Here is a 55,375-nt window from a genome sequence, read left to right as displayed (position 1 = left end):
GCTGTGGGGTCAGCCACGGCACCTTCTACAACTACTTCCGCAGCAAGCGAGACCTCCTGGAGTCCGTCCAGTCTCGGACGGTCCAGGAGCTTTCGGCCGCGGTCGCCGGTGAGCGTGAGGCGACTGCGTGGACCAGCCGCACCGAGTACGTCGCCGAGTTCACCGACCGGGCGCGCCGGGCCGTGACCTACATCGCGAAAAACCGCGCGCTGGTGTCGTTCGTGGCGATCGCCGCGCCCGGCGTGGACGAGCGGGCATACGAATCGGTGGTTGCCGCCTACGACGAACTCGGTGCGCAGGTGACGGCATTCCTGGAGGCCGGACGCCGACAGGGATGGATTCGCGACAGTGTCGACCTGCGCGTTGCGGGGCAGGCGGTGGTGTCGTGTGTGTTGATGGCGACGTTTCCGATGCTTGTCGGTGACGGCACCGATGTCGATCCGGAGCCGATCGCGCAGGCATGCGCAGCGTTTCTGCTGGGCGGGCTGCGCCGGGTACTACCGGGCTCGTGAGCGCCAGCGGTCGATCTGCTGTCCCATCTCGGTCGCGGGCTCGGCGTCCAGGGCCCATTCCGAAGCGATGTCGTGCCAGCGGCCCCGTGCCTGCAGCGTGCCCAGCAGTGCACACACGCTCATCTCCGTCCGGCGTGAGAACGCGTGCGCGCTGCGCATGCGCTGCTTGAATATGCCTGACCGGTAATCAGATTGGGGCAGCATCGCCTGTGCCAGCGCTCTGTAGGCGACCTTGTCGGTGACCTGGACCAGCCCCGGAGTGAGATACCAGCCGGCCACCGCGCGCATGTATTGCAATGCCATCTCCGGGGGCAGCGCCTCGGCGTCGACGATGAATCCCGCCACGCTGGCCAGTCGGTGCGCGGTGTGGGCGTCGCCGCGCATGACCGCCGCGAGTACGGACCGCTCGAGATCGACCTCGTCCCTGTTCATCCGGACGTACAAGCCGAAATCGAGGAAACCGACCCGGTTGTCCGGCAGGCGCAGAATGTTGCCCGGGTGCGGGTCGGCGCAGAACTCGCCGCTGCCATAGATGTTGGCGCAGTAGAAGCGGAAGACGGCCTCGCCGATGTGGTCGCGCACCGTCTGTTCGACGTCGGCGAGGTGATGAAGTTGGGTGCCGTCCAGATACTCGGTCACCAGGATGCGTTCGGTGCACAACTCGTTGATCGGTTCGGGGATCACGAACACGGGATGATCGCGATGAGCTTCGTAGACCGCGCGGTGGTTGGACAGCTCCTGGCGGTAGTCGAGCTCTGCGGTGATCTGCCGGCTGACCTCGGCTACCACCGCCTGCAGTCCCCTGACCGGATAGGCCCTGGCGCGGAGCCGGACCAACAGGGCCAGGTTCTTGAGGTCTGCGCGGACCGCACTACGCGCCCACGGGTATTGGACTTTGACCGCCACCTCGCGACCGTCGACAAGCGTTGCGCGGTAGACCTGCCCCAGCGAGGCCGTGGCCAGTGGTTCGGGGTCGACGGCGCGTACCCGGTCGCGGAGTGCACCCCACTCGGAGTCCAGCAACCGGAACATCACCGCGTTGTCGACGGCGGGGGCTCGGCTGAACAACGGCGAAAGCCGGCGGGAGAATTCGTCTCGGGTCTGTGCAGAACTGAGGCCGAAGTTGAGCAGCGAAAGCAGCTGGCCGAGCTTCATGGCCGCGCCCTTCATGGTGCCCAAGGTCGCGGCGAGGTCGTCTGCCAAGCGCAGCATCTGCTCGTCGCGGGCCTGCGCTTTCTGCTCCTCGGACAAAAAGGGCTGGCGAATCGCGCTCGTCGCCCGGCGCGCCGCGGCGCGGACGGCGACCTGCCCGACGCGCGCGCCGCGCGCGGCGCGGTCGGTGGGTCGATCACCAGGTGTCAATGTGGCCCGCCTTGACATCGATGGACACGGCGCCCAGTCGAGTCCCTCCTGGAAGGTGTACAACCGACTTGCCGGGATCGGCAAGGGAATCCGCAGACTCGAGCACGGCCTCGCGGGCGCTTGGGGGCAGCGTGAGAAGAGCGGTGGTGACGGCACGCACGGTCTCGTTACGGGCGAGCCGCAGCCAACTCAATTCGTTTTCGAGAGCACGGGTGTAACCGGAGTCTGCGCCGTCGAGGTATTCGGTTCGGACGCCGAAGAATTCGGCCAGCATCTGCACTGTTTGCGGTGACGGGCGGGAGCGTATCCCACGGCGCAGTTGCGAGAGATACGGGTCGGACAAGTCGTAGCCGCGGCGAGCCAGCGTTTGCGTCACTTCGCTGTTCCGATACGGACCCCGCGACGGTGGATGAATGCTGTCGAAGAGATGGTTGAGCCGCTCGGCGAACAACTCGGTGTTACCCGCAGGCTTCCGCGGGCGCCTTCTGCTGTACATGTCGTCCCCCCAAATGGTGTTGCCTGGTTCCGGCCGTGCTGCGCACGTGCGGGAACCGCGTGGCCGGGTAGTGGCCGCTTGGGGGAGCGTTTTCGGGCCGGGTAGTCGTAGTGCGAATGTTCGCCGATGTACCTGGACCGTGAACGTTAGCTCACGATCCAGGACTTCGCTACAAATGCCGATGGATGAAGGGTTGACACGTCAGTCCGTTATATGTAATTCTCGGCTGGAAAGCAGAGTCGGATCAGCTTGGGGGAGTTTGTACCGGTCTGTGCGCTGGGAGGGGTGGAGGTGCATGGTGGACTGCGGGGTGTCCACCGCGCTGTGAGATGTTTGACTGTGTGTTCGCTGTGAATAGCTACAGCGCATATGCAGTGCCGAGCTTGATCGTTGCTGAAGTCGCGCCGCGGTCGGTCAAAGGGTCCCGTCGTTGAACCGGCGGCCGCGCCCAGGTGCGCAGGGTTGGCAAGGGACGCTGCTGAGCAGCTTCTCGACGAGTCGACGAGCCCGGCCACGCAAAGCGACATCACAAACCGGGGGGAACGGCTGCCGATTGCGGCAGCGGAAGGGGTTTCGCTGTGGGGGTCACGACGAACGAAATGCTGCTGTGCGATGGCGAGATTGCGCCGGACGGCAGCGTGGTGGTGATTGAAGATGTTGGCGCCAACGGCCTTTCGGGCATCTACGTGCACCCCGATATGGACGGTGACGGAGGTATCGCCCGGGCGCTGTGGGTGCACACCATGAACGTCCACGAATGCGAACTTGCGGGCAGAATGGTGCGGGTGCGGGTGTATTCGGGTGCGGATCCGCACGCGCTCGGCGTGCCGGTGTTCGACGGGCAGCTCGACATCGCCACCGGAGTCATGGCGTTGGGGGATCGGCACAATCGCACCCGCCAACTCCTTGTCGGTGCTCCGCAGGTTGTCCGAGTCAGCGTGTTCCTCGGTAACGAGATCGAGACCGTTCAGTTCGGCGATTGCGAAAGTCGTTATCCGGTATCAGGTCCGAGCGAAGTCAATGTGCTGCTGCACGGAGAAACCGGCTTTGTTCCTGTGCTCGGATACCGGCAGCCGTGGTGGGGCCGGCTGGGTCGCGTCAGCGCTTGTTGACGAAGCCGGCGTCCACCGGCAGCGTCACGCCGGTGATGTACCGTCCGGCGTCCGACACCAGCCACGCCACGGTGTTGGCGATGTCCTCGGCCTCGAGCACCTGCACCGGCAGGGCATTCGTCATGTCCGGCCCGGCCTTGGTTTCTTCGCTCAACTGACTCAACCACTTCCGGGTGAACTCGTTGTCGATCATCGGGGTGTCCACCCCGGCCGGATGGATCGAGTTGACCCGGATGTTATGCGAGGCAAGCAGATTCGCGTACACCCGCATCAGACCGACCATGCCGTGCTTGGCGGCGGCGTAGCCCACCGACCCGGCCATCGGTGAGGCCAGCCCGACCAGTCCGGCCACCGAGCTGATCAGCACGATCGATCCACCGTTACCGGCCTTGACCATGGGCCGCATCGCCACGTCGAGCGTGTTGTAGACGCCCGTGAGGTTGACGTCGATGACGTCCTGCCAGGCGTCCGCACCGGCCATCGGCGCGATCCCGGCGTTGGCGATGACGATGTCCAACCGCCCGCCGAGTTCTTCGACGCCGGCCGTGAGCGCGGACTTGAGCGCGTCGCGGTCGCGGACGTCGGCCTGACCGGCGACGATCCGCGCGCCGTTGTCCTGGACCAGCTTCACCGTCGCGGCCAGATCGTCGGGCGTGGCCATGGGGTAGGGGACCGACGCGATCTGGTCGCACAGGTCGACGGCGATGATGTCGGCGCCCATCGACGACAGCTTCACCGCATGCGCGCGGCCCTGGCCACGCGCCGCGCCGGTGATGAAGGCGACCTTGCCGCTCAGCTCACCCATGTTCACTGCCCCCGCAGCCGGCCCTTGGCCGGATCGCCGGCGACCACGGGAGCCAGCATCTTGATGTCGGGAGCACCGTCGAGGTGCTCGCCGATGGCGCCGAACAACTTGCCGATGGCCGGGGCGGTGCTGTGGGTCTTGATGGCGTCCGCATCGGCCCACTGCTCGACGAACACGAAGGTGCCGCCGTCGGCCTCGTGGAGCGAGTAGAGCTCACAGCCCGGTTCGGCGTGGACGGCGTCGACGGCCTCGACGCACGCGGCGCGGACCAGGTCGACGGACTCGGGCTTGGCTTTCATGGTGGCGACGACAACGACGGGCATGGAGACTCCTCGATAGCTAGCTGACCTAGACAGGTGTCCACGTTAGACCGGTGCACGAAGGGCGTGTGACGTGGCTCCCACTGGTTCGTGACCAGCAGATATCCGGGTGCAGCCGTGACCCAAGCGTTACTTGTGTGGCAGATGGTGCAGATGGGGTGATTGCGACTAGGCTGGCAGCCATGGCGAGTAAAACCGCAACGAGCTCAGCTAACCGGGCCAAGGCCGGGTCGGCGAATCGTGGCGCAGCCGGTTCGGGGGCGCGTTCATCGAAGTCAGGCAGTACAAAGTCCGGGCGGCCGGCACGTCCGCCGGCCCCGAAATCACCCGCTCGCAAGCCGGCCCGCAAACCTGCACCGCATCCGTCTCCGGTCGCTACCGCCGGCGCCGCGGTGGGTCGGGGCGCCCGCGCCGGCTGGCTGATGCTCGCGAAGGGCGCCGGAACGACCGCCCGCAGCGTCGGCCGCGCACGCGAACTCGAGCCCGGACACCGCCGTGACGGCATCGCGCTGGCACTGCTCGGCGTCGCCTTCCTCATCGCGGCGAGCTCCTGGTTCGACGCAGCGCGGCCGGTCGGCGCCTGGATCGACTACGGCGTCCGCACCGTCATCGGATCCGCGGTCGTGGTCGTGCCCGTACTGCTGCTGGCGCTGGCCGTCACGTTGATGCGCACCCATCCGAACCCCGACGCCCGGCCCCGGCTGATCCTCGGCGCCGCCATGATCGGGCTGCCGGTACTGGGTCTGTGGCACATCTGGGCCGGCGCGCCCGCCGAACCGGGGGAGCGCCGCGGCGCCGCCGGCTTCGCCGGGTTCGTCATCGGCGGGCCGCTCTCGGACGGGCTGACCGTCTGGATCGCCACGCCGCTGCTCATCATGGGCGTGCTGTTTGGCCTGCTGCTCGTCACCGGCACGACCATCCGGGAACTGCCGGACACCTTGCGCTACATGGTCTCCGGTCGCCTGCACGGCCAGCACGACGAGGACTATGACGACGCGCCGGCCGGCTTCGTCGACGACTTCGCCGATGACTTCTCGGACGGCTACTACGACGACCCGACCTACTCGCGTGACGAACCCGAGGCCTGGCCCGGCTCGGACCAGACCACCGCGGCCATGACGCGCCCGCTGGGCCGCACGCCGATGGACAACTACCCGGTCGAGCCCGCGGCCGACGAGGCGCCGACCGCGCCCGAGCCGGCCGCCAAGCCGCCGCGCCGCCGCAAGGCCCAGAACGTCGCGGACCCCGTGCCCACCAAGGCCAAGGGCCTGGAAAAGGCGCAGGACGACGGCTTGTCCCTGGACCGCGTGATCGAGGGCGACTACACACTGCCGCCGCTCGACCTGCTGGCCGACGGCGACCCGCCGAAGCGCGTCGGCCGCGACAACGACCGCATCATGTCGGCCATCTCCGAGGTCATGGAGCAGTTCAAGGTCGACGCCACGGTCGTCGGCTTCCAGCGCGGCCCGACCGTCACGCGCTACGAGATCGAGCTCGGGCCGGGCGTCCGCGTCGAGCGGTTCACCCAGCTGCAGCGCAACCTCGCCTACGCGGTGGCCAACGAGCACATCCGCCTGCTCGCACCGATCCCCGGCAAGTCCTTGGTCGGTGTCGAGGTGCCGAACAGCGACCGCGAGATGGTGCGGCTCAAGGACGTGCTGAACGCGCCCAGCACCCGCAAGGACCACCACCCGATGGTGTTCGGCATCGGTAAGGACGTCGAAGGCCACTTCATCAGCTACAACCTGGCCAAGATGCCCCACCTCCTGGTGGCCGGCTCCACCGGTTCGGGTAAGTCGAGCTTCATCAACTCGATGCTGGTGTCGCTGCTGCAGCGCGCCACCCCGGACGAGGTCCGGATGATCCTGGTCGACCCCAAGATGGTGGAATTCCCGCCGTACCAAGGCATTCCGCACCTCATCACGCCCGTGATCATCGACCCGAAGAAGGCCGCCGCCGCGCTGGCGTGGCTGGTCGAGGAGATGGAGCAGCGCTACCAGGACATGAGCGCCAGCGGCGTCCGGCACATCGACGACTTCAACAAGAAGGTGCGCTCGGGCGAGATCACCGCACCGCTGGGCAGCGAGCGGGTCTACAAGGCCTACCCGTACATCCTGTGCGTCGTCGACGAGCTGGCCGACCTGATGATGCAGGCGCCGCGCGACGTCGAGGATGCCATCGTCCGCATCACGCAGAAGGCCCGTGCCGCGGGCATCCACCTGGTGCTGGCCACCCAGCAGCCGGTGGTGTCGGTCGTGACGGGTCTGATCAAGGCAAATGTGCCGTCCCGCATGGCATTCGGCGTCACCAACGCGACCAACTCGCGCGTCATCCTCGACCAGGTCGGCGCCGAGAAGCTCACCGGTAAGGGCGACGCGCTGTTCCAGCCGTCGGAGGCCCCCAAGCCCATCCGCGTGCAGGGCGCCTATGTCAGCGACGACGAAATCCAGGCCGTCGTCGCTTTCACCAAGCAGCAGGCCCAGCCCGAGTTCATCGACGGCGTCACGGTCAAGACCGTCGAGAAGCGCGAGATCGACAGCGACATCGGCGACGACATGGACGTCTTCCTGCAGGCCGTCGAACTGGTCGTGTCGAGCCAGTTCGGGTCGACCTCGATGTTGCAGCGCAAGCTGCGGGTCGGGTTCGCCAAGGCCGGCCGCCTGATGGACCTCATGGAGACGCGCGGCATCGTCGGACCGTCCGAGGGCTCCAAGGCCCGCGAGGTCCTGGTCAAGCCCGACGAACTCGCCGGCACGCTGATGCTGATCCAGGGCGGCTCCGACGCCAACGGCTCGATGGGCGACGACCCGGGATTCTGATCGGTGTGGCCGAAGTCACACCAGGGGTGATCGGCGGTGCGGATAACAACGGCGATCGGTGGCTGACGGCGCCGACTGTGGGAGGCTGGACTCCTAAGGAGGCTTTGCCGTGGTTGACATTTCGCGCAGCCCAGCGACGGAAGCGGAGCTCGATCCCGAGTTCGAATCCGGTGGTCGCAGCTGGCCTGCACTGACGGCGTTCACCGACTTCGGATTCCGGAAGTCGGCGGCGCAGCACGTGGTTCCGCTGTTGTACGGGCTGGTCATCGCCGGTGCGGTGGTTCTGTATCTGACGGGCGCCGTCGTGGCGTTCGAGTTGTCCGTGTTGCTCGGTGTGTTCTGGCTGCTGCTCGCCGGTCCGGTCACCTGCGTGGCGATCGTGTTGGTGGCGCGGGTGGTCCTGGAGTCGCTGAGTGGGTTCATGGCGATGGGTCAGCAGGTCGACGAGCTGAACGAACTGGTGCTGGAGATCGCCGAGCTGATGATCGGGGTGTCCGACAAGATCGAGGTGATCCCGACGCTGCCGTCCTTCGGCCGGGGCGGGCGGTCCCGTCGGCGGGCCGCGATCATGGACATGCGGGACCGGATCGTCGCACGCCGGAGCGCCGCAGCCGACGGCGCCGATTAGCTACAGCGTGACCAGCATCCGGGTGTTGCCCAGGGTGTTCGGCTTGACGTAGGAGAGGTCCAGGAACTCGGCCACACCGGTGTCATACGACCGGCACATCTCTTCGTACACCTCGGCGGTGACGGGCGTGCCCTCGATCTCCTTGAAGCCGTGCCGGCTGAAGAAATCGGTCTCGAAGGTCAGCACGAAGACGCGCTGCAGCTGCAGTTCCCGGGCCACGTCGAGCAGTTTGGCCACCACCGCGTGTCCGACGCCCATACCGCGCACCTTGGGGTGGGCCGCGACGGTACGCACCTCGCCGAGATCGGCCCACAGCACGTGCAATGCGCCACAGCCGACGATCTCGCCGTGCAGGTCGGCCACCCAGAACTCCTGGACCGCCTCGTAGAGGGTCACCAGGTTCTTCTCCAGCAGGATCTTGCCCGCGTAGATGTCGACGAGGGCCTTGATGCCCGGTACGTCGGAGGTCCGGGCGCGGCGAACCACCAGCCCTGTGGTGGCGGGTTTCGGTGCGTCGCTCACATGTGGAGGGTATCGGCTGCGTATGGCCCGGTAGGTGACCGGATAAGCTGTGTCGGTGACAGGCCAGTCAGATACCGATCCGCGCGCCTCACGCGCCGGCGTGGCGAACATCGCCAATCTGCTGACCGGCCTGCGCATCGTGCTGGTGCCTGTGTTCCTGGCGGCGCTCTTCGTCGGTGACGGTCACGAAACCCGTTGGCGGATCGCCGCTTTCGTCGTGTTCGCGGCAGCCGTCATCACCGACCGGTTCGACGGCGAGATCGCCCGCAGCTTCGACATGGTCACCGAATTCGGCAAGCTGGCCGATCCCATCGCCGACAAGGCCCTGATCGGTGCCGCGCTGATCGGGCTGTCGATGCTCGGCGACCTGCCGTGGTGGATCACGGTCGTGATCCTGGCCCGCGAGCTCGCAGTGACGCTGTTGCGGTTCGCGGTGATCCGGCGCGGCGTCATTCCCGCCAGCCGTGGCGGCAAGCTCAAGACATTGGTGCAGGCCGTGGCGATCGGATTGTTCATCCTGCCCCTGCATGCCTGGCCCGCGCCGTGGCTGACCACCGCCTGGGTGTTCATGTGGGCCGCGGTGGTGCTGACCGTGCTGACCGGCATCGACTACGCCGTCTCGGCGTTTCGCCGGCCCTGATTCATCCGCTCGGGAACCAAAGCGGTGCGTCGCCGCGTTGGTGCCTACAAGACCGTGTAGAACGGGTGGTCCGGCCGGGCTGCGCGGCTGCTGTTACTTCAGGGCGAAGGGAAACGCGATGACGACATTACTGCGTGAGGTCATCGGCGACGTGCTGCGTCAGGCCCGTACCGGGCAGGGACGCACACTGCGCGAGGTGTCCGACGGTGCTCGGGTGAGCCTGGGTTATCTGTCCGAGGTCGAGCGGGGCCGCAAGGAACCCTCGAGTGAACTGCTCGGTGCCATCTGCGGCGCCCTCGAGGTGCCGCTGTCCCAGGTGCTGGCCGACGCCGCCGAGCAGATGCTGCATACCGAGCGCGCCGAGGCCGACCGCACGGTGGCCAACATCGATGTCGCCACCAAGGTCGTCATCCCGCAGCATCTCGCCATGGCGGTTGCCTGAGTCGCCTGGGCCTGAACCGCAGCAAGACGCGGGTGGCACTCGCCGCGCCGTAATCCTGCATGCGGGCTGCGTCCGGCTGTCCATACCCACTAGGTTGGCTGTAGACGCGCTGCCACCGCTGTGGCCGGCAACCTGACAACCGATCCCGAATCAACGAACGACACGAAGGCGGACCGATCTCATGGCCAATCCCTTTGTCAAAGCCTGGAAGTACCTCATGGCGCTGTTCAGCTCCAAGGTTGACGAATACGCCGACCCGAAGGTGCAGATTCAGCAGGCGATCGAGGAGGCCCAGCGTCAGCACCAGGCCCTGACGCAGCAGGCTGCCTCGGTGATCGGCAACCAGCGCCAGCTCGAGATGCGTCTCAACCGTCAGCTCGCCGACATCGAGAAGCTGCAGGCCAACGTCCGTCAGGCGCTGACCCTGGCCGACCAGGCCACCGCGGCCGGCGACGTCGCCAAGGCCACCGAGTACAACAACGCCGCCGAGGCCTTCGCCGCCCAGCTGGTGACTTCCGAGCAGAGCGTCGAGGACCTCAAGGCACTGCACGACCAGTCGCTGCAGGCCGCCACCCAGGCCAAGAAGGCCGTCGAGCAGAACGCCATGGTGCTGCAGCAGAAGATCGCCGAGCGCACCAAGCTGCTGTCGCAGCTCGAGCAGGCCAAGATGCAGGAGCAGGTCAGCGCCTCGCTGCGCTCCATGACGGAGATCGCCGCGCCGGGCAACACGCCCAGCCTCGACGAGGTGCGCGACAAGATCGAGCGCCGCTACGCCAACGCCATGGGCTCTGCCGAGCTGGCGCAGAATTCGGTTCAGGGCCGCATGATGGAGGTCCAGCAGGCCAGCGTGCAGATGGCCGGGCATTCGCGCCTGGAGCAGATCCGCGCGTCGATGCAGGGCAACTCCCTGCCGTCCGGCGGTGCCGCTGCGCCCGCCACTCCCGCGGCTCCGGCAGCCAATCCGGCTCCGGAAAACCCACTGTCGCAGTAACTTTCGAGATGTGAGGGGGCAGCGGTGAACGCCCAGTCGACCGGCCGTCGCGGGGAGACCCGGGGCTGGCAGGCGGTCCTGCAACGCAGCATCGACACCGCCGCCGAATTGTCCGACCTGGTGGCCCAGCGCCTCGGCGCGGCCGCCGACCCGCGGGCCCGGCTGCTGCGCAAGCGGCGCTGGGCGCTGCGACTGGGCTGGCTGTTCGCCGGTGCCGCCGCTTTCTGGATCGGGCTGACGGCGCTCCTGGCAGCCTGGAGCACGCCGTTCTGGGTGCTGATCATCACCGGTCCCATCGCCGGCGGCGCCGCTTTCCTGGCCACCCTGTGCTTCCTGCGCTACCGGTGGTTGCGCGGCGAGCCCCTGCCGCCGGCCCGGACGTCCCGGTCGCTCCCGCCCAGAAGCTCGGCGGCGCGGCGGCCCATGGAGACCCTGGCGTCGGCCGAACGCGGCCTGTACTCACTGCTGAGCGTGATCCAGCGCGGCGAGTTGCTGCCCGCGGCGGAGATCGCCGAGGTGACCGCCGCGGCCAACGTATCGGCCGCGGCGCTGGCCGGTACCGCCGGGGAAGTCGTCGCGATGGAACGCGCGGCAGGTTCGGTGCCGCAGTCCCGGGCGCATCTCGCCCCGACCATCAAGGCCTACACGGCCCAACTCGAAGCCGGCGTTCGACAGTACAGCGACATCGCCACGGCCGCAGCGCAATTGGTGTCGGCGGCGAACAGCGGCGCGGGTTCCGCCCGGTCGATGTCCGAACAGCGCTACCGCAGCGAACTGGTCGCGGCCACCGACCGGCTCAGTGCCTGGGCCCAGGCCTTCGACGAGCTGGGACGCCTGCGCCACGCCTGACGACTAGATCGTGGTGGAGCTGCCGGTGCCGTCATCGGTCCGGCGGCCGTATCGCTCCTCATAGGCCGCGTGGATGTGGGCGTTCTTCTGCCGCAGCGACTGCTCGAGCAGTTTCGGGTCGATGCCGTTCTTGACCAGCATGTGGCGGCGCCAGATCTTGTTCAGCGCGTGCGAGAAGTAGATCACCGGAATCAGGATGGGCACCGTCGCGCTGAGCCGGATGATCAGGTCCGAGCCGCCCGTGATACCGAGCAGCTCGGGCAGGAACCAGATCGGAATCAGGATCAGGAACGCCGGGATGAACATGCGGATGACCACACGCAGCGTCGCGCCCTCGCCGATGAGGTCCTCGGTCACCCACGCCCGCATCGAGTCGGGCAGCCGACCGCCGTAGCTGTACTTGATGTACTGCCAGGCGCTGGGCTTCGGGCGATTGTCGTTGGCCATGGTGGCCGATTTTACCGGTGGCTACATGGTCGGGCGCAGGGCCGGGATGGCGGCGCCGAGCAGACCGCGCACCGTGGCCTTGGCCATGTCGAACATGTCGAAGTAGTCGCGCCACAGCGTGATCCGGCCGTCGTGCACCTCGAACACGCCGCACACCCAGAATTGCAGGCGCACAGGTCCGATGACCAGCGCGTCGGTGCGCTCGTTGAGCACCGTCGTACCCTCGCCGACGATGCGGTGGAACTTGACCTCGAAACTGACGGGGCTCTTCTTCATGGGGCGGAACAGCTTCATCGCGCGGGTGCGGCCGTGGATGGTTGGCAGCCCGACGTTCTCGTAGACGAGGTTGTCGTCGAGCAGGCGGTCGGCGGTGTCCATGTCCTCGGCCTGCAGGGCGTAGAGGAAGGATTCGACGATCTCGGCGTTGGTCTGGGTCAATGCCGGCGTGCTCTGTGTCATAGGGCCCACGGTAATGCGCCTGCCCGCCGGTGCACAGGGGCCGGTGTGACAAGGTGACCCGATGCGCGTCGCCGTGGTTGCCGGGCCGGACCCCGGCCATGCCTTTCCGGCCATCGCGCTGTGCCTTCGGTTCCGGGCGGCCGGTGACCACCCGGTGCTGTTCACCGGCCGGCAATGGCTCGACACCGCCCGGGAGGCGGGCGTCGACGCGCGGGAACTGCTCGGCCTGGACCCCGAGGACGGCGACGACGACCTCGACTCGGGCGCCAAGATCCATCAGCGCGCCGCGCGGATGGCGGTCCTCAATGAGCCGGCGTTGCGGGACCTCGCGCCCGACCTGATCGTGTCCGATGTCATCACGGTGTGCGGCGGGATGGCCGCCGAATTGATGGGCCTGCCATGGGTCGAGCTGACGCCGCACCCGCTGTACCTGCCGTCGAAGGGACTGCCGCCGCTGGGCAGTGGGCTGGCGCCCGGCGCCGGCGTGCGCGGCCGCTTGCGGGACTCGGTGCTGCGGTTCCTCACGGCTCGTTCGGTGCGTCAGGGGAACCGGCAGCGGTCCGCGGCGCGCGTCGGAATCGGCTTGCCCGCCACCGATCCCGGGCCGGCGCGGCGGCTGATCGCGACGCTGCCGGGGCTGGAGGTGCCGCGCCCGGATTGGCCGGCCGAGGCCGTCGTCGTGGGGCCATTGCACTTCGAGCCGACGATGGCAGTGCTGGATGTCCCGCCCGGTTCGGGACCGGTCGTGGTGGTGGCGCCGTCGACCGCGATGACGGGGATGCAGGGCCTGGACGACCTGGCGCTGGAGACGCTGATCCCGGGACAGACGCTGCCCGACGGCGCCCGCGTCGTCGTCTCGCGGCTGCGCGGCGCCGATGCGCCGGTGCCGCCGTGGGCCGCGGTCGGGCTCGGGCGGCAGGATGAACTGCTCAAGCAGGCCGACGTCATGATCTGCGGCAGCGGCCACGGGATCGTGTCCAAGACGCTGCTGGCCGGGGTGCCGCTGGTGGTGGTGCCCGGTGGCGGCGACCAGTGGGAGATCGCCAATCGGGTTGTGCGGCAGGGCAGTGGTGAGCTGATCCGGCCGTTGACCCCGGAAGCGCTGACGGCGACCGTCGGCCGCGTGCTGGCGACACCGTCGTACCGGGAGGCGGCCCGCCGCGTGGGCCGGACCGGAGGCGACGTCGCCGACCCGGTGGCCGTGTGCCGCGCGGCGCTGGGCGGCGGTGCTGAGTAGGTTGGTGCGGTGCGACTGACCGAATTCACCCTGCTGGTCGAAGAGCAGTTCGGTGCGGCGCGCGGTGCTGCCTTGGTGTCTGACCACGTGCTGGCCGTTCTCGGCGGTCGTACCCCGGCACAAGCGATCGAAGCCGGTGTCGATCCCCGCGATGTCTGGCGGGCCCTGTGCGCGGACTTCGACGTCCCGCGCGATCAGTGGTGAGCAGAGCTTTTTAGTCTCGGACAACCAGTCACCCCACGGTGTTTGTCGGGCGACGACATGGTGCCGGACTGTCCGGTGCCGTTAGCGTTCTTCGGTTAGGGATTCCACTACCGAGGAGGATGGCCGTTGAGTGCCACCGTTGCTGTTGTCACCGGGGCCGGTCGGGGGATCGGCCTGGCCATCGCCAGTGCCCTTGCCGCACAAGGGCACCGCGTCCTCATCACCGACGTCGACGGAGACGCCGCGCAACGTGCCGCCGAGACAGTCGGGCGCGGCGCGTGGGGCGTCGCCCAGGATGTGCGTGACGTCGCGGGCCACGAAGCCGTCGCCGCGCTGGCGGCGCAGGAGGGCCGAATTGCGGTGTGGGTCAACAACGCCGGGGTGCTCCATGCCGGGAACTCCTGGGAGCAGCCCGCCGAGCATGTCGTCCAGACCCTCGACGTCAACGTCCGCGGCATGATGGCGGGGTGCATGGCGGCCGTCAACGCCATGGGTGCGCGCGGCGGCGTCATCCTCAACATCGCCTCGATCTCGGCGCTGACGCCGGTGCCGGGTCTGGCGGTGTACGCCGCGAGCAAGGCCGCCGTGCTGTCGTACACCACGTCGCTGCAGGGCGAGCTGCAGAACGCCGGTCTGCCGATCCGCGCCCGCGCGCTGTGTCCTGACGTGGTGAACACCGAGATGGTCACCTCGCGGGCCCATGATCCCGGTGCGGCCCTGCTGTTCTCGGGCCCGAAACCGCTTGCTGCGGAAGACATCGCCCGCGCCGCCCTGGAACTGATGGACTCCCGCCAGATCTTCCGGGTGGTGCCGCGCTGGCGTGGTCTGATCGCTCGCGGCAGCGATGTGGCCCCCGCTGCCGGTCTGCGGGCCCTGGCCTTGATGAGAATGCTGGGCCTGCGGCGTCAGCGTTCGCAGTGACCGTCTGAGGAGTAGCCATGAAAACCGTTGTGATCACAGGTGCGACAGCTGGAATCGGACGCGCGACGGCGCTGCGCTTCGACCGTGCGGGATATCGCGTTGCCGCCTACGGACGCAACCAGGCCGCGCTCGACGAACTCCGTGCCCAGTTGCGGCCGGAAGCGGTCGTCGACACGCTGAACGTCGAGGATGCCGACGCCTGGACCACGAGGCTGGGGGAGCTGACGGAAGTGACCGGCGGGCGGCTGGACGTCCTCGTCAACAACGCCGGCATCCTGAGCTCGGGCAACTTCATGGATATCCCATTGGCGGAGCAGCGCAAGATCGTCGACGTGAACGTCGGCGGCACCATGAACGGCTGCTACCTCGCGTATCCGTATCTGCGCTCGACACGTGGGGCCCAGGTGGTCAACCTCTGTTCCGCGTCGGCCATCTACGGTCAGGCCGAACTGGCCGCGTACTCGGCGTCGAAGTTCGCGATCCGGGGCCTCACCGAGGCGCTCGAGCTGGAGTGGGCCGCCGATGACATCAAGGTCAGCGCGGTCTGGCCGCTGTTCGTCGCCACCGACATGGTGTCGGGGGTGGACACCAAGAGCACGCGAGCCCTCGGAGTGTCCCTGACCGCGGAAGATGTCGCCGATTCGGTCCTGAAGACCGTCGAGAGCAAGCCGCTGCTGCCGCACGGACCGCACCACGCGGTCGGGTTGCAGGCCAGGGCGTTCATGGCGATATCGGATTTCACACCGTCCTGGCTGATGCGGGAGGTCAATCGCCGCGCCATGGGTCATTGATCGGCGTGTCTGCTTGAAGTCGAACATCTGTTCGTCCTACTGTGGTGCCAGTTCGAACGGCTGGAACGCGACCGACGCGAATTTTTTTGTCGGACCCCGCCGCTAGCGTCACGGCCAACCGATCGGAAACCCGATCAACGGACACCCACGAGGATGGAGACCCCCATGGCAGCACAGGCCCCGGATCGCGAGAAGGCACTCGAGCTCGCGCTGGCACAGATCGACAAGAGCTTCGGCAAGGGCTCGGTGATGCGGCTGGGAGAAGAGACCCGCCAGCCGATTTCGGTCATCCCGACCGGATCCATCGCCCTGGATGTCGCCCTCGGTATCGGCGGTCTGCCGCGCGGCCGCGTCATCGAGATCTACGGCCCGGAATCCTCGGGTAAGACCACGGTGGCCCTGCATGCCGTGGCCAACGCCCAGGCGGCCGGCGGCATCGCGGCGTTCATCGACGCCGAGCACGCGCTGGACCCCGAGTACGCCAAGAAGCTCGGTGTCGACACCGACGCACTGCTGGTCTCGCAGCCCGACACCGGTGAGCAGGCGCTGGAGATCGCCGACATGCTGGTGCGTTCCGGCGCCATCGACATCCTGGTCATCGACTCGGTCGCCGCCCTGGTGCCGCGCGCCGAGATCGAGGGCGAGATGGGTGACAGCCACGTCGGTCTGCAGGCCCGCCTGATGAGCCAGGCGCTGCGCAAGATGACCGGTGCGCTGAACAACTCCGGTACCACCGCCATCTTCATCAACCAGCTGCGCGAGAAGATCGGCGTCATGTTCGGTTCGCCTGAAACCACCACGGGTGGTAAGGCTTTGAAGTTCTACGCCTCGGTGCGTATGGACGTGCGCCGTATCGAGACGCTCAAGGACGGCACCGACGCGGTCGGTAACCGCACCCGCGTCAAGATCGTCAAGAACAAGGTGGCGCCGCCGTTCAAGCAGGCCGAGTTCGACATCCTCTACGGCCGCGGCATCTCGCGTGAGGGCTCGCTCATCGACATGGGTGTCGAGCACGGCTTCATCCGTAAGTCGGGTTCGTGGTTCACCTACGACGGCGAGCAGCTGGGGCAGGGCAAGGAGAACGCCCGCAACTACCTGCTGCAGAACGTGGATGCCGCCAACGAGATCGAGAAGAAGATCAAGGAGAAGCTCGGCATCGGTGCGGTGCTGACCGATGGTGCGGCTGATGACGTCCTTCCCGCCCCGGTCGACTTCTGAGACCGAGCCGGCGCAGCCGCAGCGGCGTGAGGAGCAGGCGCGGGATGTGTGCCTGCGTCTGCTCACCACCCGGGCGCGCAGCCGGGTTGAACTCGAAACTCAGCTGACCAAGCGCGGCTTCGCCGAAGATGTCAGCGCCCGGGTGCTGGACCGGCTCACCGAGGTTGGCCTCGTCGATGACGCGGCCTTCGCCGAGCAGTGGGTCAGGGAGCGTCGCACCAACGCCGGAAAAGGCAAGCGGGCCTTGGCCTCTGAGTTGCGGACCAAGGGCATCGACGCCGACGTGATCGCCGAGACGCTCGACAGTGTCGACGCGGGAGAGTGGCGGGTACGCGCCGAGGAACTGGTTGCCGCCAAGCTGCGGCGGGAAAAACTCGACGACGAGATGAAGGTGACTCGGCGGTTGGTCGCGATGCTGGCGCGCCGCGGCTACAGCCAGGGCATGGCCTTCGATGTGGTCAACACCCAGCTCGCGCAGGAGCGTCAGCGCCGCGTGGTCTAGTCATCTAGTCCTTGCCTGAGCCCTTGGCTTGCGGATGCCCAACCTTGGGCAGAGACAGCTTCGGCACCGAGAACTTGGGCACCGAGAACTTCGGCGCCGAGAACTTGGGTGCGGGCAACTTGGGCGGCGTGAACTGCCCGGCCGGCGGGTGATCGTCGCCGCCAGCAGTCGCGTCGAGAGGCTGCCGAGGATTCTTCGGCGGCGTCGGGACCTTGGGCGGCTTCGGGCTGAACGTCGAGATGATTGAATCCTGTTGCATCGTTGGTGTTTTCGGTGAGACCAGCGTCTTTGGGATGTCGGTCGCTGCCGCCGGCTTCGCGGCGGTGGTGAGCGGCACGGGGGTGTGCAACATGGCGTGGGTGAACTTCTCCACGGACGTGATCACCGCGCGTGCGAAGTCCGCCATCTGTTGGGTGACGTTGAGGCCGAACGCGGTGGTGTCGACGACGAATTGCTGACCGGGTCCCGCGTTGAACGGTGGAAATGCCGACAGGGTGGTGGCCCTGAACTGGAGTTGGAACACCGCGATGTCCTGGGCGAACCCGACGAGATCGCGTCCGGCCTCGAACTCGATGTCGGCGAACGCGCTCAGGGCTTGTGCGGCGGCGGTGGGTGGCGGCGTTCCGCTGCCGATGGCCGCGACGAAATTGCCGGGTATCTGCGTCTGGCGTTGGAACAGTGCGGCACCGGTGGTGACCCAATCGACGAACAGCCCGACGTTGAACATCACCTGCTGGTTGAGCAGATCGAGTGGCAACGGCAGCGGCTGCGCCGTCAGCGAGATGCTCGGCTCGGTGAGGACGGGCATCGCATGAGCGCCGGGGCGTCCTGGCGACGGAGCCGCGGTGAGAACCAGGCACGCGGTACACAGTGCCGCGACGGTCTGGGTTGGGGCTGGAACTGCTGTGAACGCACGAACCGCGACACTCATGACGCCTCCCGAGATCGAGTGAACCTCCATCAGGGACACGACGCGCGAGCCCGCGGGGTTCACCGGGGCGGCGAACCCCGCGAGCTGCTGCGGCGGTGGCGTCAGATCACGAAGCCGCCGTCGATGTTCCAGGTGACACCTGTGATGAACCCTGACTCAGGATGGGCGAGGTACGCGACGGCGCTGGCGATATCGCGCGGCTGCCCGTAGTGGCCGACGGCGATCAGCGGGCCGACCACCTTGGAGAGGTCACCGTCATCGGGATTCATGTCGGTGGCGACCGGGCCCGGCTGAATGGTGTTGATGGTGATGCCGCGCGGACCCAACTCGCGCACCAGACCACGCGTCAGCCCGGCGACGGCTGCCTTGGTCAGCGAGTACACCGAGAACCCCGCCATCGGCGCCCGGTCGGCGTTGACGCTGCCGATGGTGATGATCCGGCCACCGGCGCCCAGGTGCGGCACGGCGCGCTGAATGGCGGCGAACACTGCCTTCACGTTGATCGCCAGCATCCGGTCGAAATCTTCCAGCGGGAACGACTCGATCGGTGCGCCCTGCGCGACGCCGGCGTTGTTGACCAGGATGTCCAGGCCGCCGAGTCGCTCGGCCGCTTCGTCCACCGCCGCGGCGACGGCCAGCGCGTCGGCACTGTCGGCTTTGATCGCGGCCACCTTTGCGCCGGTGGCTTCGAGTTCGTCGACCAGGTCTTGCGCGGCATCGGGCGATGACTGGTAGGTGAATGCGACGGCTGCGCCGTCGGCGGCGAGTCGGCGCACGGTCGCCGCGCCGATGCCGCGGGAACCGCCGGTGACCAGTGCTCGGCGGCCGGCAAGTGGTGCTTCCGAGGTGGTGCTCATGAGCTCTCCAAGTCGTGGAATGATTCTTTCGAACCGATCGGTTACTAAGTACGCTCAGCACAAGCCGCTCGAGCGGGTCTTCATTCCGAATTATGGCCCAGATCACATCGGGAGGTTTCATGGCGATCGGCAGGCCCCGCGAATTCGACCCGGAGTGGGTTCTCGACACCGCGATGCGGCTGTTCTGGGCACGCGGCTACGACGGGGTGTCCATCAGCGATCTCACCGAGGCGACCGGCGTCAACCGCCGCAGTCTGTATGCCGAATACGGTTCCAAGGCCGAGCTTTTCCGGGCTGCCGTGCGTCGTTACCAAGCCGGGCCCGGCGGCTACGCGGAACGTGCACTCGCCCGGCCGACAGCGTGGGAAACCGCATACGCGACGGTGCACGGCGCTGTCGACGCGTCATCCGGGACGGCGGGACCGCGCGGCTGCATGCTGGTGCAGAGCGCACTGGCCGCCGGCGACGAGGCCACAGCGCTGCATGCCGAGCTGGCAGGGCTGCGGGAGGCCGGAATCGCCGAGCTGGCCGAACGATTCCGGGCCGCGCAGCTGGTAGGGGAACTACCCGGGGCGGACCCGAAGCTGCTGGCGCGCTGGATCGGGGCGGTGTGCCAAGGTCTGGCGGTCCAGGCCAACGGCGGTGCCGACCGCGACGACCTGCACGCCGTCGCCGATCAGGCGCTGCGCGCCTGGCCGGAACCCCGTCACGCCGCCGGGGTACCCGGCGTGTCCTCCTGAACGCCGGCGTTCACCGGCAGCGGTTTGGGGGCACGCCGCGACTGCCGCAGCCGGGCTTCGAGCCGGGTCGCCAATGTCGACAGCGCGAAGTTGAGGCTGATCATCAGCGCCGCGATCACCAGTAGCGCCGGGATGTAATTGCTGTACGCCGAACCGATGTTCGTGCCCTGGCGCACCATTTCGACGAAGGTGATCTGGTAGCCGATCGCGGTGTCCTTGAGCACCACCACCATCTGGGACACCAGCACCGGCAGCATCGACGTCACGGCCTGGGGGAGCAGGATCAGCCGCAACGTCTGACCGGGCCGCAGGCCCAGTGCGACGGCGGCCTCGCGCTGTCCGCGAGGCAGCGCGTGCACGCCGGCCCGCACGATCTCCGCGATCACCGCGCCGTTGTACAGCGTCAGACCGGTGATCACGCCGGCGAGCGCCAGCTGCCGCGACGGGAAAACGTCGTACAGCGCGTACAGGAAATAGGCGAACAGCATCATGATCAGGACCGGGACGGCGCGGAAGAGCTCGACGATCACCGAGGACGCCCACCGCACCCCACGGGCATCGGACAACCGGCCCATGCCCAACGCCAGACCCAGCACCAGCGCCAGCACGATCGACACCGCGGCCGCCGTCAACGTGCCGGCCACACCGGGCAGCACGTACGTCGTCCACAGGTTCGCGGTCAGGAACGGGTGCCACTTCGCTTCGGTCAGCTGGCCTTTGGACTCGAACTGCCACAGCACCCAGCCGGCCATCGCGATGATCACCGCGACGATGACGGCGGCGAACAACAGATTGCGCCGCTGCGCCCGCGGACCCGGGGCGTCGTAGAGGACGGAAGCTTCGCTCATCGGAGTCCTCCGTTCTTCGCGCAAGCGCTCATCACCGCACCACCGCGTATCGCTTACCCAACCAACCGAACAACAACCCCAACGGCAACGTCAGGACCACGAAACCAGCGGCGAAGATCGAGCCGACCGCCAGCAGCGCCGCGGTGTTCTCGATCATCTCCTTCATCAGCAGCGCCGCCTCGGCAACGCCGATGGCCGAGGCGATCGTGGTGTTCTTCACCAGCGCGATCAGCACCGAACCGAGCGGATTGATCACCGCGCGAAAAGCCTGTGGCAGCAGGATCATCCGCAGGTTCTGGCCGAAGCTCATGCCCAGCGAGCGGGCGGCCTCGGCCTGGCCCAGCGGCACGGTGTTGACGCCAGACCGCAGTGTCTCGCACACGAACGACGCGGTGTAGACCGTCAACCCGAGCGCCGCGAGCCGAAAGTTGCTGTCCACCACAGCCGTCGGTGAATGCGGATCGACGAGGGTGATGCGCAGGGTGTTCCCGATGCCGAACGAACAGAAGAGGATGATCAGCGTCAACGGCGTATTGCGGACCACGTTGACGTATGCCGTACCCAGCCAGCGCAGCACCGGCACCGGCGACAGCCGCATCGCGGCCAGCACGGTGCCCAGGATCAGTGCACCGACCGCGGCGAGCAGCGTCAGCTGGATGGTCGTCCAGAACGCTTTCACGATCTTCCCGCCGTATGTGCCCCACAGATCGACGTGCTTCGCCCCGCCGGCGGCACCGATGTTGGTGTCCAGCGGGGGAGGCGGCGGTGCCGACAGGCCGGCCGGGCCCAGGTTGCGGTCGAACGCGGCCTGCCATGCGCCGGTCTTCTGCATCTTCTCGATGGCGTCGTTGATTTTCTGGCGTAATTCCTTGTCGCCCTTGAGCAATCCGATGCCGTACTTCTCGACCGAGAACGGTTTGCCGACCAGTTTGAATGCGCCCGGGGTCTGGGCGGCATAGCCGGCCAGGATCACCTCGTCGGTGCTGAGCGCGTCGATGGCGCCGGTCTTCACCGCCTCCAGGCACGCCGAGTACGTGTCGTACTGCTGCAGCTGCACACCCGGGTACTTGTCCTTGATGCGTTGTGCCGGAGTGGAACCCGACACCGAGCACAGCTTCTTGTGGTTCTGCAGCGATTCGACGCTGGTGATCTCGTTGTTGTCGGCGCGCACCAGCAAGCTCTGGCCGGTGACCAGATACGGGCCGGCGAACGACACCTTCTGCTTGCGGGCGTCGGTGATCGAGTAGGTGGCGGCGATGAAGTCGACCTGGTGGTTCTGGATCAGGTTCTCGCGCTGACCCGACGGTGCTTCTTTCCACTCGATGTCGTCGGGTTTGTAGCCCAGCTGCCCGGCCACGTAGGTCGCGACGTCGATGTCGAAGCCCGCCAGCGTGCCGTCGGGCTTCTTCGCGGCCAGACCGGGCTGGTCGAACTTGGTGCCGATGGTGACCTTCTTGCTGTTCGCGCCGCAGGCACTCAGCGACAGCAGCGCCAGGATCAGCACGGTGACCGCGGCAAGACCGCGCGATGCGCGCGTCAGCGGTGGCCTGAGTGATCGTTCCACGATCAGTGGTCCAGGATCTTGCCCAGGAAGTCCCGGGCCCGGTTGGACTTCGGCGCGGTGAAGAACTCGTCGGGCTCGGCGTCCTCGACGATGGTGCCGTCGGCCATGAACACCACCCGGTGCGATGCCCGGCGGGCGAAGCCCATCTCGTGCGTCACCACGATCATGGTCATGCCCTCGGTCGCCAGCGAGGTCATCACCGACAGCACCTCGTTGACCATCTCGGGGTCCAGTGCGCTGGTGGGCTCGTCGAACAGCATGACCTTCGGGCCCATGGCCAGCGACCGGGCGATGGCGACGCGCTGCTGCTGACCACCCGACAGCTGTGCCGGGTACTTGTCGGCCTGGTTGGCGACCCCGACCCGCTCCAGCAGTTCCAGCCCCTTCTTGCGGGCCTCGTCCTTGTTCTTCCGCCGCACCTTCATGGGCGCGAGGGTGACGTTCTCGAGAATTGTCTTGTGCGCGAACAGGTTGAACGACTGGAACACCATGCCCACCTCGGACCGCAGCGTCGCCAGCTTGCGGCCCTCTTCGGGCAGGAGCTCACCGTCGACGTGGATCGATCCGGAGTCGATGGTCTCCAGCCGATTGATGGTGCGACACAACGTCGACTTGCCCGAACCTGACGGCCCGAGCAGCACGACCACCTGTCCGCGCGGGACTTCGAGATTGATGTCCTTCAACACATGCAATGCGCCGAAGTGCTTGTTGACCCCCTTGACCGAGATCATCGGGGTGGCAGGTGACGGCTCGCCGGTGACCATGCGCACAGACACTACCCAGGTAAGCCACGCCGCGCGGATCACTCACAGAAACCCGGAACCCGTTCGGCAAATTTGGTATAAACCGCGCCGCCCGTACGATTGGCACGTGATTTCGACAGCGACTCCGGACGTGGAAGCTGACGCCGCGGAGTCCGCTACGGGCTCCGGCGCGGGCCGCACCTACCAGGTCCGCACCTACGGGTGTCAGATGAACGTCCACGATTCCGAGCGGCTTGCGGGCCTGCTCGAAGGCGCCGGATACCGGCGCGCCGAGGACGGAGACGACGCCGATGTCGTGGTCTTCAACACCTGCGCGGTCCGCGAGAACGCCGACAACAAGCTCTACGGCAACATCAGCCACCTGGCGCCGCGCAAGCAGACCGACCCGAACATGCAGATCGCGGTCGGCGGTTGCCTGGCGCAGAAGGACCGAGACACGGTGCTGAGCAGGGCGCCGTGGGTCGACGTGGTGTTCGGCACGCACAACATCGGCTCGCTGCCGGTGCTGCTGGAACGTGCCCGCCACAACCGCGAAGCCCAGGTCGAGATCGTCGAGGCCCTCCAGGAATTCCCGTCGGCGCTGCCGGCAACGCGTGAATCTTCTTACGCGGCTTGGGTTTCCATCTCGGTGGGCTGCAACAACACGTGCACCTTCTGCATCGTGCCGTCGCTGCGCGGCAAGGAGGTCGACCGGCGTCCGGGCGACATCCTCGCCGAGGTGCAGTCCCTCGTGGACCAGGGCGTCCTGGAGATCACGCTGCTGGGTCAGAACGTCAACGCGTACGGCGTCTCCTTTTCTTCGGACGAGCGCTTGCGCGAGGACCCGGCGGCCTGGGCCGAGCTTCTCCGTGAGAACCGGGACGGGTCGACGGACATCGAGCGTGACCGCGGCGCATTCGCCAAACTGCTGCGCGCCTGCGGCGACATCGAGGGCCTCGAGCGGGTCCGGTTCACCTCGCCGCACCCCGCCGAGTTCACGGACGACGTCATCGAAGCCATGGCGGCCACCCCGAACGTCTGCCCGACGCTGCACATGCCGCTGCAGTCGGGTTCGGACCGCATTCTCAAGGAGATGCGCCGCTCATACCGCGCCGAGAAGTACCTCGGCATCATCGAGCGGGTGCGCGCCGCGATCCCGCATGCGGCCATCACCACCGACATCATCGTCGGGTTCCCGGGGGAGACCGAAGAGGACTTCCAGGCCACCCTCGACGTGGTCGAACGCGCCCGCTTCTCCAGCGCCTTCACCTTCCAGTACTCCAAGCGACCCGGCACGCCGGCCGCCGAGCTGCCCGACCAGCTCCCCAAAGAGGTTGTGTCCGAACGGTATATGCGGCTCATCGAGTTGCAGGAGCGCATCTCCTGGGAGGAGAACCTGGCCCAGGTCGGCCGCGAGGTCGAGCTGCTGGTCGCCACCGGCGAAGGCCGCAAGGATTCGGCCACCGAGAGAATGTCGGGCCGCGCGCGCGACGGCCGGCTGGTGCACTTCACCCCCGGTGCCGCCGACATCCGTCCCGGTGACATCGTGACCACGACCGTCACCGGTGCCGCGCCGCACCACCTGATCGCCGATACCCCGATCATCAGCCACCGCCGCACCCGCGCGGGCGACGCGCACGCTGCGGGCCGCAAACCCACCACCGGCGTCGGGCTGGGCATGCCGCAGATCGGCGCGCCCCCCGTCACGCCCGTAGAGCAGGGATGTTCACGATGAACGACACCAAGCCCGGCCAGCCGAACGGCTCGAACGGCGAATTCGACGAATTCAAGGACGACATCGACGCCGCCGAACAGCGCATCGCCCGGGAGATCGATCCGGGCGGCCGCGCCATGGTCGTGGCGATCTGCGTCTTCGTGATCCTGCTGTCGTTCGTGCTGCCGCACACCGGCGGCGTCAAGGGCTTCGACGTGTTGCTCGGCGATCAGATCGCCCTCGACGCGAAGATTCTGCTGCCGTCGCGGGTGTTCGTGTGGCTGATCCTGGTGTTCAGCGTCGGCTTCTCGATGCTGGCGCTGCTGACCCGCCGCTGGGGCCTGGCCTGGATCGCGCTGGCCGGGTCCGCCGTGTCGTGCTTCCTCGGCATGCTCGCCATCTGGTCGCGCAACACCGTCGTCAAGCCGTACCCGGGACCAGGATTCGGGCTCTACCTCGCGTGGATCGCCGTCATCCTGCTGACGTTCCACTGGGCCCGCGTGGTGTGGTCACGCACCGCCGTGCAACTGGCCGCCGAGGCGCAGCGCCGCGAATCGACCGCCGAGCAGCAGAAGCGCGGGCTGCTCGACGGTCCCGACAGCCCTACTTCCTGATCGCCGCGGACGCGGCTACTTCCTGATCGCCGCGGACGCGGCGTCGGCCCACTCACGCCACTGCGCCGCACTGGCCCGCGCCTTCTCGGCATCCTTCGCCTTGCCCGCCGCCTCGGCCTTCTCGGCCTGACGCTCGAACTGCTCGGCCCGCTCACGGAACTGGTCGGCCCGGGCCTGCGCCTCCGGGTCGCTCCAGCCGCTCTGCGCGGCGTCGCGGATCTTCTTCTCGACAGCCCGCAGCCGGCGCTCCAACTCAGCGGTGCGGTCGCGCGAGGCCTTGCCGATGGCGTCCCACTTGTCGCCGATGGCCCGGAAGGCCGCGCGCGCGGCGTCGACATCGCTGATGTCGATCTTCTCGGCCTCGTCCAGCAACGCGGCCTTGGCGTCGGCGTTCGCGTTGAACTCGGCGTCCTTCTCGGCGTTGACCGCGTTGCGGGCGCTGAAGAACGTGTCCTGGGCAGCCTTGAACCGCTTCCACAGTGCGTCGTCGACATCCTTGGCAGCGCGGCCCGCGGCCTTCCACTGCGCCAGCAGGTCGCGGAACGTCGCGGCGGTGGCGCCCCAGTCGGTGGAGCCGGACAGTGCCTCGGCGCGCTCACACAGCGCCTCCTTGGCCTGCCGCACGCCGACCCGCTCGCGGTCGAGCTCGGCGAAGTGCGAGCCCCGGCGCCGGTTGAACGCCTCGCGGGCCGCCGAGTAGCGCTTCCACAGGGCGTCGTCGACCTTGCGGTCCAGGCCGGTGATGGTCCGCCATTCGTCGAGGATGGCGCGCAGCCGGTCGCCGCTGGCCTTCCACTGTGTGGAGTTGGCGCCGATCTCCTCGGCCTCGGCGGCCAGGGCTTCCTTGCGGGCGGTCTGGGCGGCCCGGTGCTCGTCGCGCTTGGCCCGCTCCTCCTGCGCGCTGGCGCCGGCCTGCTCGACGATGGTGGTCAGTCGGGCGGTCAGGGCGTCGACATCGCCGAGTACCGAAGCCTCCGGCAGCGATTCCAGGAGCGTTGCGGCCGCCGACTTGATCTTGCGGGCGTCGCCACTGCCGCTGCCGAGCCGGTGCTCCAGCAGCGCCACCTCGGTGCTCAGATCGTCGTACCGGCGGCCGAAGTGTGCGTACGCGGCCTCGGCGTCGCCGGCCTGCCACGACGCGATCTTGCGCTCTCCGGCGCCGGTGATCAGCCACACCGTGCCGTCGTCGTCGACGCGGCCGAAGCGGTGCGGATCGCACGTCGGCGGCGCGGCCACCGGCGGGGCCGGAGGATGGTGCGGAACGGCGCTCGGCTTGGGACCGGGGCGCGGCGGACCGGGCCGAGGAGTCGGTTTCGGGGTGTTGCCGGGTTCGGTGGTGGTCATCTCGTGCTCCTCATGCCCGCGCGTGGGGTGACCCACGCTTCTGCCGCGCGACGCGGCGCCGTCATCTGATACTCGCTCGCTATTCAAACAGGTCGACCCGCCGTGTGCGCACGCGTTTGCCGGACTCGTTAGCGTGGACGCGTGCGTAGCGCCGGCCTGACACATGTCGCGATCGTCCCGTCGGCCCCCATTCTGGTGCCTGAACTGGCGTCCGGCGCCGCTGTCGAACTGGCCGACCTCACGGCCGCGGTGCGGTGCGCGGCGCAGGACCTGCCGTCGCGCTGGGTGGCGATCGGTGTCGGCCCGCGGGATGACCGGGTACCCGCCGACGCAGCCGGCACCTTCGCCGGTTACGGCGCCGACGTCCGGGTCGCGTTCTCGCCGGACCTGCCCGGCGAGGTGCGGCCGCTGCCGCTGTGCGCGCTGATCGCCGGCTGGCTGCGGGGGAGTGTGAACGCGGGTGCGACCGTCGACGTGCGGGTCTACGCCGCCGACATGGCGCCGGAGGTGGCGATCGAGCGCGGCCGTGTGCTGCGCGGCGAGCTGGACGCGGCCGCCGATCCCGTCGGCGTGCTCGTGGTCGCCGACGGCGCGAACACCCTGACCGCCGCGGCACCCGGCGGCTTCGAGCCCGATTCCGTTGCGCGACAAGCGCAGTGGGACGACGCGCTCGCCACCGGCGACGTGGCCGCGATCGCCGGCCTGTCCGGCGCCCTCGGTCGCGTCGCCTATCAGCTGCTGGCCGGGCTGGCCGGACCCGACCCGAAGGCGACCGAGCTGTACCGCGGCGCGCCCTACGGCGTCGGCTACTTCGTCGGCACCTGGACCCCGGCCGGGTCGCCCCAGTGAGGCCCATCGCGGTCGTCGGACCCACCGGAAGCGGCAAGTCGGCCCTGGCGCTCGATCTCGCCGAACAACTGGGCGGCGAGATCGTCAACGCCGACGCCATGCAGCTCTACCGCGGCATGGACATCGGCACCGCCAAGCTGACGGTGCCCGAACGGCGCGGCATCGTCCACCACCAGCTCGACGTCCTCGAGGTCACCGACAACGCGACCGTCGCCAAGTACCAGGCCGCCGCCGCGGCCGACATCGAGGACATCGCCGCCCGCGGCGCTGTGCCGGTGATCGTCGGCGGCTCGATGATGTACATCCAGGCGCTGCTCGACGAATGGTCGTTCCCGGCGACCGATCCGGGGGTGCGGGCCCGGTGGGAGGACCGGCTGGCCGAGGTCGGGGTCACGGCCCTGCACGGTGAGCTGGCGCAGGTCGATCCCGAGGCTGCCGCGTCGATCCTCGACACCGACGCGCGGCGCATCGTGCGGGCGCTGGAGGTCGTCGAACTGACCGGCCGGCCGTTCGCGGCGTCGGCGCCACAGATCGGCGCCCCGCGCTGGGACACCCTTATCGTCGGATTGGATTGGGACACAGAGGTTCTCGATGACCGGCTGCAGCGTCGTACCGATTTGATGTTCGCCTCCGGCCTGGTCGACGAGGTGGTGGCGCTGCGGGCCCGCGGCCTGCGCGACGGGGTGACGGCGTCCCGGGCCCTGGGCTACGCGCAGGTGCTGACCGCGCTGGACGCCGGTGGCGACGACGCCGCGATCGCCGAGGCGCAGGAGCGCACATTCATCGGCACCCGGCGCTACGTGCGCCGGCAGCGGTCCTGGTTCCGCCGCGATCACCGGATCACCTGGCTGGCCGGCGACGCGGAAGGGAACGCGGCCGAGACCATTCGTCGGTGGCGCCACGTATCCTGAAGCTGTGCGGTTTTCGAAAGGGCACGGCACCCAGAACGACTTCGTGGTGCTGCCCGATGTCGATGCCGAACTGAAGCTGACCCCCTCGGTCATCGCCGCGCTGTGCGACCGGCGCCGCGGACTCGGGGCCGACGGCCTGCTGCGCGTCACCAAGGCCGGGGCCGCGCAGGAGGCCGGCGTCTTCGACAGCCTTCCCGACGGCGTCGCCGCCGACGACTGGTATATGGACTATCGCAACGCCGACGGGTCCATCGCCCAGATGTGCGGCAACGGCGTCCGCGTCTTCGCGCACTACCTGCGCGCCTCCGGGCTCGAGCACCGCGACGAGTTCGTGGTCGGTTCCCTGGCCGGGCCGCGTCCGGTGGTCCTGCACGGTGCCGACGCGGTCAACGCCGAGGTCACCGTGGAGATGGGCAAGGCCCGCTCGTACGGGCACGGCAAGGCCGTCATCGCCGGCCGCACCTTCGAAGGGCTGGCCGTCGACGTCGGCAATCCGCACCTGGCCTGCGTCGATCCGGCGCTGAACATGGCCGGGCTCACCGCGCTGGACATCGCGGCACCGGTGTCCTTCGACGCCGGCCAGTTCCCCGAGGGTGTCAATCTCGAGGTGCTGACCGCGCCCGCCCACGGGGTGGTGGCGATGCGGGTGCACGAGCGCGGGGTGGGCGAAACCCGCTCATGCGGAACCGGAACCGTCGCTGCGACGTTGGCAGCACTGAACCACATCGGCGCGGACACCGGCAGCCTGCGGGTGGTGATCCCCGGCGGCGAGGTCAGCGTGACCATCACCGCGGACACCAGCTTCCTGCGCGGGCCGTCGGTGCTGCTGGCGCACGGTGAACTGGCCGCCGAATGGTGGCATGAGAACGAAGGAAATTCAGATGCGTCCCGCTGACTTTGCGGGCACCATCGATAACTACCTATGACCTCACCTTTCGATCCCGACAACATCCCTAGCGTCGGTGAACTAGCGCTCGAAGACCGCGTGGCACTGCGCCGCGTTGCCGGTCTGTCGACCGAACTGGCCGACATCTCCGAAGTCGAATACCGCCAGCTGCGCCTCGAGCGCGTGGTGCTGGTCGGGGTGTGGACCGACGGCACGTCGGCCGACGCCGACAACAGCCTTGCCGAACTGGCCGCGCTCGCCGAGACCGCCGGCTCCGAGGTGCTCGAAGGCCTCATCCAGCGCCGCGACAAGCCGGACGCCTCGACGTACATCGGCTCCGGCAAGGCCCAGGAGCTGCGTGAGATAGTGCTCGCCACCGGCGCCGACACCGTCATCTGCGACGGTGAACTGAGCCCCGCGCAGCTGAACTCGCTGGAAAAGGTCGTGAAGGTCAAGGTCATCGACCGCACGGCCCTGATCCTCGACATCTTCGCCCAGCACGCCACGAGCCGCGAGGGCAAGGCCCAGGTGTCGCTGGCCCAGATGGAGTACATGCTGCCGCGACTGCGCGGCTGGGGTGAGTCGATGTCCCGGCAGGCCGGTGGCCGTGCCGGCGGTGCCGGCGGCGGTGTGGGTACCCGTGGTCCCGGTGAAACCAAGATCGAGACCGACCGGCGACGGATCCGCGAGCGGATGGCGAAGCTGCGCCGCGAGATCAAGGACATGAAGAAGATTCGCGACACCCAGCGGCACAGCCGCCGGGTCAGTGACACCCCGTCCGTCGCGATCGTCGGCTACACCAACGCCGGCAAGTCCAGCCTGCTCAACGCCCTCACCGGCGCCGGGGTGCTGGTCCAGAACGCGCTGTTCGCCACCCTCGAACCCACCACGCGCCGTGGCCAGCTGGACGACGGCCGGCCCTTCACGCTCACTGACACCGTCGGATTCGTGCGGCACCTGCCGACCCAGCTGGTCGAGGCGTTCCGGTCGACGCTGGAGGAGGTCGTCGACGCCGACCTGCTGGTCCACGTCGTCGACGGCTCCGATGCCGATCCGCTGGCGCAGATCAACGCGGTGCGCAAGGTCGTCGGGGAAGTCGTCGCCGAGTACGACATCACCGCTCCGCGAGAGTTGTTGGTGGTCAACAAGATCGACGCCGCCGGCGATCTGGCGCTGGCCCACCTGCGGCGCGCGCTGCCGGACGCCGTGTTCGTGTCGGCTCACACCGGTGAGGGACTGGACCGGCTGCGGCTGCGCATGTGCGAGCTGGTCGAGCCGACCGACGCCGCCGTCGACGTGACCATTCCCTACGACCGGGGCGACCTGGTGGCGCGCGTGCATGCCGAAGGCCGTGTCGAGGCCACCGAGCACACCACCGACGGCACCCGGATCAAGGGCTGGGTGCCGATGGCGCTGGCCGCCAGCCTCGGCGAGTTCGTCACCGCCTGATCAGGCGGCGTCACCGCCTGATCAGGCGGCAGCCTTGGCCGGCTTGTCTGCCTTGTCGGCTTTGTCGGTGGCCGGCTTCGCGGTCTTGGGGGTCTTGACCTTCTTGTCCTTCTTCGGCGTCTTGGTCTTGTCGGTGGTCTTGTCGCTCGCCTTGTCGGTGGTCTTGTCATTGGAGCCGGTCTGACCGTCCTTGGCCGGGCCCTGACCGGTGTCCGGGTCCTGCTTCGGGCCGGTCGTGTCGGTGGTCTTGTGGTCGGTCACCATGGTGTCGGGCGTCTTCGTGTCGGGCGTCTTGGTGTCGGTGCCCTTGACGTCCGGGGTCGTGGCGTCGGCGTCCTTGGTGCCGGTGTCTTTGGTGTCGGCGTCCTTGGTGCCGGTGTCCTTGGGATCCGGCGTCGTCGACAGCTTCGGGGCGGTGGTGGGGGCGAGCTGCGTGTCGCCGGTCGGGGTGGCGGACACCGCCTTCGGCGCGCCCGACGCGGACAGGGCCGCGACTGTTGCCGGCGCGGGGGCCGGGGTGGTCGCGGCGATGGGAAGCTGCACTTTGCCGCCGGTGATGTCGCTGATCGCGGCCTTGACACCCTCGCCCGCGGCGTTGATCAGGTCCACCGTCAGCGTGATCGGGTTGATCAGCGGGATCAACCGGAACGGCGCCGGGACGCCCGGGCTGAGGCTGCGGTCGTAGCCGGTGTCGATGAGTACGCGCAGCACGGGGGCGACCAGGTCGACGATCGGCTTGACGATGAAGCTGGTGTGCGTGAAGCCGCCGAACTCCAGGAACGGCCGCACGATCGGCAGGGTCTTGGTCGGGATGGTGATGTAGGTGGTGTCGCCGTACACGGTCTGGTTCGCCGGGTCCTTCAACGCGGCGTCCAGCTCCGCGGGCGTGTACTCGAGGTCGGGGATCTCGCCAGGATCGCTGTTGGCGTTGGGCGCCAGGTAGGTGCCGTGCGTGTACCAGAATCCCGCGATGGCGTTGAGGTCGGCCAGCAGGTTGATCGGGTACAGCGGGAAGTCGGACACGCCGTCGTACTCGAACGCGATATCGGTGGTCTTGATGCCGGTGTTGGTGGGTGCCGGCAGGCCGAAGGTGACGTCCCAGATCGGCACGGTGCCGAGGAAGGCCAGCCGCTCGAACAGGCCGCCGTTGGGGCGGTTGGTGTTGCCGATCATGACGAACGCCAGGGAGTCTTTCTGCGCCTGAGTAAGGCCGCCGAGGGTGGCCTTCTCGCGGCTCACGATGTTGCCGCCCTGGGAGTATCCGAAGATGATGACGGGATTCTGGGGCGTTGCCGTCGGCAGGGCCGCGGTCAGGGCGGTATCCAGGTGGCCGATGCCCTGACCGGTCGAATCGTTCCACTTGGCGCCGGACAGGCCACCCCACCCGGGCAACGGGATCGGCCAGAACTGAGCGGGATAGTTGATGCCTTGCAGATTGCAGTTGTTCGCCTGCGTGCACAGCGGGTTGAACGGGGCGATGTAGTAGTTGTCGGCGTTCTCCTTATATCCCGCAACGACATTGGCGTTCGGCGTGCCGGTGCCAGGGACGATCAGTGCGGTCGCGGCGAGGGTGAACGCGGCAGTCACCATCGACACCACGCCCAGCAGCACAGTGCTCAGTACCGTGAGCATCACGGTCACGGCTGCGGGGATGGTGCGTCCGAAGTTGCGCATGGCCTCGCCCCCCTTTCGACGTCGCCGACCCCGATAATCGGCATCTGTTTCGCATCGTCGCACTGTGACGCGACCGACATCCGGCGTTTGCCGAAATTTTGTCGGGTGTGTCGATTTTGTGGCACGGCAGTACGTTGATGGTGGGTGAAATCACACCACTGCGATACTCCTTGCGGGACAGCGGTTTTCGCTGCTCAGTTGGCCGGGGCGGTTGCGGTGGTCAACGATGGCCGAGGTTCGGCACTAAGCTGGCAACCAACATCAGCTGCGCTCCCTCGCAGGACACGCTCGCTGATCACGTCGTGGAACGGCTGAGAGCCTTCAGTTCCCTCTGCACCAGCATTTCTCGCGGCGACCGATACTGCCGCCGGCATTGTCGACCTACCGTGCCGGAAAGGCTGTGTCCCTTCATGTCCGCAGAACAAGCAACGTCAACGTCGTTCGCCGAGCTCGGCGTCCCCCAGGCGCTCGTCACCTCGCTCGCCGGCCGCGGTATCGCCGCGCCGTTCCCGATCCAGGTCAGCACCCTGCCCGACACCCTCGCCGGCCGCGATGTGCTCGGCCGCGGCCGCACGGGCAGTGGCAAGACGCTCGCCTTCTCCATTCCGCTGGTGGCCCGGCTCGCCGGCACCTCGCGACGCCCGTCGCGCCCGACCGGTCTGGTGCTGGCCCCGACCCGTGAGCTGGCCACTCAGATCGCCGCGACCGTCGAACCGCTGGCCACGGCCGTGGGACTGAAGGTGACCACCATCTTCGGTGGCGTGTCGCAGAACCGCCAGGTTGACGCGCTGCGCGGCGGCGTGGACATCGTCATCGCCTGCCCGGGCCGTCTCGAAGACCTGATGAAGCAGAAGCTGGTGAGCCTCGACGCCGTGCAGGTCACTGTGCTCGACGAGGCCGACCACATGGCCGACCTCGGCTTCCTGCCGGGCGTCACCCGGATTCTGGCGGCCACGCCTGCCGGTGGGCAGCGCATGCTGTTCTCCGCGACGCTCGACAACGGCGTCGACAAGCTGGTGCGGCGCTTCCTGTCCAACCCGATCACGCACTCGGTCGACGAGATCGACGCGCCGCCGCCGGCCATGACCCACCACGTGTTCCACGTGTCCGGTGCTGCCGAGAAGAACGCGCTCGTGCACCGCCTGGCGTCCGGCACCGGCCGGCGGATCCTGTTCATGCGGACCAAGCACCAGGCGCGCAAGCTGGCCCGTCAGCTCACCGAGGCCGGTGTGCCGTCGGTCGACCTGCACGGCAACCTGTCTCAGCCGGCGCGCGACCGAAACCTCGCCGCGTTCAGCACGGGGGAGGCGCGGGTGCTCGTCGCCACCGACATCGCCGCGCGCGGTGTCCACGTCGACGAGGTCGAACTCGTCGTGCACGTGGACCCGCCGGCCGAGCACAAGGCATACCTGCATCGCTCGGGACGTACGGCCCGCGCCGGGAGCGCCGGTGACGTCGTGACCGTCGTGCTGCCGGAGCAGCGCAAGGACGCCCAGCAGCTGCTGCGCAAGGCCGGCATCACGGCCCGGCCGCAGGAAGTGGTCGCCGATTCGGCGCCGGTGCAGGCACTGGTCGGCGAGATCGCGCCGTACCGTGCCCCGGCCCCCAAAGAGGCCCCCGCGCCTCGCGGCGGCAACCGTCCGGCCAAGACGGCGACCGCGGGTCAGGCGCAGCGCCGCCGCCGGCGTTCGAGCGGTGGGCTGCAGGCGCCCGGGCGTACCCAGGGTGGTCGTTCGCAGTCGCAGTCGGGTCGTTCGCAGTCCGGACGCAGCCAGGCCCGGTAGCCGCGCCGCCCGCCCGGCGACGCGCGGGGTGTGGGCCCGCTCACAACCAACCGCCCGGTTGGGATAAGTTGTTGCAAACTTATCCAGTACCGGAGGTCTCACATGGGCGTCATCAAGTACGACCGCACGTTGTTCGAACCCGAGCATGAACTGTTCCGGGAGTCGTACCGCGCGTTTCTCGATCGGCACGCCGAGCCCTACCGCGAGGAATGGGAGAAAGCCAAGATCGTCGACCGCGAGGTCTGGCGCGAGGCGGGTAAGCAGGGCTTTCTCGGTATGGCCGTGCCGGAGGAGTACGGCGGCGGCGGGAACCCGGACTTCCGCTACAACGTCATCGTCAGCGAGGAGACCGCGGCGGGACGGCACAGCGGTCTGGGCTTCACGCTGCAGAACGACGTCATCGCGCCGTATCTGCTGGAGCTGACCAACGACGAGCAGAAGCAGCGCTGGCTGCCCGGGTTCTGCAGCGGCGAACTGATCTGTGCCATCGCGATGACCGAACCGGGCACCGGCAGCGACCTGCAGGGCATCAAGACGCGCGCGGTCAAAGACGGCGACCACTACGTGCTGAACGGCTCGAAGACGTTCATCACCAACGGTATTCACGCCGACCTGGTGATCGTCGTCGCGCAGACCGACCCGGACAAGGGCGCGCAGGGCTTCAGCCTCTTGGTGGTCGAGCGCGGTATGGCGGGTTTCGAACGCGGACGTCATCTGGACAAAATCGGCCTCGATGCGCAGGACACCGCGGAATTGTCGTTCACCGACGTCCGAGTTCCGGCCGAGAACCTGCTGGGCGTCGAGGGCATGGGATTCGTCTATCTGATGCAGAACCTGCCTCAGGAGCGCATTTCCATCGCCGTGATGGCAGCCGCCGCGATGGAGGCCGTGCTGGAATCGACATTGCAATACGCCAAGGAGCGTAAAGCGTTCGGCAAGCCGATCGGCAGCTTCCAGAACAGCCGATTCGTGTTGGCAGAACTCGCGACCGAGGCCACGGCGGTGCGAATCATGGTCGATGAGTTCATTCGCCTGCATCTCGATCGGAAGCTCACAATCGACCAGGCGGCGATGGCCAAATGGTATTCGACAGAGGCGCAGGTCCGTCTGGTCGACAGGTGCCTGCAGCTGCACGGTGGCTATGGCTATATGCGCGAATATCCCATTGCGCGGGCATTCCTGGACTCGCGGATCCAGACCATCTACGGCGGGACCACCGAGATCATGAAGGAGATCATCGGCCGTGGATTGGGCGTTTAACTAATTGTCGCGCGAATTTTATTCGCATATCGAACCGCGACACACTGGTGCGTCACCGCCCGATATCCCGCACTATGGGCATGAACTGAAGCAAAGTTGACAGAATCTCTCAATCAAGAGAGTTTGTCTGACGGAATTTGTATCCGGAGTTTTGCCGACCGCGGGAGGAATTCGATGACCGGGCTGCGAACCCGTGGCGGATGGGCTGTTGTCGGGGCCCTTTCTGTCGCGGTGGCATTGCTCATGGCTCCGACGGCATACGCGACACCGGAAAGCGACGCCGACGCGGCGATATCCCACACGTGGGATGCCGCGGGCGGTGACACGGGTGAGCTGGGCGCCAAGGACGGTGACGTCTACCAGGTCGGCGCCGGCTTTGCGCAGAACTTCGCGGGCGGGAAGATCTATTTCAGCGAGAGCACCGGCGCCCATCTGATTTACGGCGCGATCCTCGACAAGTACCAGGCGCTGGGCGGCGCCGCAGATAGCGATCTCGGCTTCCCGACCATCGACGAAGGCGCGGGCAAGGCCACCGACAGCCGGAACAGCACGTTCAGCGCGGCCGACAAGCCGGTCATCTTCTGGACGCCCGACAACGGCGCCTGGGTCGTCCGCGGGGCCATCAACGCCGCGTGGGACAAGCTCGGTGGGTCGGCGGGCACCCTCGGCGTACCGACGGCCGACGAGTCCTGGAAAGGCGACGTCGTCACCCAGCCCTTCACCGGCGGGGAGGTGAGCTGGAACGCCAAGACCAAGGCATTCACCACCACACCCGCCGATCTGGCCGGCCAGCTGACCGGGCTGGACGTGCCGGGCGACGCGACGACGGCCATCGCCGCGGCGCGACGGGCGGCCGGTGGGCCGCAGGGCACCCTCGGGGACGAGCAGGGCGCCCAGTACAAGGTCGGCGACGGCGTGGCTCAGAACTTCGCCGGCGGCACCATCTTCTATTCGCCGGCGACCGGCGCGCACGCGATCACCGGCGACGTACTGGCCAAGTACCGCGCGGCCGGTGGACCCCAGGGTGATCTCGGATTCCCGGCGAGCAACGAGACCGACGGCGGCATCTCGCCGAAGAGCCGGATCGCCACCTTCGCCGCCGCCGACAACCCGGCGATCTTCTGGACCCCCGAGCACGGCGCATTCGTCGTCCGCGGCGCGATGAACGCGGCGTGGGACAAACTCGGCGGCGCCACCGGCAAGCTCGGCGCACCGACCGCCGACCAGACGGTCGACGGCGACGTCGTCAGCCAGAAGTTCACGGGCGGTTCGATCTCGTGGAACAAGTCCAGCCGTGCGTTCAGCACCGAGCCGGCAGAGCTGGCGTCGCAGTTGGGCGGTCTGCAGGTGCCCAGCGTCGATCTGCCGGGTGGGGTGCCCTCAGAGTCCGACGAGTCCGGCAAGTGGTACCAGTTCCACTGGTGGTGGTTGCTGGCGATCATCCCGCTGCTGCTGGTCGTGGTCGGCATCGTGATCGCGACGCTGCTGCGGCGCCGGCGGCACGCCGACCAGGACGCCGTCGAGGAGCAGGCCGCATACGACTACGACGACCACGAGTTCGGCGACGGGGAGTACGGCGACCCGCAGTACGCGGACGGCGGCGTCGACAGTGAGTACGGCGACGAGTTCGTGGCCGACGACCATCAGTACGACGACCCGCACGGACTGCATGGCGGTCCCGCGTTCCAGAGCAATCCGGACGTCATCGACACCGCCCCGACGGTGTACCCCGATTTCGCGGCCGAACAGCCTGCGACCGAACGGTCCGCGGACGAGGACGAGCCCGTTGCGGACGAGTCCGAGGCGCAGGCCGAAGTCGAGGCCCAGCCTGTGGACGCTGCCGAGCCCACCGAGCCGGAGTCGGACCATGACGAAGCTGCCGACGAGCCGACGACATCGGTGCAACTTCCCGACGCCCTGCGTCGTGGTGGTGCGGCGGCGGGCCTGACCGCGGCCGGGTTGGCCGGTTTCGCCGGTCTGCGGCACCGGGAGCCCGACGCCCCGGCCGCTGAGGAGCATGCCCCGGAGCCGGAGCCGGAGGCGCAGATCGCCGAGGCCGAGGCGGCCGAGGCGGTAGCAGAACCCGCGGACGAGCCGCCGGTGATCGCGACGCCCGCGGAGGACACCGCGGCGGCCGGTCCGGCCAGCGGCCGGCACCATGCGCTGGGGGCCGAGGAGCCCGAGACCGCGCAGATGTCGTTCCGCGTCGCGACCGGGGCGGAGCCACCCGAGGGCTACGGCATCAAGGCCAATACCGAGTCGGGGCTGTACTGGGTGCCGGGAGCTCCCGGATACGACGAAGCGCCCGTCCAAATCTGGTTTGCCAGTGAGGAATTCGCGGTCACCAACGGTTTCATCCGCGGCTGACCGGAGTCATGACTGAGCCCCGCTGCGAGCGACTGCAGCGGGGCTCATCTGTAAGTCCGGCGGCTCTCAGATCTTGCGGATGACGGTCACGACCTTGCCGAGGACGACCGCGTCGTTGCCCGGGATCGGATCGAACGCCGGGTTGTGCGGCATCAGCCACACCTGGCCCTTGGTTCGTTTGAAGGTCTTGACCGTGGCCTCGCCGTCGATCATCGCCGCGACGATGTCCCCGTTGTCGGCCACGTTCTGCTGCCGCACGACGACCCAGTCGCCGTCGCAGATCGCGGCGTCGATCATCGACTCGCCGACCACCTTCAGCAGGAACAACGAGCCCTCGCCCACGAGTTCGCGGGGGAGCGGGAAGACGTCTTCGACGGCCTCTTCGGCCAGGATCGGTCCACCGGCGGCGATGCGGCCCAGCACCGGGACGAAGGTCGGTTCGGGCAGTGCGTCCGAGCCTGCGACATCGGTGGTGATGGTGGCGCCGGTCGATTCGTCCGTGCCACGGACGTCCACGGCACGCGGGCGGTTCGGGTCGCGGCGCAGGTAGCCCTTCTTCTCCAGCGTGCGCAGCTGGTGGGCCACCGACGACGTCGAGGTGAGGCCGACGGCGTCGCCGATCTCGCGGATGCTGGGCGGATAACCGCGCGTGGTGACCGAGGCGCGGATGACGTCGAGGATGGTCCGCTGTCGCTCGGTGAGGCTGCTGGACCGTCCGCCTGGCTGGGCGTCCGGGGTTTCGGTGCTGTCGCTCATACAGACGAATCTAGCCCAGTGCACGCGTTTGATCAAACATGTGTTCGAGATCGGTCGGGTCGGCGTGTCGCGGACGGATCCGGTTGTGACGGCGTGAAAGGGGTGGCTGAGTCGGGGAACAGAACTTGTCGGTGGGTGGTCGTATCGTTCGCAACAGTTCGATCACATGTTCTACCGTTCGAACATTTGGGCGATATAGTCGAACACAAGAGCGATCGAACCTATGTACGAACTCCTGAGAGGAACCGACATGACCGTCATCACCCGCGAATACCCGACCGACGTCGTCGTCCGCACCGTGCCTCGGCGTGGAGACGTGAATCGGCACCGCCAGGCCCGGTTACGGCCGGCCGGTTCGCGTCCCTCGGGCGCGGCCTTCCGTCACCGGGGTACGGGCGTACTGACCTCCCGTGCCTCGCACCGCCGCAGCCCGATCACGCCATTGACCACGGTGATGCTGGCCCTGGTCGCGGCCGGGATCACGGTGTGGCTGGGCCTGGTGGCGCAGTTCAGCGAAGCTGTCCAGCCGACCTCGTCGGAGGCATCCGTGCCCGCGCAGCTCGCGGTGGTCCGGGTGCAGACCGGGGAGTCCATTCAGCAGGTCGCCCGGCGCGTGGCGCCCGACGCGCCCGTCGGCGCCGTCGTCGACCGCATCAAGGAGCTGAACAAGCTGCCGTCGGTGGCGCTGAACGCGGGGCAGACGCTGATCGCGCCGGTCGGCTGAGGACAGCCCGTGCGCACCTCGATCGGCACGGCGCCCGGCCGCGTCAGAGCGGCACGGGTAGGCTCGAGACCGTTCGAAACGGTCGATTGTCGGTGCGGCGAAGGAGCGGTGATGCACTGTCCGTTCTGCCGGCATCCGAACTCGCGTGTGGTCGATTCACGAGAAGCTGATGAAGGGCAGGCGATTCGGCGTCGCCGGTCATGCCCGGAGTGCGGCCGGCGCTTCACCACAGTCGAGACCGCGGTCGTTGCGGTGGTCAAACGCAGCGGCGTCACCGAACCGTTCAGCCGGGATAAGGTGATCAAGGGCGTGCGGCGCGCCTGCCAGGGACGGCAGGTCGACGACGATGCCCTGAACCAGTTGGCACAGAAGGTCGAAGATGCGGTGCGGGCCACCGGATCTCCCGAGGTGCCGAGTCATGAGGTCGGGTTGGCGATCCTCGGTCCTCTGCGTGACCTCGATGAGGTCGCCTACCTGCGGTTCGCCTCGGTATACCGCTCGTTTTCGTCAGCAGAGGACTTCGAACGCGAAATCGAGGCGCTGCGCGCGCACCGCGGCGTGACGTCGTCGGGCTGACGGCAACTAGGTCGCGCTGCGCTCGTCGGTCTCCAGCGCGTCAAACACCGCGGCTTTCATGTCGAACGAGGCGTCCATCGTCGTCGTTGTCACGCCGGCCTGCAGAAGTCCGCGCAGGGCATCACGGTCGTAGACCGACGGCGCGGTCGTGTCGATGAATTCCTCGATGAGCTTCACGAATCGATCGGGGTCGTCGTGAAATGGGAAGTGTCCAGAGTTGTCGAAGAACTCGAGCCGCGAACCCGGCATCGCGGCGTGTGCCAGTTCTCCATGGGCGGCCGGGATGACGGCATCCTGGGTGCCCCAAACCAATTGCACCGGAATGGCTTCGGTCAAATAACATCGGTCCAGCATCGTGACCACCTGACCACGCCAGTCGACCACCGCACGCAGGGTCCGGGCGAAGGCAGATGAGGCCTTGGGCTCGGGCAGGTCGTTGAGGATTCGCAGCATGTTCGGCAGGTCGTGCCCCAGGCCCGTCGAGCCGAGGAGCGCTCCGCCGAGGCGCCCGGCGAGCTGAAGTGCCGGCAGTACCAACGGGATTCGCAACAGTGCCAGCGCCTCGGTGCCCAACGGCAGCGCCGCGAGCCGCAGCGCGATGTTCACGTCGCGGGTGACACCGCCGGCACCGACCAATACCAGCCGATCAACCAATTGCGGGAACTGGTAGGCGAACTGCATGGCGACGCCACCGCCCAGAGAATGGCCGACGACCGTCACCCGTTCGATGTCCAGCACGCTGAGCAGGTCACGCATGCCGTTGGCGTAGGCAGCCACCGAGTAGTCGGCGCGTGGCTTGTCGGACTGGCCGTGGCCGAGCAGGTCCGGGGCGATGACGGTGAACCGCTGGGCGAGGCGCGTCTGCACGGTTTCCCACGTGGTGGAGTTGTCGCCGATGCCGTGGATCAGGAGGATCGCCGGCCCGGAGCCGGCCACGCGGTAGGCCCGCCGGTAACCGTGGATGGTGCGGTACTCCAGCCGCGGCGTCACATCGCGCACCGAGTGCAGGGTGGGCTTCCCGTTGGACATCGTCCCAGCTCCTTCCCATCGTTGTCGGCGGAGCCGACCGCGTGGTCAGTCGCCGACAGTGCCGTCGTCGCCGGCTTGGGGATCGGAGAATCCGTCACCGGACTGTTCGGCGAGGAACTGCTCGAACTGTGCGCCGAGCTCGTCGCCGCTGGGTAGTTCCTCGTCACGTGCCAGCAAAGACCGATTTTCCTGAGCAGCGACGAACGAATCGTACTGTTGTTCCAGGGCACTGACCACTTGAGCGACTTCGGCGCTGGCCTCCACCTGCTCGCTGATCTTCGTGTATACCTCGGCGCCGGCCTCGGACAGCTCGTGCAGCGGAATCTGTAGCGACGCGATTCGGGAGACCTCGCCCAGCAGGGCCTCCGCGGCCGGCGGGTACGCGGTCTGCGCCAGATAGTGCGGCACATGCACGGTGAAGCCCAGGGCTTCGTGACCATGCTGAATCAGCCTGTACTCCAACAGGTTCGACACACTGGCCGGGACCTGCACCTCGCCCACCCACGGCGTGTGGTCGGCAATCAGTTCCTTGTTGCCGGCGTGAGCTGTCATGGTGACCGGGCGGGTGTGCGGTACCGCCATGGGGATGGCGCCCAGCCCGATGACCTGCCGGACCCCGAGCCGCTCGGACAGCAGCCGCACCGCCGTGATGAACCGTTCCCAGCGCAGATCCGGCTCCATCCCGGCCAGCAGCAGGAACGGCGTCCCGGCCGTGTCGTGCAGCGCATAGAGGTTCAGCTCGGGATCGTCGTACTTGGTGAAGTGATCGGTGGTGAACGTCATCAGCGGCCGGCGCGACCGGTAGTCCAGCAGTTCGTCGATGGCGAACGACGCGACCAGTTCGGTGTCGAGGGTGTTCTTGAGGTGCTCGGCGGCCAGCCGGATGGCGTGGCCGGCATCGGAGAAGCCTTCGAGGGCGTGCACCATCACCGGTCCGCGGCCGTCGGCGGCGGACAGTTGCGGCGCGGGGAACTCCAGCTCGTACATGCCGCTGTGCTCGGGCTGGTACTGCTGGCCCCGGCTTTCGTCGGGCCGCTGGCCGCTCGCGTCGGGCGCGTTCCCGTCGTACTCGCTCACCTACACACTCCTTGCCGTCCTGCGTGCCACATCTCGCTGGATGTGTCTCCTACAAGTGTCGCGCATTCTTGTGTTGTTCCCGGTGTCGGCCCGCAGTACGCATGGTGCACCAGGTGCTGCCCGTGCAGTCGGTATCGGGCAAGATCGGACAGATGCTGGGCATCCGACTGGTCGCGAGCGCATTCGCCGCGCTGCTGGCCACTGCGTGCAGCCCACCCGCGATCAAGGCCGATACCCGTGGCGACGCCGGCACGGTCACTGCCGGTGCGGCCGTGGTCGCGGGACCCCGTCCCGATCCGCGCGTCGGAGCGGTGTTCCTGGGCAGTGATTCGGTGCACACCTGCAGTGGTGCGGTGCTCGACTCGCTGGCGGGCAACCTCATCATCACGGCCGCGCACTGCCTCGACGCGTCATTCGACGCGACATTCGCACCCGGTTACCGCGCCGGCGTCCCCGGCGACTTCTGGCACATCGACGCGGTGTACCTGGATCCGCGATGGGTCCGCCGCCAGGACCCGGCCGCCGACTTCGCGATCGCCCGGGTCAGCCACGGCGGCCCGGCCACCACCGAGACGCTGGAACATCGCGCCGGCGGCGGCTTCGTGCTCGGGGCCGCACCGGGCCCGGACGTTCCGATCACCGTGACGGGATACCCACTCGGTGACGGCGGGGGCCAGGTCAGCTGCAGCGGGCCGACGTCACGCCCGGACCGCGGGTTCCCGGCGCTGCGCTGCCCGGGACTGGTGGACGGCACCAGCGGCTCGCCGTGGGTGTCGGCCGCCGAGGTCAGGGGAGTGGTCGGCGGCCTGCAGGGCGGCGGCTGCAGCGGCAGCGACCTGTCGTACTCGTCACCCTTCGACATGCAAATTCAGGTGCTCTATCAGCGCGCCCAGGAGGGCGGGCCCGCGGACCGTGCCACGGGTGCCCCCGACGACGGCTGCAGCGCCTAACTCTTGAACTGGTTCAGCGCGCGCAGCTTGTTCATCACGTCGAGTGCGGCGACCTTGTAGGCCTCGGAGAAGGTCGGGTAGTTGAAGACGGCGTCGACCAGGTACTCCACGGTCCCGCCGCAGCCCATCACGGCCTGGCCGATGTGGACCAACTCGGTGGCGTTGGAGCCGAAGATGTGCACGCCGAGCAGCGTGAGGTCCTCGGTGGAGACCAGCAGTTTGAGCATGCCGTACGAGTCGCCGGCGATCTGTCCGCGGGCCAGTTCCCGGTAGCGCGACACACCGACCTCGTACGGGACCGAGCTGTCGGTGAGATCGACCTCGGTGGCGCCGACGTACGACACCTCGGGAATGGAATAGATGCCGATCGGCTGCAGGTCGGTCATGCCCTTGCAGGGCTCGCCGAAGGCGTGATAGGCCGCCAGCCGGCCCTGGTCCATCGAGGTCGCCGCCAGCGCGGGGAAGCCGATGACGTCACCGACGGCGTAGATGTGGTCGACTTTGGTCTGGTAGTTGTCGTCGACGAAAATCCTTCCGCGACTGTCGATCTCGAGGCCGGCCCGCTCGACGTCGAGGTGCTCGGTCTGCCCCTGCCGGCCGGCCGAGTACATCACGGTCTCGGCGGGGATCTGCTTCCCGCTGGCGAGCGTGGTCAAGGTTCCGCCGGGACCCACGTCCACCGCGGTCACCTCCTCGCCGAACCGGAACGTCACCGCGAGATCGCGCAGGTGGAATTTGAGCGACTCGATGATCTCGGAGTCGCAGAAGTCGAGCATCGTCGGGCGCTTCTCGATCACGGTCACCTTGGTGCCGAGGGCGGCGAACATGGACGCGTATTCGATGCCGATCACGCCGGCGCCGACGACCACCATCGACTGCGGCAGGCTCTTGAGGTCCAGGATCCCGTCGGAGTCCAGGACGCGTTCCTCGTCGAAGTTCACCCCGGCCGGACGGACGGGCTTGGTGCCGGTGGCGATGACGACGTACCGCGCCTTGATGTTGACGTTCTCGTCGTGGGTCGGGTCCTCGATGACCAGGGTGTGCGGGTCGAGGAACCGGCCGTGCCCTTCGAACAGCTCGACCCCGTTGCGCAGGAGCTGGTTGCGGACCACGTCCTGTTCCCGGCCGATGACGTGAGTGGTGCGGCGCAGCAGATCAGCGGGGGTGATCCGCTCCTTCACCCGGTAGCTGGAACCGTACAGCTCGCGCTGGCTCATGCCCGTGAGATAGACGACTGCCTCGCGCAGCGTCTTGGACGGGATGGTTCCGGTATTCACGCAGACCCCGCCGAGCATGCGCCCACGTTCGATGACTGCGACGGATTTTCCCAGCTTGGCGGCGGCGATCGCGGCCTTCTGCCCGCCCGGGCCGGATCCGATGACGACGAGGTCGAACTCCTGCGTGGAACCCATGACAGCCAGGTTGGCACGGCGCGCGTGATCATGCAGCCTGATCATCGGCGAACTTTGCGGAAACAGCTCGAATAGGCCCGTTATCCACAGATCCGAGTTCATTCACAGACCAGGCCGCCGGCGGCGTCGGCCGACGAATCCTGACGGACCGTGCTGCCACCTTCGGACCATGACAACTTTCAGCTCATTCGATTTCCAACTCAACCGGCCCGGCGCCCTCATCGCGGCAGTGCCCGCGGTCCTGGGGTTTGCCCCGGAGAAGTCACTGGTGCTCGTCACCATCATCGGCGGTGAGATGGGCGCGGTCCTGCGCGTGGACCTGTCGGAAGGGTTCTTCGAGGCCTTGCCGGACGCCCTCGGACATCTCTCCGATCTGGCCGCCGCGGCCGACGCGGACGCGGCGATCGCGGTGATTGTCGACGAGCACGGCGTCGACTGCGCGATGTGCGAGGACATGTACCGCGACGTGAGTGACGAACTCGAGGATGCGCTCGCCGATCACGGCATCGAACTGTTCGCGGTGCACGTGGTCGACCGGGTGGCGGCCGGTGGCCGGTGGCGTTGCGCCGACGGCTGCGGGAACGCCGGTGTTGTCGAGGATCCCGCATCGTCGCCCGTGACCATGGCCGCCGTGCTCGACGGCCGGCGGCTCTACGCGCGACGCGCGGATCTGGTCGAGGTCGTCGCCGTGACCGATGCAGCGCGCGCGGAGGCGTTGCGGCCGGCGATCGAAAAGCGTTCTGCCACAGTGGATTACCGTGGCCGTCCCGATGCCGAGGCGCGCGCGGACGTCGAGCACGCGGTGGCGTGCGCCACCGGTTCGGCTGACGGATCGCCGTTACCCGATGACGACGCGGTGCGCCTGGCCTGTGCCGTGACGGATGCGCGCGTGCGGGACACGCTCTACGCGCTGGCGGTCGGCGAGCATGCCGCCGCGGCCGAGTCGGTGTGGGCCGCGCTGGCTCGTACACTGCCCGCGCCGTGGCGGCTGGAGGTGCTGGTGTTGCTGGCGTTCAGCGCGTATGCGCGTGGCGACGGACCGCTCGCCGGGGTGGCGTTGCAGGCCGCGCTGGATGTCGACAGCGAGCACCACATGGCTGGGCTGCTCGACTCGGCACTCCAGGCCGGGATGCGCCCGGGCCGCATCCGGGAACTCGCGCTGACCGGCTACAAGCTTGCGGAACGCCTGGGCGTGCAGATGCCGCCGCGCCGAATCTTCGGGAGGTCGGCGTGAGTCTCGTGGGCCGCGGGTCAGACCTTCTCGACGCGGACCGCGTGCGCCATGTGATGCGGCAACTCGACCTGTTCGTGTCCGGGGATGACGATCAGGACGCTGCCCTGCTCGGTGGCCTGCACGGTGACACGCGCGTTCGGTACGACGCCGGCGTCCTTGAGTCGGGCGATCAGTTCGGTGTCGCCCTGGACGTGTTCGGTCAGCTGGCGTACCCGGACCGCGACCGGGAATCCGGTGGGCAGTTCGGTGAGCCGGACGAGGCTGACGTCGGAGTCACCGGCCGAGATGACGCCGAGGTCGGCGAGGCCGGGGATCGGGTTGCCGAACGGGGACGTGGTCGGGTTGTCGAGCACCTGGACCAGACGACGTTCGACGTCCTCGCTCATCACGTGTTCCCAGCGGCACGCTTCGGCGTGGACTTCCTCCCACGGCAGGCCGATCACATCGACCAGCAGGCGCTCGGCGAGCCGGTGTTTGCGCATCACCGACACCGCCAGCGAGCGGCCCTTGTCGGTCAGTTCCAGGTGGCGATCACCGGCGACGTGCAGCAGCCCGTCGCGCTCCATCCGCGACACGGTCTGGCTGACGGTCGGGCCGCTCTGCTCGAGTCGTTCGGCAATGCGCGCACGCAGCGGCACCACGCCCTCTTCTTCGAGGTCGTAGATCGTCCGCAGGTACATCTCGGTCGTATCGATCAGATCGTTCATGCCAAATTCCTCCAGGCCTCCGCCGGTGCCAAGCTTACCGGTTTGACCGGGTCAACAGGCATCCACCACGGCTGATCGACGCTGTGATTCGTGCGGCGGGCGACAGCGGGCAGATCGGCCGACAAAAACGGTGCCCGCCGGGTATTCCGGCGGGCACCAGGGTGTGCAGTTGTGGGTGGCGGCGATCAGCTCGCGTAGGCGCGCAGTCGCTCGGCGCGCTCGCCGTTGCGGAGCTTCGACATGACCTCGCGCTCGATCTGGCGGACCCGCTCGCGGGACAGGCCGAACAGCTTGCCGATCTGGTCCAGGGTGCGGGGCTGACCGTCGTCGAGGCCGAACCGCAGCCGGATCACCTGCTGCTCGCGTTCGTCCAGCGTGGCGAGGACGTGCCGGATGTCGGTGTGCAGCAGCTCCGAGATGACCGCGTTCTCGGCGGAGAGCGCTTCGGAGTCCTCGATGAAGTCGCCGAGCGGTGCTTCCTCGTCGGTGCCGACCGGCATGTCGAGGCTCACCGGGTCACGGCTGTGCTCGAGCAGGTCGTTGATCTTCTCGACCGGGATGCCCGACTCTTCGGCGAGCTCTTCGTCGGTGGCCTCGCGCCCCAGGCTCTGGTGCATCTCGCGCTTGATCCGGGCGAGCTTGTTGACCTGCTCCACCAGGTGGACGGGGAGCCGGATGGTACGGCTCTGGTCGGCCATGCCGCGGGTGATCGCCTGACGAATCCACCAGGTGGCGTAGGTCGAGAACTTGAAGCCCTTGGCGTAGTCGAACTTCTCCATCGCGCGGATGAGGCCGAGGTTGCCTTCCTGGATCAGGTCCAGCAGCGGCATGCCGCGGCCGGTGTAGCGCTTGGCCAGCGACACCACGAGGCGGAGGTTGGCTTCGAGCAGATGCCGGCGTGCGGCCTCGCCGTCGCGGACGATGGCGGCCAGGTCACGCTTGCGGTTGTCGCCGAGTCGCTTCTTGGTCTCCAGCAGGTGGGCTGCGTACAGGCCGGCCTCGATGCGCTTGGCCAGTTCCACTTCGTCCTCGGCGTTGAGCAGGGCGGTCTTACCGATGCCGTTGAGGTAGACGCGCACCAGGTCCGCGGCGGGACTCTGGGCGTCAAGATCGGTATCGATACGGCTTGTGGTGGCTTTTGCCATTTGCGGCCTCCTGCTCGTGCTCAGCTCGAACTGTCACTTGCTTAAACGCCCGAGTGGCAGGAGAAGTTCCCGAGACCCGCTCTCCTCATGGCCTCTGACCTGCGCGTTTTCCGCGTCGACCTGAGAATGTCCTTAGAAAGGAGAAAGAAGGAAACTCAGGTAGAGGTCAAGGCTCGATATCGCCGTCGATGACCGGATGCCGGTCCTCGATCGCCGGTCGCTCGGCGGTCGGGAACATGGGCGCCCGACGGGCCGCGTCGTAGCGGCGCGGTTCCTCTGCACTGCGCGGCGGCCGGTCATTGGCGATGAGTACCGCGATCCACGGCAGGGGAATGGACGCGATGAGGATGGCCAGCGAGATCAGGCCGTTGTGCCAGATGCTGTAGGCGAGGGCAGCCAGCAGCAGCGCCGGCACGCGGAACGACATGATCGTGAGATAGCGGCGGACGCGGGCACGGTGCTGTTCCTCGTAGGCGGGTGCTGCGCGAGTGATGAGGACCGGCCGACCGTCGTCGTCGAAACTCAGCTCAGGGCCGTGTTTCATACTTCTACTGTCCCACATCCGGCTCGGTGCCGCCGCGACCGGTTCGCCTGAGTGCCACAATGAGTTCATGCAGACCGACACCCTCGAACGCACCGATTCCGATGAACAGGTCGACGACGGTACGGACGACGACCGACCTAAGCACTTCCACTACGTCAAGAAGGACAAGATCGCCGAGAGCGCCGTCATGGGCACCCATGTCGTCGCGCTGTGCGGCGAGGTGTTCCCGGTGACCAAGTCACCCAAGCCCGGGTCGCCGGTGTGCCCCGATTGCAAGCGCATCTACGAACAGATGAAGAAGTAGCCGCAGCCGGTCAGGCCGGCGGCTCCGCCGCCTCGGCGGGCTGATCGCCCGTGAGGGTCTCGGCCTTCTCCTCGAGCCATTCGCGCAGCCGCCGCGCATGGGTGTCCGGCGCCGGCCACTCCTCCTGGATCGCCGCGTTGAGTTCGGCGCCGAGCATGATCGCGAAACCGAGCGCGAAGGCGAACAGCAGGAACGCGATTGGCGTCGCCAGCGCGCCGTAGGTGTAGCCCGTAGCGGTGATCCAGGTCAGGTAGAACCGGAGTCCTACCGTCGCCACCACGAAGACCACGGTGGCCAGGACGGCGCCGAACAACAACCTGTGGGTCGGCAGCGGTTTGGGCAGCGACACCCGGTAGAGCACCGTCACGGCCAGCACGATGCCCAGCAGCAGCACCGGCCAGTATCCGTACTTCATGGCGTTGGACCAGGTTTCGGGAATGTGCTGGGCGATCTTCATCGGTCCGATGGCGGCCACCGGAGCGGTCGCGATCACGAACAGCAGCATCACCAGGTACAGCCCGAGCGCGTAGAAGCGTTGCCGCACCGGATGGCGCAGCGGGGTCTGGTCGTGTGCCTCGACCACGGCGTCGACGAACGCGGAGATCGCCGACGAGCCTGCCCACAGCGAGATGACGAACCCGAGGGACACCACCTCGCCGCGGGCGCCCATGGCGACTTCGCGGACGGTCGGCTGGATGATCTCGTTGATCACGTTCGGCGAGAAGAAATTCTTCGCCGTCCCGATCAGCTGTTCCTGGATCATCGGCAGCGTCTCGGGACCGAACAACGGCGCCACGTACGCCAAGCTGCCCAACATGCCCAGCAGCAAGGGCGGTAGAGACAACGCCGACCAGAACGCCGCCTGTGCCGACTCCGAGAAGATCGAGTCGTCCCAGCTTTTCGTCAGCGCGCGACGGATGACCCGTAACACGTGATGACGTGTCGGCTTGATCGGGGAAGTCTGGTCGTTCATGACCAGACCAGCATTACCGAAGAGACCCCTTCAGGACTGTATTTGAGGTGACCGGCGGGTCACTCAGTCCTCGCTGCTGACCACCAGCACGGCCGCCAATTCGACGAGCTTGGATTCGTGCTCGTTGGCGTGGTGTTGGCAGAACAGAAGCTCCATGCCGGACGGCAGGGTAGCGCGAACGCGGGCGGCGGCACCGCACCGGTCACAGCGGTCAGCCCGTGTCAGTGTCGGGCCCGTCAGAGTTGCGTTCATGGCGCCTCCTTCTGCTCGTCGCCGCCAGGGCGCTTTGCCGGTTACACATCTCTACTCTCTCAGACGATTTGGATTCCAGCGTTGTTCCCCGGGTGTTCACGGGTGTGTCGTGTCTCACCTATCGCTGGAGTTGCGGGCGCGGCAGGCTGACCGCATGATCGCCGATCCCACAGTCCTGGTTCATCTATGTAGTGAAACGGATTGGGCGCGTCCCCAGTTCGATGGTGAGCTCAGACCGCCCTCCCTCGACGAGGTCGGGTTCGTCCACCTGTCGGCGCCGGAACAGGTGCACCTGCCGGCCAATCGGTTGTACCGCGGGCAGTCCGACCTGCTGCTGTTGGTCTGTGACCCTGGGTTGCTGGGGTCGCCGGTTCGCTGGGAACCCGGGGTGCCGACGGATCCGGCCTCGATGCTCTTCCCGCACCTCTACGGCGCGCTCCCTGTCGGCGCGGTGACCCGCACCGTGCCCTACCGGCCGGACGCCGAGGGGGTTTTCGCAGTTCTACCGGCAAATTTCGGTGCCGATGCCGTTGGTTAACGGCAAATGAACGACAGTTCGAGAAATCTGTCCACTCATCGGGAATGTGGCCGGAATCACGGTCCGGGGATTGACACGATCGCGCGCGTAAATATCCCCGACACGGTGAGGGCATGAGCAACCACACGAATTCTGAAGACGCGACGGGCAAGCGCCGTCGCGCAAGAGGGTTGAAGGGGCTCGGTGTCGCGTTGACGGCGAGCGCTCTTCTGGTCATGTCGGCGTTGCCGGCATGGGCGGCCGAGAACATGACGATCACGTTCATCCGGCACGGTCAGTCGTACGGCAACACGTCGGGCAACATCGACACCCAGGTGCCGGGCCCGGTCCTGACGCCGGACGGCCAGCAGCAGGCCAAGGACATCGCGGCCAAGCTCGGCGACCGGAACTTCGATGCCATCTACGCGTCCACGATGGTCCGGACGCAGCAGACGGCCACGCCGTTGTCGCAGTATCTGGGTCTGCCGATCCAGGTGTTGCCGGGTCTGCAGGAGATCGAAGCCGGCAAGTACGAAGGCACCCCGGAGCGCGCGGGCATCTTCGGCTACCTGACGGCGCCGCTGGCCTGGGCGGGTCTGTCGGTGACGCCGCCGCCCAACATCAGCTTCAATCCGATCACCCCGAACCTGGATGCGTTCATCCCGTCCGCGGCCGATCCGACGACCGGTCTGAACGGCCATCAGTTCGAGGACCGGGTCAACGGTGCGTTGCAGAAGATCTACGACAACGGCGATCGCAACGCGGCGGTGTTTTCACACGGCGGCACCATCATGATCTGGACGATGATGAACGCCAAGAACCTGAGCGCTGAGCAGAAGATCATGCTGTTCACCCAGCACCCGCTCGGCAACACGGGTGTGGTCGTCGTCGAGGGCAACCCCGAGGACGGCTGGAACCTGGTCGAATGGAACGGCGTCAAGATTGCCGGCATGCAGAAGGGTCCGATCGAGCAGGTGATGACCCAGGTCCGCACCTTGTCTCGGCAGCTCAACTCGGTGGTGCAGGACGTCGCCGCGGCATTCCAGACCGGAAACGTCGGCAAGATTCTGACCGCGATCAACCACGGCGCGGCCGACGCGTTGTTCTCGACGGCCAAGTTCGTCCGGGCCATCAACGCTCAGGTCATCGGCGGGGTCACCACGGCCATCGACAACCTGCAGAAGAAGCTGGGGCCGCCGGCGCCGGCCGCGGGCACGCAGACCACCGCCCCGGTCTCGGGTGCAGCGGTCTCGCCGGCTGCGTTCTCGGCTCCGGTTGCGGCCAAGGCTCCGGTTGCGGCCAAGGCTCCGGCCGCGGCGCAGGCGGGCGATTCGCCGGCGAAGGTTGCCGACGCCCCGGCGTCGGACAACAAGGTCGAGGGTCAGGTCAAGGCTGACGAGGCCAAGGCTGACGCCGACGCCGCCAAGGCTGAGGGTCAGACCAAGGCCGACGACGCGAAGGCCGGCGCTGACGCCGCCAAGGCCGACGAGGCGAAGGCCAAGGCCGACGCGAAGAAGGCCGCGGCTGAGGCCAAGAAGGCCGCTGCCAAGGCCAAGGCCGAGGAGAAGAAGGCTGCCGCCGAGGCCAAGAAGGCCGCTGCCAAGGCCAAGGCCGAGGAGAAAAAGGCTGCGGCTGAGGCCAAGAAGGCCGAGGCGAAGGCCAAGGCAGAGTCTGCAAAGGCCACGGCCGGCGCAGGCGCTGGAAGCACCGACTGACGGTTACCGTCGAGCGATCGGCCCCCTTCTCTGTAGAGGAGGGGGCCGATTCGTATCAGCTCTCGGTGCGCGCGGAGAGCAGCAGGTCTCTGGTGATCTCCAGGTGCCCGACGTGTTGCGCGATGTCGTGCAGGATGTGCAGCAGCGTCCACTCCGGGCTGGCCGTGGCCAGTACGGCGGCGCGCGTGGTCCCGCCGCGCACCCCGTCGGCCAGCTCGCGGTCGCGGATTCCCTCGGTGACCGCGATCTCGACCCAGCCGGGCAAGCGCTGCTGCAGGGCCGTCAGTCGTTCCAGTAGTTCGTCGACCCGCCCGGTGGCGGTGAACTCGCTGTCGCGGTCCCGCGGGATCCGTTGCCCGGCAATGAAAGAGCCGGCCCAGTAGTCGACGACGCCGATGCAGTGGTTGACGATGGCGTAGCAGCTGTTGGCGCCGGGCAGGTCGGGCCGGCGGTTGGCGAGGTCGTCACCGAGGGCGGTGAGGATATCGGCCATCGCGGCGAAACACTCGGACGAGACGTCCAGCATGGCCTGGCCCAACGGATGCTGCGATATCGGCATGTTCGAAAGCCTTTCACACGCAGCGCTTTTCCCGCCTCCGGTTTTCGGCGTGCCGTGCAGGAATGCGCATCTGGCCACAATTCTGACGCAAGCGTAAAATTTGACGGTCCGTATCCGATTCGACCCGACGCCGGAGGCCCTCATGCACACCAATACTGTTCTGGCTGTTGCCGCCGCGGCGCTACTGGTCGCGCCCGTCGGCCCGATGTCCGTCGCACAGGCGGCGCAAAGCTCAACAGATTCAACGACGTTCAGTCCACAGCCGACCGTTGTCGCGCAACCGATGAACTGTCGCGGCGAAACCGGCGACCACGGCTGTGGCGCTGGCTGGATCTGGAACGGCTACCGCTGCGTGCCCTGCTGACCTCCGCTCAACCAAACGAGAACTGCCCCGAAACCGGAGTTTCGGGGCAGCTCGTGAGCCGGGGGACTAGTCCAGGTAGTCGCGCAGGACCTGCGAGCGCGACGGGTGCCGCAGCTTGCTCATGGTCTTGGACTCGATCTGGCGGATGCGCTCACGCGTCACGCCGTAGACCTGGCCGATCTCGTCGAGCGTGCGGGGCTGGCCGTCGGTCAGGCCGAACCGCAGCCGGACGACACCCGCCTCGCGCTCCGAGAGCGTCTCCAGCACCGACTGCAATTGGTCCTGCAGCAGCGTGAACGACACCGCGTCCACGGCCACCACGGCCTCGGAGTCCTCGATGAAGTCACCGAGCTGGCTGTCGCCCTCGTCGCCGATGGTCTGGTCCAGCGAGATGGGCTCACGCGCGTACTGCTGGATCTCCAGCACCTTCTCCGGCGTGATGTCCATTTCCTTGGCGAGCTCTTCGGGCGTGGGTTCGCGACCCAGGTCCTGCAGCAGCTCACGCTGGATGCGGCCGAGCTTGTTGATGACCTCGACCATGTGCACCGGGATACGGATGGTGCGGGCCTGGTCGGCCATGGCGCGGGTGATGGCCTGCCGGATCCACCAGGTGGCGTACGTCGAGAACTTGTAGCCCTTGGTGTAGTCGAACTTCTCGACCGCGCGGATCAGGCCCAGGTTGCCTTCCTGGATGAGGTCCAGGAACGCCATGCCGCGGCCGGTGTAGCGCTTGGCCAGCGACACCACCAGACGCAGGTTGGCTTCCAGCAGGTGGTTCTTGGCGCGGTCGCCGTCGCGGCAGATCCACTGCATGTCGCGACGCTGCGCGGCGGGCAGCTTCTCGCCCTTCTCCATCAGCTCCGACATCAGCTGCGTGGCGTACAGGCCGGCTTCGATGCGCTTGGCGAGCTCGACCTCTTCCTCGGCGTTGAGCAGCGCGACCTTGCCGATCTGCTTGAGGTACGCACGCACCGAGTCGGCGGAAGCGGTGAGCTCGGCGTCCTTGCGGGCCTGCCGCAGCGCCTCGGACTCTTCCTCGTCCCAGACGAAGTCGCCGGAGGCCTTGTCCTTCTCGGACGGCTCGGCGGTCTCGTCATCGCCCTCGGCGGCCTTCGGAGCGGCCTTGGTGCCTTCGGCGCTGGCGTCGCCTTCGGACTCGCCGTCTTCGGCGTCGTCCTCGTCGTCATCGTCGCTGACGTCCTCGGCCTCGAGGTCGTCGTCGAGTTCCAGGTCGGCGTCGTCGACGTCGATCTCCTCGGGTTCGACGGCGAGATCGTCGACGTCGGTCACGTCGTCAGCGACGCCGCCGTCTTCAGGCTTGGTTGCGGCCTTCGCCGCCCGCTTGGCGGGAGCTTTCGCGGCGGCCTTCTTCGCGGGTGCCTTCGCGGCCCGCTTGGCCGGCGCAGCCTTGGCGGCGGCCTTCTTCGCGGGGGCTTTGGTGGTGCGCTTCACCGGCTCGTCGGTTGTCTCGCTGGCTTTGGTCGCTACCACGGCCACCCTTTCGGTCTTTCGTACCTCGGTGGCGTGGGCGTGCGCCACCGAAAAGCGTCGGCTGTCGAATATTGGCGTCGATCTTCGATCGGATGATCACCGCTATCCGTTCAGGCGGCCGCCGTTGACCATTGTAACGACATAGTGCCGAGAAGCCGTATCAGCGGCAGACTCGGAGCGTTGGCGGGCCGCTAATGGCGATGCAGAGCACCGTCGGCGGCCATCGCGGCACCCACGATGCCGGCCGAATTCTGGAGCGTCGCGGCGACCACCGGGGTGCGGTTCTTCAGCAGCGGCACCCACTTGTCGGCCTTCTTGCTGATGCCGCCGCCGACGATGAACAGGTCCGGCCAGATGGCGTTCTCGACCGCCACCAGCACCTTGGTGACCTCCTCGGTCCAGCGCTCGTACGACCACTCCTTGCGTTCCTTGACCGATGATGCGGCACGGTGCTCGGCTTCCTTGCCGCCGACCTCGATGTGCCCGAACTCGGTGTTGGGCAACAGAACCCCGTCGTAGATCACCGCCGAGCCGATGCCGGTGCCGAACGTCAGCAGCACGACCAGCCCGGTCACCTCGCGCCCGGCGCCGAACTTCTCCTCGGCGAGGCCGGCGGCGTCCGCGTCGTTGAGCACCGTCACGTCCTGGCCGTCCAGACGCGAGGCGAACATGTCGCGCACGTTGGTGCCGATCCAGCTGCTGTCGACGTTGGCCGCGGTGCGCACGATGCCCTCGGTCACGACGCCGGGGTAGGTGACGCCGAGCTTGCCGGTCCACCCGAACTCGCGGACGACCGCCGCGACGGTGTCGGAGACGGCTTCGGGCGTGGCCGGCTGCGGGGTGGGGAGGCGGAAGCGCTCGCCGATCAGTTGGCCGGTGTCGAGATCGACGATCCCGCCTTTGACGCCGCTGCCGCCGACATCGATTCCCAGCGCTCGATGCTGTGAGCCGTCGGTCACGGCGGCGGGCGTCTCGGTCATCTGCACTCCTTGACGGGGGTGGGGAAGAGGGCGCGACCCACACCCTAGCCGCGTGTGCTGCGATAGGTGTCATGACAGCACGCGAACCCGAAAGTGGCACCGCACCTGCTGCACTGTGCGAGCTCGCCGAGCAGTTGGCCACCGAGGCCGCGGCATTCGTCCGCCGGCGCCGGGGCGAGGTTTTCGCCGGCGCGCAGCAGGACGACGGCGCGGTGCGCACCAAGAGCAGCCCGACCGATCCGGTGACCGTGGTC

General features: G+C 67.7%; 58 protein-coding genes and 1 pseudogene (2 of these 59 cut by a window edge). 32 read left to right on the top strand and 27 right to left on the bottom strand.

Annotated elements, in window-relative coordinates; genetic code table 11:
* Positions 1-512, top strand: partial view of a TetR/AcrR family transcriptional regulator gene (locus QRN63_RS25970; protein ID WP_285033736.1) — the 3' portion only. The gene continues 94 nt to the left of window position 1, outside the view; the window shows 512 of its 606 coding nt (coding positions 95-606); its start codon lies off the left edge, out of view; it ends in the stop codon at positions 510-512.
* On the opposite strand, the gene QRN63_RS25965 is transcribed toward QRN63_RS25970, so the two are convergent.
* Positions 498-1,874: an ABC1 kinase family protein gene (locus QRN63_RS25965; RefSeq protein WP_285033735.1), complete on the bottom strand. Its 1,377-nt coding sequence runs from the start codon at positions 1,872-1,874 to the stop codon at positions 498-500. The two genes, QRN63_RS25970 and QRN63_RS25965, sit on opposite strands and share 15 nt — an antisense overlap.
* Positions 1,861-2,325, bottom strand: a complete 465-nt coding sequence (locus QRN63_RS25960; RefSeq protein WP_285033734.1) for a helix-turn-helix domain-containing protein — start codon at positions 2,323-2,325, stop codon at positions 1,861-1,863. Before QRN63_RS25960 ends, QRN63_RS25965 begins: the two co-directional genes overlap by 14 nt.
* 623 nt (positions 2,326-2,948) lie before the next feature.
* Here QRN63_RS25960 and QRN63_RS25955 point away from each other — a divergent pair.
* Positions 2,949-3,482 (top strand): hypothetical protein, encoded by a 534-nt coding sequence (locus tag QRN63_RS25955; RefSeq protein ID WP_285033733.1) that lies wholly within the window; start codon positions 2,949-2,951, stop codon positions 3,480-3,482.
* Here the strand turns inward: QRN63_RS25955 and QRN63_RS25950 are convergent.
* Both QRN63_RS25950 and QRN63_RS25945 read right to left on the bottom strand, forming a co-directional pair.
* Entirely contained in the window at positions 3,469-4,287 is an 819-nt protein-coding gene (locus tag QRN63_RS25950; RefSeq protein WP_267317080.1) for a mycofactocin-coupled SDR family oxidoreductase, read from the bottom strand. The genes QRN63_RS25955 and QRN63_RS25950 overlap by 14 nt on opposite strands.
* A 2-nt stretch (positions 4,288-4,289) precedes the next feature.
* Positions 4,290-4,610 (bottom strand): putative quinol monooxygenase, encoded by a 321-nt coding sequence (locus QRN63_RS25945; RefSeq protein ID WP_267317081.1) that lies wholly within the window; start codon positions 4,608-4,610, stop codon positions 4,290-4,292.
* A 179-nt stretch (positions 4,611-4,789) separates the two neighbouring features.
* Here QRN63_RS25945 and QRN63_RS25940 point away from each other — a divergent pair, with 179 nt between their 5' ends.
* Both QRN63_RS25940 and QRN63_RS25935 read left to right on the top strand, forming a co-directional pair.
* A complete protein-coding gene (locus QRN63_RS25940; protein WP_285033732.1) occupies positions 4,790-7,426 on the top strand; it encodes a DNA translocase FtsK in 2,637 nt (878 codons plus the stop codon).
* A gap of 109 nt (positions 7,427-7,535) precedes the next feature.
* Entirely contained in the window at positions 7,536-8,054 is a 519-nt protein-coding gene (locus QRN63_RS25935) for a DUF4282 domain-containing protein (protein ID WP_285033731.1), read from the top strand.
* On the opposite strand, the gene QRN63_RS25930 is transcribed toward QRN63_RS25935, so the two are convergent.
* Complete coding sequence (locus QRN63_RS25930) at positions 8,055-8,576, bottom strand: amino-acid N-acetyltransferase (protein ID WP_020101886.1); 522 nt, start codon at positions 8,574-8,576, stop codon at positions 8,055-8,057.
* Between the two features lie 55 nt (positions 8,577-8,631).
* Here QRN63_RS25930 and pgsA point away from each other — a divergent pair, with 55 nt between their 5' ends.
* From pgsA to pspM, 4 genes are all read left to right on the top strand, one after another.
* Positions 8,632-9,216, top strand: coding sequence for a CDP-diacylglycerol--glycerol-3-phosphate 3-phosphatidyltransferase (gene pgsA / locus QRN63_RS25925; protein ID WP_285033730.1), 585 nt, complete (start codon positions 8,632-8,634; stop codon positions 9,214-9,216).
* Positions 9,217-9,334: 118 nt separating this feature from the next.
* Positions 9,335-9,658 carry a transcriptional regulator ClgR gene (gene clgR, locus QRN63_RS25920; protein ID WP_043393801.1) on the top strand — a complete coding sequence of 108 codons (324 nt, stop codon included), beginning with the start codon at positions 9,335-9,337 and terminating at the stop codon, positions 9,656-9,658.
* 181 nt (positions 9,659-9,839) lie between these two features.
* A complete protein-coding gene (gene pspA / locus QRN63_RS25915) occupies positions 9,840-10,649 on the top strand; it encodes a phage shock protein PspA (protein ID WP_267317086.1) in 810 nt (269 codons plus the stop codon).
* A 24-nt stretch (positions 10,650-10,673) separates the two neighbouring features.
* A complete protein-coding gene (gene pspM / locus QRN63_RS25910; RefSeq protein WP_285033729.1) occupies positions 10,674-11,498 on the top strand; it encodes a phage shock envelope stress response protein PspM in 825 nt (274 codons plus the stop codon).
* 3 nt (positions 11,499-11,501) lie between these two features.
* On the opposite strand, the gene QRN63_RS25905 is transcribed toward pspM, so the two are convergent.
* Together QRN63_RS25905 and QRN63_RS25900 are read right to left on the bottom strand one after the other, a co-directional pair.
* Complete coding sequence (locus QRN63_RS25905) at positions 11,502-11,945, bottom strand: DUF5313 domain-containing protein (protein WP_267317088.1); 444 nt, start codon at positions 11,943-11,945, stop codon at positions 11,502-11,504.
* Positions 11,946-11,966: 21 nt separating this feature from the next.
* Positions 11,967-12,404, bottom strand: a complete 438-nt coding sequence (locus tag QRN63_RS25900) for a limonene-1,2-epoxide hydrolase family protein (protein ID WP_267317089.1) — start codon at positions 12,402-12,404, stop codon at positions 11,967-11,969.
* A 61-nt stretch (positions 12,405-12,465) separates the two neighbouring features.
* On the opposite strand from QRN63_RS25900, the gene QRN63_RS25895 reads away from it, so the two are divergent.
* The 6 genes from QRN63_RS25895 (at position 12,466) to recX (ending at position 17,277) form a co-directional block, all read left to right on the top strand.
* Positions 12,466-13,641, top strand: a complete 1,176-nt coding sequence (locus QRN63_RS25895; RefSeq protein WP_285033728.1) for a glycosyltransferase — start codon at positions 12,466-12,468, stop codon at positions 13,639-13,641.
* 9 nt (positions 13,642-13,650) lie between these two features.
* The gene (locus QRN63_RS25890; protein WP_267317091.1) at positions 13,651-13,845 is read left to right on the top strand and encodes a DUF3046 domain-containing protein; all 195 of its coding nucleotides are present in this window, start codon (positions 13,651-13,653) and stop codon (positions 13,843-13,845) included.
* 126 nt (positions 13,846-13,971) lie between these two features.
* A complete protein-coding gene (locus tag QRN63_RS25885) occupies positions 13,972-14,766 on the top strand; it encodes an SDR family NAD(P)-dependent oxidoreductase (RefSeq protein WP_267317092.1) in 795 nt (264 codons plus the stop codon).
* A 17-nt stretch (positions 14,767-14,783) separates the two neighbouring features.
* Entirely contained in the window at positions 14,784-15,557 is a 774-nt protein-coding gene (locus QRN63_RS25880; protein ID WP_267317093.1) for an SDR family oxidoreductase, read from the top strand.
* Between the two features lie 165 nt (positions 15,558-15,722).
* On the top strand, positions 15,723-16,775 hold the full coding sequence (recA, locus tag QRN63_RS25875) for a recombinase RecA (protein WP_020101876.1): 1,053 nt from the start codon (positions 15,723-15,725) through the stop codon (positions 16,773-16,775).
* Positions 16,744-17,277: a recombination regulator RecX gene (recX, locus tag QRN63_RS25870; protein ID WP_267317094.1), complete on the top strand. Its 534-nt coding sequence runs from the start codon at positions 16,744-16,746 to the stop codon at positions 17,275-17,277. Before recA ends, recX begins: the two co-directional genes overlap by 32 nt.
* 4 nt (positions 17,278-17,281) lie before the next feature.
* On the opposite strand, the gene QRN63_RS25865 is transcribed toward recX, so the two are convergent.
* A complete protein-coding gene (locus tag QRN63_RS25865) occupies positions 17,282-18,208 on the bottom strand; it encodes a hypothetical protein (RefSeq protein ID WP_285033727.1) in 927 nt (308 codons plus the stop codon).
* A 101-nt stretch (positions 18,209-18,309) separates the two neighbouring features.
* Positions 18,310-19,065: an SDR family oxidoreductase gene (locus QRN63_RS25860; protein WP_285033726.1), complete on the bottom strand. Its 756-nt coding sequence runs from the start codon at positions 19,063-19,065 to the stop codon at positions 18,310-18,312.
* Positions 19,066-19,184: 119 nt separating this feature from the next.
* Between QRN63_RS25860 and QRN63_RS25855 the strand changes: the two genes are divergently transcribed.
* Positions 19,185-19,805, top strand: a complete 621-nt coding sequence (locus QRN63_RS25855) for a TetR/AcrR family transcriptional regulator (protein ID WP_285033725.1) — start codon at positions 19,185-19,187, stop codon at positions 19,803-19,805.
* On the opposite strand, the gene QRN63_RS25850 is transcribed toward QRN63_RS25855, so the two are convergent.
* From QRN63_RS25850 to QRN63_RS25835, 4 genes and pseudogenes are all read right to left on the bottom strand, one after another.
* Positions 19,772-20,653 carry an amino acid ABC transporter permease gene (locus QRN63_RS25850; protein ID WP_285033724.1) on the bottom strand — a complete coding sequence of 294 codons (882 nt, stop codon included), beginning with the start codon at positions 20,651-20,653 and terminating at the stop codon, positions 19,772-19,774. The two genes, QRN63_RS25855 and QRN63_RS25850, sit on opposite strands and share 34 nt — an antisense overlap.
* 31 nt (positions 20,654-20,684) lie before the next feature.
* Positions 20,685-21,359, bottom strand: a complete 675-nt coding sequence (locus QRN63_RS25845) for an amino acid ABC transporter permease (RefSeq protein ID WP_267317975.1) — start codon at positions 21,357-21,359, stop codon at positions 20,685-20,687.
* Positions 21,360-21,398: 39 nt separating this feature from the next.
* Positions 21,399-22,157, bottom strand: a pseudogene (locus QRN63_RS25840) (glutamate ABC transporter substrate-binding protein); the annotation flags it as partial.
* 62 nt (positions 22,158-22,219) lie between these two features.
* Positions 22,220-22,948, bottom strand: coding sequence for an amino acid ABC transporter ATP-binding protein (locus QRN63_RS25835; RefSeq protein ID WP_267317976.1), 729 nt, complete (start codon positions 22,946-22,948; stop codon positions 22,220-22,222).
* 163 nt (positions 22,949-23,111) lie between these two features.
* Between QRN63_RS25835 and QRN63_RS25830 the strand changes: the two genes are divergently transcribed.
* Both QRN63_RS25830 and QRN63_RS25825 read left to right on the top strand, forming a co-directional pair.
* Positions 23,112-24,695 carry a MiaB/RimO family radical SAM methylthiotransferase gene (locus QRN63_RS25830; protein ID WP_267317977.1) on the top strand — a complete coding sequence of 528 codons (1,584 nt, stop codon included), beginning with the start codon at positions 23,112-23,114 and terminating at the stop codon, positions 24,693-24,695.
* Positions 24,683-25,288, top strand: a complete 606-nt coding sequence (locus tag QRN63_RS25825) for an Rv2732c family membrane protein (RefSeq protein ID WP_267317099.1) — start codon at positions 24,683-24,685, stop codon at positions 25,286-25,288. The genes QRN63_RS25830 and QRN63_RS25825 overlap by 13 nt, the downstream gene beginning before the upstream one ends.
* Positions 25,289-25,303: 15 nt before the next feature.
* Here the strand turns inward: QRN63_RS25825 and QRN63_RS25820 are convergent, their stop codons facing one another.
* The gene (locus tag QRN63_RS25820) at positions 25,304-26,632 is read right to left on the bottom strand and encodes a DUF349 domain-containing protein (RefSeq protein WP_285033723.1); all 1,329 of its coding nucleotides are present in this window, start codon (positions 26,630-26,632) and stop codon (positions 25,304-25,306) included.
* A gap of 141 nt (positions 26,633-26,773) precedes the next feature.
* Here QRN63_RS25820 and QRN63_RS25815 point away from each other — a divergent pair, with 141 nt between their 5' ends.
* Genes QRN63_RS25815 through hflX form a run of 4 tightly spaced genes read left to right on the top strand, consistent with a single transcriptional unit; the run spans position 26,774 to position 30,727 of the window.
* On the top strand, positions 26,774-27,481 hold the full coding sequence (locus QRN63_RS25815) for a class III extradiol ring-cleavage dioxygenase family protein (RefSeq protein ID WP_285033722.1): 708 nt from the start codon (positions 26,774-26,776) through the stop codon (positions 27,479-27,481).
* The gene (gene miaA / locus QRN63_RS25810; protein WP_285033721.1) at positions 27,478-28,392 is read left to right on the top strand and encodes a tRNA (adenosine(37)-N6)-dimethylallyltransferase MiaA; all 915 of its coding nucleotides are present in this window, start codon (positions 27,478-27,480) and stop codon (positions 28,390-28,392) included. The genes QRN63_RS25815 and miaA overlap by 4 nt, the downstream gene beginning before the upstream one ends.
* Positions 28,393-28,396: 4 nt before the next feature.
* Positions 28,397-29,287, top strand: a complete 891-nt coding sequence (gene dapF / locus QRN63_RS25805) for a diaminopimelate epimerase (RefSeq protein ID WP_267317103.1) — start codon at positions 28,397-28,399, stop codon at positions 29,285-29,287.
* Between the two features lie 27 nt (positions 29,288-29,314).
* A complete protein-coding gene (hflX, locus tag QRN63_RS25800; RefSeq protein ID WP_267317104.1) occupies positions 29,315-30,727 on the top strand; it encodes a GTPase HflX in 1,413 nt (470 codons plus the stop codon).
* Between the two features lie 21 nt (positions 30,728-30,748).
* Here hflX and QRN63_RS25795 read toward each other — a convergent pair whose 3' ends face one another.
* Positions 30,749-32,401, bottom strand: coding sequence for a PE-PPE domain-containing protein (locus tag QRN63_RS25795; RefSeq protein ID WP_285033720.1), 1,653 nt, complete (start codon positions 32,399-32,401; stop codon positions 30,749-30,751).
* 410 nt (positions 32,402-32,811) lie between these two features.
* Here QRN63_RS25795 and QRN63_RS25790 point away from each other — a divergent pair, with 410 nt between their 5' ends.
* From QRN63_RS25790 to QRN63_RS25780, 3 genes are all read left to right on the top strand, one after another.
* Positions 32,812-34,185, top strand: a complete 1,374-nt coding sequence (locus QRN63_RS25790; RefSeq protein ID WP_285033719.1) for a DEAD/DEAH box helicase — start codon at positions 32,812-32,814, stop codon at positions 34,183-34,185.
* A 102-nt stretch (positions 34,186-34,287) separates the two neighbouring features.
* Entirely contained in the window at positions 34,288-35,445 is a 1,158-nt protein-coding gene (locus tag QRN63_RS25785) for an acyl-CoA dehydrogenase family protein (RefSeq protein ID WP_267317107.1), read from the top strand.
* A gap of 174 nt (positions 35,446-35,619) precedes the next feature.
* A complete protein-coding gene (locus QRN63_RS25780) occupies positions 35,620-37,812 on the top strand; it encodes a sunset domain-containing protein (RefSeq protein ID WP_285033718.1) in 2,193 nt (730 codons plus the stop codon).
* Positions 37,813-37,878: 66 nt separating this feature from the next.
* Here the strand turns inward: QRN63_RS25780 and lexA are convergent, their stop codons facing one another.
* Positions 37,879-38,568 carry a transcriptional repressor LexA gene (gene lexA / locus QRN63_RS25775; protein WP_267317109.1) on the bottom strand — a complete coding sequence of 230 codons (690 nt, stop codon included), beginning with the start codon at positions 38,566-38,568 and terminating at the stop codon, positions 37,879-37,881.
* A 250-nt stretch (positions 38,569-38,818) separates the two neighbouring features.
* Here lexA and QRN63_RS25770 point away from each other — a divergent pair, with 250 nt between their 5' ends.
* Positions 38,819-39,292: a LysM peptidoglycan-binding domain-containing protein gene (locus QRN63_RS25770; protein ID WP_267317110.1), complete on the top strand. Its 474-nt coding sequence runs from the start codon at positions 38,819-38,821 to the stop codon at positions 39,290-39,292.
* A 111-nt stretch (positions 39,293-39,403) separates the two neighbouring features.
* Complete coding sequence (gene nrdR, locus QRN63_RS25765) at positions 39,404-39,868, top strand: transcriptional regulator NrdR (protein ID WP_138248984.1); 465 nt, start codon at positions 39,404-39,406, stop codon at positions 39,866-39,868.
* 6 nt (positions 39,869-39,874) lie between these two features.
* On the opposite strand, the gene QRN63_RS25760 is transcribed toward nrdR, so the two are convergent.
* A complete protein-coding gene (locus QRN63_RS25760; RefSeq protein WP_285033717.1) occupies positions 39,875-40,897 on the bottom strand; it encodes an alpha/beta fold hydrolase in 1,023 nt (340 codons plus the stop codon).
* 45 nt (positions 40,898-40,942) lie between these two features.
* Entirely contained in the window at positions 40,943-41,884 is a 942-nt protein-coding gene (locus tag QRN63_RS25755; RefSeq protein WP_051128516.1) for a proteasome assembly chaperone family protein, read from the bottom strand.
* 191 nt (positions 41,885-42,075) lie between these two features.
* On the opposite strand from QRN63_RS25755, the gene QRN63_RS25750 reads away from it, so the two are divergent.
* Positions 42,076-42,924, top strand: coding sequence for a trypsin-like serine peptidase (locus tag QRN63_RS25750; RefSeq protein WP_285033716.1), 849 nt, complete (start codon positions 42,076-42,078; stop codon positions 42,922-42,924).
* Here QRN63_RS25750 and sthA read toward each other — a convergent pair.
* A complete protein-coding gene (sthA, locus tag QRN63_RS25745) occupies positions 42,921-44,336 on the bottom strand; it encodes a Si-specific NAD(P)(+) transhydrogenase (protein ID WP_285033755.1) in 1,416 nt (471 codons plus the stop codon). The genes QRN63_RS25750 and sthA overlap by 4 nt on opposite strands.
* Before the next feature lie 169 nt (positions 44,337-44,505).
* Here sthA and QRN63_RS25740 point away from each other — a divergent pair, with 169 nt between their 5' ends.
* Positions 44,506-45,570, top strand: coding sequence for a DUF4192 domain-containing protein (locus tag QRN63_RS25740; protein WP_285033715.1), 1,065 nt, complete (start codon positions 44,506-44,508; stop codon positions 45,568-45,570).
* Between the two features lie 17 nt (positions 45,571-45,587).
* Here QRN63_RS25740 and QRN63_RS25735 read toward each other — a convergent pair whose 3' ends face one another.
* From QRN63_RS25735 to QRN63_RS25725, 3 genes are all read right to left on the bottom strand, one after another.
* On the bottom strand, positions 45,588-46,277 hold the full coding sequence (locus QRN63_RS25735) for an iron-dependent transcriptional repressor DtxR (protein WP_267317114.1): 690 nt from the start codon (positions 46,275-46,277) through the stop codon (positions 45,588-45,590).
* 185 nt (positions 46,278-46,462) lie between these two features.
* Positions 46,463-47,422 (bottom strand): sigma-70 family RNA polymerase sigma factor, encoded by a 960-nt coding sequence (locus tag QRN63_RS25730; RefSeq protein ID WP_267317115.1) that lies wholly within the window; start codon positions 47,420-47,422, stop codon positions 46,463-46,465.
* 166 nt (positions 47,423-47,588) lie between these two features.
* Positions 47,589-47,966, bottom strand: a complete 378-nt coding sequence (locus tag QRN63_RS25725; protein ID WP_267317116.1) for a DUF3099 domain-containing protein — start codon at positions 47,964-47,966, stop codon at positions 47,589-47,591.
* A gap of 67 nt (positions 47,967-48,033) precedes the next feature.
* On the opposite strand from QRN63_RS25725, the gene QRN63_RS25720 reads away from it, so the two are divergent.
* A complete protein-coding gene (locus QRN63_RS25720) occupies positions 48,034-48,270 on the top strand; it encodes a DUF3039 domain-containing protein (RefSeq protein ID WP_029105322.1) in 237 nt (78 codons plus the stop codon).
* A gap of 10 nt (positions 48,271-48,280) precedes the next feature.
* Here QRN63_RS25720 and QRN63_RS25715 read toward each other — a convergent pair whose 3' ends face one another.
* On the bottom strand, positions 48,281-49,243 hold the full coding sequence (locus QRN63_RS25715; protein WP_267317117.1) for a YihY/virulence factor BrkB family protein: 963 nt from the start codon (positions 49,241-49,243) through the stop codon (positions 48,281-48,283).
* A gap of 63 nt (positions 49,244-49,306) precedes the next feature.
* Complete coding sequence (locus tag QRN63_RS25710; RefSeq protein WP_029118279.1) at positions 49,307-49,495, bottom strand: DUF7455 domain-containing protein; 189 nt, start codon at positions 49,493-49,495, stop codon at positions 49,307-49,309.
* Positions 49,496-49,649: 154 nt separating this feature from the next.
* Between QRN63_RS25710 and QRN63_RS25705 the strand changes: the two genes are divergently transcribed.
* Positions 49,650-50,033 carry a DUF952 domain-containing protein gene (locus QRN63_RS25705; protein WP_285033714.1) on the top strand — a complete coding sequence of 128 codons (384 nt, stop codon included), beginning with the start codon at positions 49,650-49,652 and terminating at the stop codon, positions 50,031-50,033.
* Between the two features lie 113 nt (positions 50,034-50,146).
* Complete coding sequence (locus tag QRN63_RS25700; protein WP_285033713.1) at positions 50,147-51,727, top strand: histidine phosphatase family protein; 1,581 nt, start codon at positions 50,147-50,149, stop codon at positions 51,725-51,727.
* Between the two features lie 55 nt (positions 51,728-51,782).
* On the opposite strand, the gene QRN63_RS25695 is transcribed toward QRN63_RS25700, so the two are convergent.
* The 3 genes from QRN63_RS25695 to ppgK form a co-directional block, all read right to left on the bottom strand.
* The gene (locus tag QRN63_RS25695; protein ID WP_267317119.1) at positions 51,783-52,286 is read right to left on the bottom strand and encodes a mycothiol transferase; all 504 of its coding nucleotides are present in this window, start codon (positions 52,284-52,286) and stop codon (positions 51,783-51,785) included.
* Positions 52,287-52,716: 430 nt separating this feature from the next.
* Positions 52,717-54,189: an RNA polymerase sigma factor gene (locus QRN63_RS25690; protein WP_267317120.1), complete on the bottom strand. Its 1,473-nt coding sequence runs from the start codon at positions 54,187-54,189 to the stop codon at positions 52,717-52,719.
* A gap of 143 nt (positions 54,190-54,332) precedes the next feature.
* Positions 54,333-55,121, bottom strand: coding sequence for a polyphosphate--glucose phosphotransferase (gene ppgK, locus QRN63_RS25685; protein ID WP_285033712.1), 789 nt, complete (start codon positions 55,119-55,121; stop codon positions 54,333-54,335).
* 71 nt (positions 55,122-55,192) lie between these two features.
* On the opposite strand from ppgK, the gene QRN63_RS25680 reads away from it, so the two are divergent.
* Positions 55,193-55,375, top strand: the 5' end (the start) of a protein-coding gene (locus QRN63_RS25680; RefSeq protein ID WP_285033711.1) for an inositol monophosphatase family protein. The gene runs 669 nt beyond the window's last position; 183 of the gene's 852 nt are visible here — the first part of the coding sequence; it begins with the start codon at positions 55,193-55,195; its stop codon lies beyond the right edge, outside the window.

This window comes from Mycolicibacterium sp. lyk4-40-TYG-92 (assembly GCF_030209435.1).
Classification (GTDB): Bacteria; Actinomycetota; Actinomycetes; order Mycobacteriales; family Mycobacteriaceae; genus Mycobacterium.
The sequence above is the reverse complement of the archived record's forward strand: the minus strand, read 5'-3'. Positions and strand labels throughout refer to the sequence as shown.

Bases quoted from the DNA above. Each gene is read 5' to 3' on its own strand.
- QRN63_RS25940 (WP_285033732.1), top strand. From the start codon at position 4,790: ATGGCGAGTAAAACCGCAACGAGCTCAGCTAACCGGGCCAAGGCCGGG.
- QRN63_RS25835 (WP_267317976.1), bottom strand. From the start codon at position 22,948: ATGATCTCGGTCAAGGGGGTCAACAAGCACTTCGGCGCATTGCATGTG.
- QRN63_RS25820 (WP_285033723.1), bottom strand. From the start codon at position 26,632: ATGACCACCACCGAACCCGGCAACACCCCGAAACCGACTCCTCGGCCC.
- QRN63_RS25880 (WP_267317093.1), top strand. From the start codon at position 14,784: ATGAAAACCGTTGTGATCACAGGTGCGACAGCTGGAATCGGACGCGCG.
- QRN63_RS25895 (WP_285033728.1), top strand. From the start codon at position 12,466: ATGCGCGTCGCCGTGGTTGCCGGGCCGGACCCCGGCCATGCCTTTCCG.
- sthA (WP_285033755.1), bottom strand. From the start codon at position 44,336: ATGGGTTCCACGCAGGAGTTCGACCTCGTCGTCATCGGATCCGGCCCG.
- QRN63_RS25795 (WP_285033720.1), bottom strand. From the start codon at position 32,401: ATGCGCAACTTCGGACGCACCATCCCCGCAGCCGTGACCGTGATGCTC.
- recA (WP_020101876.1), top strand. From the start codon at position 15,723: ATGGCAGCACAGGCCCCGGATCGCGAGAAGGCACTCGAGCTCGCGCTG.
- lexA (WP_267317109.1), bottom strand. From the start codon at position 38,568: ATGAGCGACAGCACCGAAACCCCGGACGCCCAGCCAGGCGGACGGTCC.
- QRN63_RS25730 (WP_267317115.1), bottom strand. From the start codon at position 47,422: ATGGCAAAAGCCACCACAAGCCGTATCGATACCGATCTTGACGCCCAG.
- QRN63_RS25715 (WP_267317117.1), bottom strand. From the start codon at position 49,243: ATGAACGACCAGACTTCCCCGATCAAGCCGACACGTCATCACGTGTTA.
- QRN63_RS25755 (WP_051128516.1), bottom strand. From the start codon at position 41,884: ATGTACGAGCTGGAGTTCCCCGCGCCGCAACTGTCCGCCGCCGACGGC.
- QRN63_RS25945 (WP_267317081.1), bottom strand. From the start codon at position 4,610: ATGCCCGTCGTTGTCGTCGCCACCATGAAAGCCAAGCCCGAGTCCGTC.
- QRN63_RS25850 (WP_285033724.1), bottom strand. From the start codon at position 20,653: ATGAGCGAAGCTTCCGTCCTCTACGACGCCCCGGGTCCGCGGGCGCAG.
- QRN63_RS25780 (WP_285033718.1), top strand. From the start codon at position 35,620: ATGACCGGGCTGCGAACCCGTGGCGGATGGGCTGTTGTCGGGGCCCTT.
- hflX (WP_267317104.1), top strand. From the start codon at position 29,315: ATGACCTCACCTTTCGATCCCGACAACATCCCTAGCGTCGGTGAACTA.
- QRN63_RS25705 (WP_285033714.1), top strand. From the start codon at position 49,650: ATGATCGCCGATCCCACAGTCCTGGTTCATCTATGTAGTGAAACGGAT.
- QRN63_RS25790 (WP_285033719.1), top strand. From the start codon at position 32,812: ATGTCCGCAGAACAAGCAACGTCAACGTCGTTCGCCGAGCTCGGCGTC.
- QRN63_RS25725 (WP_267317116.1), bottom strand. From the start codon at position 47,966: ATGAAACACGGCCCTGAGCTGAGTTTCGACGACGACGGTCGGCCGGTC.
- QRN63_RS25950 (WP_267317080.1), bottom strand. From the start codon at position 4,287: ATGGGTGAGCTGAGCGGCAAGGTCGCCTTCATCACCGGCGCGGCGCGT.
- QRN63_RS25750 (WP_285033716.1), top strand. From the start codon at position 42,076: ATGGTGCACCAGGTGCTGCCCGTGCAGTCGGTATCGGGCAAGATCGGA.
- QRN63_RS25785 (WP_267317107.1), top strand. From the start codon at position 34,288: ATGGGCGTCATCAAGTACGACCGCACGTTGTTCGAACCCGAGCATGAA.
- QRN63_RS25905 (WP_267317088.1), bottom strand. From the start codon at position 11,945: ATGGCCAACGACAATCGCCCGAAGCCCAGCGCCTGGCAGTACATCAAG.
- QRN63_RS25740 (WP_285033715.1), top strand. From the start codon at position 44,506: ATGACAACTTTCAGCTCATTCGATTTCCAACTCAACCGGCCCGGCGCC.
- QRN63_RS25860 (WP_285033726.1), bottom strand. From the start codon at position 19,065: ATGAGCACCACCTCGGAAGCACCACTTGCCGGCCGCCGAGCACTGGTC.
- QRN63_RS25710 (WP_029118279.1), bottom strand. From the start codon at position 49,495: ATGAACGCAACTCTGACGGGCCCGACACTGACACGGGCTGACCGCTGT.
- QRN63_RS25695 (WP_267317119.1), bottom strand. From the start codon at position 52,286: ATGCCGATATCGCAGCATCCGTTGGGCCAGGCCATGCTGGACGTCTCG.
- QRN63_RS25825 (WP_267317099.1), top strand. From the start codon at position 24,683: ATGTTCACGATGAACGACACCAAGCCCGGCCAGCCGAACGGCTCGAAC.
- recX (WP_267317094.1), top strand. From the start codon at position 16,744: ATGACGTCCTTCCCGCCCCGGTCGACTTCTGAGACCGAGCCGGCGCAG.
- clgR (WP_043393801.1), top strand. From the start codon at position 9,335: ATGACGACATTACTGCGTGAGGTCATCGGCGACGTGCTGCGTCAGGCC.
- ppgK (WP_285033712.1), bottom strand. From the start codon at position 55,121: ATGACCGAGACGCCCGCCGCCGTGACCGACGGCTCACAGCATCGAGCG.
- pspA (WP_267317086.1), top strand. From the start codon at position 9,840: ATGGCCAATCCCTTTGTCAAAGCCTGGAAGTACCTCATGGCGCTGTTC.
- QRN63_RS25720 (WP_029105322.1), top strand. From the start codon at position 48,034: ATGCAGACCGACACCCTCGAACGCACCGATTCCGATGAACAGGTCGAC.
- QRN63_RS25770 (WP_267317110.1), top strand. From the start codon at position 38,819: ATGACCGTCATCACCCGCGAATACCCGACCGACGTCGTCGTCCGCACC.
- QRN63_RS25855 (WP_285033725.1), top strand. From the start codon at position 19,185: ATGGCGATCGGCAGGCCCCGCGAATTCGACCCGGAGTGGGTTCTCGAC.
- QRN63_RS25865 (WP_285033727.1), bottom strand. From the start codon at position 18,208: ATGAGTGTCGCGGTTCGTGCGTTCACAGCAGTTCCAGCCCCAACCCAG.
- QRN63_RS25700 (WP_285033713.1), top strand. From the start codon at position 50,147: ATGAGCAACCACACGAATTCTGAAGACGCGACGGGCAAGCGCCGTCGC.
- QRN63_RS25735 (WP_267317114.1), bottom strand. From the start codon at position 46,277: ATGAACGATCTGATCGATACGACCGAGATGTACCTGCGGACGATCTAC.
- QRN63_RS25760 (WP_285033717.1), bottom strand. From the start codon at position 40,897: ATGTCCAACGGGAAGCCCACCCTGCACTCGGTGCGCGATGTGACGCCG.
- nrdR (WP_138248984.1), top strand. From the start codon at position 39,404: ATGCACTGTCCGTTCTGCCGGCATCCGAACTCGCGTGTGGTCGATTCA.
- QRN63_RS25900 (WP_267317089.1), bottom strand. From the start codon at position 12,404: ATGACACAGAGCACGCCGGCATTGACCCAGACCAACGCCGAGATCGTC.